59 protein-coding genes are annotated in these 54,244 nt (G+C 60.6%); 32 read left to right on the top strand and 27 right to left on the bottom strand.

What is annotated here, in order from left to right; all coding sequences use genetic code 11:
- Nucleotides 1-203 precede the first annotated feature (203 nt).
- Nucleotides 204-938, top strand: a complete 735-nt coding sequence (locus KKQ10_RS00290; protein ID WP_215499599.1) for a substrate-binding periplasmic protein — start codon at nucleotides 204-206, stop codon at nucleotides 936-938.
- 157 nt (nucleotides 939-1,095) lie between these two features.
- On the opposite strand, the gene KKQ10_RS00285 is transcribed toward KKQ10_RS00290, so the two are convergent.
- A complete protein-coding gene (locus tag KKQ10_RS00285; protein ID WP_215499597.1) occupies nucleotides 1,096-2,490 on the bottom strand; it encodes an FAD/NAD(P)-binding protein in 1,395 nt (464 codons plus the stop codon).
- Nucleotides 2,491-3,054: a helix-turn-helix domain-containing protein gene (locus tag KKQ10_RS00280; protein ID WP_215499595.1), complete on the bottom strand. Its 564-nt coding sequence runs from the start codon at nucleotides 3,052-3,054 to the stop codon at nucleotides 2,491-2,493.
- Nucleotides 3,055-3,139: 85 nt separating this feature from the next.
- Between KKQ10_RS00280 and KKQ10_RS00275 the strand changes: the two genes are divergently transcribed.
- The 7 genes from KKQ10_RS00275 (at nucleotide 3,140) to KKQ10_RS00245 (ending at nucleotide 10,353) form a co-directional block, all read left to right on the top strand.
- Nucleotides 3,140-4,078 carry a DMT family transporter gene (locus KKQ10_RS00275; RefSeq protein ID WP_215499593.1) on the top strand — a complete coding sequence of 313 codons (939 nt, stop codon included), beginning with the start codon at nucleotides 3,140-3,142 and terminating at the stop codon, nucleotides 4,076-4,078.
- A gap of 217 nt (nucleotides 4,079-4,295) precedes the next feature.
- Nucleotides 4,296-7,214, top strand: a complete 2,919-nt coding sequence (locus tag KKQ10_RS00270; RefSeq protein ID WP_215499592.1) for a monovalent cation/H+ antiporter subunit A — start codon at nucleotides 4,296-4,298, stop codon at nucleotides 7,212-7,214.
- Nucleotides 7,214-7,558, top strand: a complete 345-nt coding sequence (locus tag KKQ10_RS00265) for a Na+/H+ antiporter subunit C (protein ID WP_025111393.1) — start codon at nucleotides 7,214-7,216, stop codon at nucleotides 7,556-7,558. Before KKQ10_RS00270 ends, KKQ10_RS00265 begins: the two co-directional genes overlap by 1 nt.
- A complete protein-coding gene (locus KKQ10_RS00260; RefSeq protein WP_215499590.1) occupies nucleotides 7,555-9,234 on the top strand; it encodes a monovalent cation/H+ antiporter subunit D in 1,680 nt (559 codons plus the stop codon). The genes KKQ10_RS00265 and KKQ10_RS00260 overlap by 4 nt, the downstream gene beginning before the upstream one ends.
- The gene (locus KKQ10_RS00255) at nucleotides 9,231-9,719 is read left to right on the top strand and encodes a Na+/H+ antiporter subunit E (RefSeq protein ID WP_127651465.1); all 489 of its coding nucleotides are present in this window, start codon (nucleotides 9,231-9,233) and stop codon (nucleotides 9,717-9,719) included. The genes KKQ10_RS00260 and KKQ10_RS00255 overlap by 4 nt, the downstream gene beginning before the upstream one ends.
- On the top strand, nucleotides 9,716-9,994 hold the full coding sequence (locus tag KKQ10_RS00250) for a K+/H+ antiporter subunit F (RefSeq protein WP_003225959.1): 279 nt from the start codon (nucleotides 9,716-9,718) through the stop codon (nucleotides 9,992-9,994). The genes KKQ10_RS00255 and KKQ10_RS00250 overlap by 4 nt, the downstream gene beginning before the upstream one ends.
- A complete protein-coding gene (locus KKQ10_RS00245; protein ID WP_127651466.1) occupies nucleotides 9,991-10,353 on the top strand; it encodes a Na+/H+ antiporter subunit G in 363 nt (120 codons plus the stop codon). The genes KKQ10_RS00250 and KKQ10_RS00245 overlap by 4 nt, the downstream gene beginning before the upstream one ends.
- Before the next feature lie 95 nt (nucleotides 10,354-10,448).
- Here KKQ10_RS00245 and KKQ10_RS00240 read toward each other — a convergent pair whose 3' ends face one another.
- Nucleotides 10,449-10,889 carry a DUF3995 domain-containing protein gene (locus KKQ10_RS00240; RefSeq protein ID WP_215499588.1) on the bottom strand — a complete coding sequence of 147 codons (441 nt, stop codon included), beginning with the start codon at nucleotides 10,887-10,889 and terminating at the stop codon, nucleotides 10,449-10,451.
- Between the two features lie 93 nt (nucleotides 10,890-10,982).
- Here KKQ10_RS00240 and KKQ10_RS00235 point away from each other — a divergent pair, with 93 nt between their 5' ends.
- Nucleotides 10,983-11,372: a DUF2946 domain-containing protein gene (locus KKQ10_RS00235; protein WP_215499586.1), complete on the top strand. Its 390-nt coding sequence runs from the start codon at nucleotides 10,983-10,985 to the stop codon at nucleotides 11,370-11,372.
- A gap of 92 nt (nucleotides 11,373-11,464) precedes the next feature.
- The gene (locus KKQ10_RS00230) at nucleotides 11,465-13,597 is read left to right on the top strand and encodes a TonB-dependent receptor (RefSeq protein ID WP_215499584.1); all 2,133 of its coding nucleotides are present in this window, start codon (nucleotides 11,465-11,467) and stop codon (nucleotides 13,595-13,597) included.
- Nucleotides 13,598-13,707: 110 nt separating this feature from the next.
- Here the strand turns inward: KKQ10_RS00230 and KKQ10_RS00225 are convergent, their stop codons facing one another.
- The 3 genes from KKQ10_RS00225 to KKQ10_RS00215 all read right to left on the bottom strand — a co-directional run bounded on the left by KKQ10_RS00225 (nucleotide 13,708) and on the right by KKQ10_RS00215 (nucleotide 15,506).
- A complete protein-coding gene (locus KKQ10_RS00225; protein ID WP_215499582.1) occupies nucleotides 13,708-14,721 on the bottom strand; it encodes an ABC transporter substrate-binding protein in 1,014 nt (337 codons plus the stop codon).
- A gap of 129 nt (nucleotides 14,722-14,850) precedes the next feature.
- The gene (locus KKQ10_RS00220; RefSeq protein ID WP_215499580.1) at nucleotides 14,851-15,048 is read right to left on the bottom strand and encodes a hypothetical protein; all 198 of its coding nucleotides are present in this window, start codon (nucleotides 15,046-15,048) and stop codon (nucleotides 14,851-14,853) included.
- Nucleotides 15,049-15,056: 8 nt separating this feature from the next.
- A complete protein-coding gene (locus KKQ10_RS00215; protein WP_215499578.1) occupies nucleotides 15,057-15,506 on the bottom strand; it encodes a hypothetical protein in 450 nt (149 codons plus the stop codon).
- Between the two features lie 424 nt (nucleotides 15,507-15,930).
- Here KKQ10_RS00215 and KKQ10_RS28330 point away from each other — a divergent pair, with 424 nt between their 5' ends.
- A complete protein-coding gene (locus KKQ10_RS28330) occupies nucleotides 15,931-16,206 on the top strand; it encodes a hypothetical protein (protein WP_252191429.1) in 276 nt (91 codons plus the stop codon).
- Between the two features lie 46 nt (nucleotides 16,207-16,252).
- Complete coding sequence (locus KKQ10_RS00210) at nucleotides 16,253-16,489, top strand: DUF2789 family protein (RefSeq protein WP_215499576.1); 237 nt, start codon at nucleotides 16,253-16,255, stop codon at nucleotides 16,487-16,489.
- 6 nt (nucleotides 16,490-16,495) lie between these two features.
- On the opposite strand, the gene KKQ10_RS00205 is transcribed toward KKQ10_RS00210, so the two are convergent.
- From KKQ10_RS00205 to KKQ10_RS00195, 3 genes are all read right to left on the bottom strand, one after another.
- A complete protein-coding gene (locus KKQ10_RS00205) occupies nucleotides 16,496-16,699 on the bottom strand; it encodes a hypothetical protein (protein WP_025111382.1) in 204 nt (67 codons plus the stop codon).
- A 112-nt stretch (nucleotides 16,700-16,811) separates the two neighbouring features.
- On the bottom strand, nucleotides 16,812-18,035 hold the full coding sequence (locus tag KKQ10_RS00200; RefSeq protein ID WP_502941532.1) for a methyl-accepting chemotaxis protein: 1,224 nt from the start codon (nucleotides 18,033-18,035) through the stop codon (nucleotides 16,812-16,814).
- 628 nt (nucleotides 18,036-18,663) lie between these two features.
- A complete protein-coding gene (locus KKQ10_RS00195) occupies nucleotides 18,664-19,068 on the bottom strand; it encodes a TraR/DksA family transcriptional regulator (protein WP_003225981.1) in 405 nt (134 codons plus the stop codon).
- A 541-nt stretch (nucleotides 19,069-19,609) separates the two neighbouring features.
- Here KKQ10_RS00195 and KKQ10_RS00190 point away from each other — a divergent pair.
- From KKQ10_RS00190 to KKQ10_RS00170, 5 genes are all read left to right on the top strand, one after another.
- Nucleotides 19,610-20,518, top strand: coding sequence for a MurR/RpiR family transcriptional regulator (locus KKQ10_RS00190; RefSeq protein ID WP_127651476.1), 909 nt, complete (start codon nucleotides 19,610-19,612; stop codon nucleotides 20,516-20,518).
- A 61-nt stretch (nucleotides 20,519-20,579) separates the two neighbouring features.
- On the top strand, nucleotides 20,580-21,185 hold the full coding sequence (locus tag KKQ10_RS00185) for a glutathione S-transferase (RefSeq protein ID WP_127651477.1): 606 nt from the start codon (nucleotides 20,580-20,582) through the stop codon (nucleotides 21,183-21,185).
- A 2-nt stretch (nucleotides 21,186-21,187) separates the two neighbouring features.
- Nucleotides 21,188-22,294: a DNA alkylation repair protein gene (locus KKQ10_RS00180; RefSeq protein ID WP_215499573.1), complete on the top strand. Its 1,107-nt coding sequence runs from the start codon at nucleotides 21,188-21,190 to the stop codon at nucleotides 22,292-22,294.
- A 259-nt stretch (nucleotides 22,295-22,553) separates the two neighbouring features.
- Nucleotides 22,554-22,832, top strand: coding sequence for a hypothetical protein (locus tag KKQ10_RS00175; RefSeq protein WP_215499571.1), 279 nt, complete (start codon nucleotides 22,554-22,556; stop codon nucleotides 22,830-22,832).
- A gap of 243 nt (nucleotides 22,833-23,075) precedes the next feature.
- Nucleotides 23,076-23,558, top strand: a complete 483-nt coding sequence (locus KKQ10_RS00170; protein ID WP_215499569.1) for a GNAT family N-acetyltransferase — start codon at nucleotides 23,076-23,078, stop codon at nucleotides 23,556-23,558.
- 116 nt (nucleotides 23,559-23,674) lie between these two features.
- On the opposite strand, the gene KKQ10_RS00165 is transcribed toward KKQ10_RS00170, so the two are convergent.
- The 4 genes from KKQ10_RS00165 to KKQ10_RS00150 all read right to left on the bottom strand — a co-directional run bounded on the left by KKQ10_RS00165 (nucleotide 23,675) and on the right by KKQ10_RS00150 (nucleotide 27,044).
- Nucleotides 23,675-24,331 carry a DUF2931 family protein gene (locus KKQ10_RS00165; RefSeq protein WP_215499567.1) on the bottom strand — a complete coding sequence of 219 codons (657 nt, stop codon included), beginning with the start codon at nucleotides 24,329-24,331 and terminating at the stop codon, nucleotides 23,675-23,677.
- 11 nt (nucleotides 24,332-24,342) lie between these two features.
- A complete protein-coding gene (locus tag KKQ10_RS00160) occupies nucleotides 24,343-24,999 on the bottom strand; it encodes a DUF2931 family protein (protein WP_215499565.1) in 657 nt (218 codons plus the stop codon).
- Nucleotides 24,999-26,540: a phospholipase effector Tle1 domain-containing protein gene (locus KKQ10_RS00155; RefSeq protein WP_215499563.1), complete on the bottom strand. Its 1,542-nt coding sequence runs from the start codon at nucleotides 26,538-26,540 to the stop codon at nucleotides 24,999-25,001. The genes KKQ10_RS00160 and KKQ10_RS00155 overlap by 1 nt, the downstream gene beginning before the upstream one ends.
- Nucleotides 26,541-26,681: 141 nt before the next feature.
- The gene (locus KKQ10_RS00150; RefSeq protein WP_215499561.1) at nucleotides 26,682-27,044 is read right to left on the bottom strand and encodes a DUF6124 family protein; all 363 of its coding nucleotides are present in this window, start codon (nucleotides 27,042-27,044) and stop codon (nucleotides 26,682-26,684) included.
- A gap of 618 nt (nucleotides 27,045-27,662) precedes the next feature.
- Between KKQ10_RS00150 and KKQ10_RS00145 the strand changes: the two genes are divergently transcribed.
- On the top strand, nucleotides 27,663-28,457 hold the full coding sequence (locus KKQ10_RS00145) for a nitrilase-related carbon-nitrogen hydrolase (protein WP_215499559.1): 795 nt from the start codon (nucleotides 27,663-27,665) through the stop codon (nucleotides 28,455-28,457).
- 310 nt (nucleotides 28,458-28,767) lie between these two features.
- The gene (locus tag KKQ10_RS00140; RefSeq protein ID WP_127651486.1) at nucleotides 28,768-29,307 is read left to right on the top strand and encodes a thioesterase family protein; all 540 of its coding nucleotides are present in this window, start codon (nucleotides 28,768-28,770) and stop codon (nucleotides 29,305-29,307) included.
- Nucleotides 29,308-29,404: 97 nt separating this feature from the next.
- Here KKQ10_RS00140 and dapF read toward each other — a convergent pair whose 3' ends face one another.
- From dapF to KKQ10_RS00110, 6 genes are all read right to left on the bottom strand, one after another.
- Nucleotides 29,405-30,223, bottom strand: coding sequence for a diaminopimelate epimerase (gene dapF / locus KKQ10_RS00135; protein WP_215499557.1), 819 nt, complete (start codon nucleotides 30,221-30,223; stop codon nucleotides 29,405-29,407).
- Nucleotides 30,204-30,707 carry a GNAT family N-acetyltransferase gene (locus tag KKQ10_RS00130; RefSeq protein ID WP_215499555.1) on the bottom strand — a complete coding sequence of 168 codons (504 nt, stop codon included), beginning with the start codon at nucleotides 30,705-30,707 and terminating at the stop codon, nucleotides 30,204-30,206. The genes dapF and KKQ10_RS00130 overlap by 20 nt, the downstream gene beginning before the upstream one ends.
- A 13-nt stretch (nucleotides 30,708-30,720) precedes the next feature.
- Nucleotides 30,721-30,936 (bottom strand): DUF4287 domain-containing protein, encoded by a 216-nt coding sequence (locus tag KKQ10_RS00125; RefSeq protein ID WP_215499553.1) that lies wholly within the window; start codon nucleotides 30,934-30,936, stop codon nucleotides 30,721-30,723.
- Nucleotides 30,937-31,035: 99 nt separating this feature from the next.
- Complete coding sequence (locus KKQ10_RS00120) at nucleotides 31,036-31,911, bottom strand: tetratricopeptide repeat protein (protein WP_215499551.1); 876 nt, start codon at nucleotides 31,909-31,911, stop codon at nucleotides 31,036-31,038.
- Between the two features lie 69 nt (nucleotides 31,912-31,980).
- On the bottom strand, nucleotides 31,981-32,895 hold the full coding sequence (locus KKQ10_RS00115; protein ID WP_215499548.1) for a tetratricopeptide repeat protein: 915 nt from the start codon (nucleotides 32,893-32,895) through the stop codon (nucleotides 31,981-31,983).
- Nucleotides 32,896-33,084: 189 nt separating this feature from the next.
- A complete protein-coding gene (locus tag KKQ10_RS00110) occupies nucleotides 33,085-33,633 on the bottom strand; it encodes a cytochrome b (RefSeq protein WP_215499546.1) in 549 nt (182 codons plus the stop codon).
- A 208-nt stretch (nucleotides 33,634-33,841) separates the two neighbouring features.
- Between KKQ10_RS00110 and KKQ10_RS00105 the strand changes: the two genes are divergently transcribed.
- The 7 genes from KKQ10_RS00105 to KKQ10_RS00075 are packed head-to-tail and all read left to right on the top strand — an operon-like array spanning nucleotide 33,842 to nucleotide 40,163.
- Nucleotides 33,842-34,519, top strand: coding sequence for a thermostable hemolysin (locus KKQ10_RS00105; protein WP_127651493.1), 678 nt, complete (start codon nucleotides 33,842-33,844; stop codon nucleotides 34,517-34,519).
- Complete coding sequence (locus tag KKQ10_RS00100) at nucleotides 34,509-35,990, top strand: AMP-binding protein (RefSeq protein WP_215499544.1); 1,482 nt, start codon at nucleotides 34,509-34,511, stop codon at nucleotides 35,988-35,990. Before KKQ10_RS00105 ends, KKQ10_RS00100 begins: the two co-directional genes overlap by 11 nt.
- A complete protein-coding gene (locus KKQ10_RS00095; protein WP_127651495.1) occupies nucleotides 35,987-36,661 on the top strand; it encodes an iron-containing redox enzyme family protein in 675 nt (224 codons plus the stop codon). The genes KKQ10_RS00100 and KKQ10_RS00095 overlap by 4 nt, the downstream gene beginning before the upstream one ends.
- Nucleotides 36,648-37,457 (top strand): SDR family oxidoreductase, encoded by an 810-nt coding sequence (locus KKQ10_RS00090; protein ID WP_215499543.1) that lies wholly within the window; start codon nucleotides 36,648-36,650, stop codon nucleotides 37,455-37,457. Before KKQ10_RS00095 ends, KKQ10_RS00090 begins: the two co-directional genes overlap by 14 nt.
- Nucleotides 37,454-38,098, top strand: a complete 645-nt coding sequence (locus KKQ10_RS00085) for a tetratricopeptide repeat protein (RefSeq protein ID WP_215499541.1) — start codon at nucleotides 37,454-37,456, stop codon at nucleotides 38,096-38,098. Before KKQ10_RS00090 ends, KKQ10_RS00085 begins: the two co-directional genes overlap by 4 nt.
- A gap of 11 nt (nucleotides 38,099-38,109) precedes the next feature.
- Nucleotides 38,110-38,772 (top strand): response regulator, encoded by a 663-nt coding sequence (locus KKQ10_RS00080; RefSeq protein ID WP_127651498.1) that lies wholly within the window; start codon nucleotides 38,110-38,112, stop codon nucleotides 38,770-38,772.
- Nucleotides 38,769-40,163 carry an ATP-binding protein gene (locus KKQ10_RS00075; RefSeq protein ID WP_215499539.1) on the top strand — a complete coding sequence of 465 codons (1,395 nt, stop codon included), beginning with the start codon at nucleotides 38,769-38,771 and terminating at the stop codon, nucleotides 40,161-40,163. Before KKQ10_RS00080 ends, KKQ10_RS00075 begins: the two co-directional genes overlap by 4 nt.
- Here KKQ10_RS00075 and KKQ10_RS00070 read toward each other — a convergent pair.
- From KKQ10_RS00070 to KKQ10_RS00045, 6 genes are all read right to left on the bottom strand, one after another.
- Nucleotides 40,134-40,712, bottom strand: a complete 579-nt coding sequence (locus tag KKQ10_RS00070) for a LysE family translocator (RefSeq protein WP_215499537.1) — start codon at nucleotides 40,710-40,712, stop codon at nucleotides 40,134-40,136. The genes KKQ10_RS00075 and KKQ10_RS00070 overlap by 30 nt on opposite strands.
- Before the next feature lie 68 nt (nucleotides 40,713-40,780).
- Nucleotides 40,781-41,620: an AraC family transcriptional regulator gene (locus KKQ10_RS00065; protein WP_215499535.1), complete on the bottom strand. Its 840-nt coding sequence runs from the start codon at nucleotides 41,618-41,620 to the stop codon at nucleotides 40,781-40,783.
- A gap of 102 nt (nucleotides 41,621-41,722) precedes the next feature.
- The gene (arsH, locus tag KKQ10_RS00060) at nucleotides 41,723-42,418 is read right to left on the bottom strand and encodes an arsenical resistance protein ArsH (RefSeq protein ID WP_215499533.1); all 696 of its coding nucleotides are present in this window, start codon (nucleotides 42,416-42,418) and stop codon (nucleotides 41,723-41,725) included.
- A 9-nt stretch (nucleotides 42,419-42,427) separates the two neighbouring features.
- Complete coding sequence (locus KKQ10_RS00055) at nucleotides 42,428-42,898, bottom strand: arsenate reductase ArsC (RefSeq protein ID WP_215499531.1); 471 nt, start codon at nucleotides 42,896-42,898, stop codon at nucleotides 42,428-42,430.
- 26 nt (nucleotides 42,899-42,924) lie between these two features.
- The gene (locus tag KKQ10_RS00050; RefSeq protein WP_215499529.1) at nucleotides 42,925-43,272 is read right to left on the bottom strand and encodes a metalloregulator ArsR/SmtB family transcription factor; all 348 of its coding nucleotides are present in this window, start codon (nucleotides 43,270-43,272) and stop codon (nucleotides 42,925-42,927) included.
- 181 nt (nucleotides 43,273-43,453) lie between these two features.
- Nucleotides 43,454-44,338, bottom strand: coding sequence for a LysR family transcriptional regulator (locus KKQ10_RS00045; protein ID WP_215499527.1), 885 nt, complete (start codon nucleotides 44,336-44,338; stop codon nucleotides 43,454-43,456).
- Nucleotides 44,339-44,471: 133 nt separating this feature from the next.
- Here KKQ10_RS00045 and KKQ10_RS00040 point away from each other — a divergent pair, with 133 nt between their 5' ends.
- Nucleotides 44,472-46,118, top strand: a complete 1,647-nt coding sequence (locus KKQ10_RS00040) for a GMC family oxidoreductase (RefSeq protein ID WP_215499525.1) — start codon at nucleotides 44,472-44,474, stop codon at nucleotides 46,116-46,118.
- A 175-nt stretch (nucleotides 46,119-46,293) separates the two neighbouring features.
- Nucleotides 46,294-47,916, top strand: a complete 1,623-nt coding sequence (locus tag KKQ10_RS00035) for an MFS transporter (protein ID WP_215499523.1) — start codon at nucleotides 46,294-46,296, stop codon at nucleotides 47,914-47,916.
- Between the two features lie 174 nt (nucleotides 47,917-48,090).
- Here KKQ10_RS00035 and KKQ10_RS00030 read toward each other — a convergent pair whose 3' ends face one another.
- Nucleotides 48,091-48,459, bottom strand: coding sequence for a DUF427 domain-containing protein (locus tag KKQ10_RS00030; RefSeq protein WP_127651508.1), 369 nt, complete (start codon nucleotides 48,457-48,459; stop codon nucleotides 48,091-48,093).
- A gap of 203 nt (nucleotides 48,460-48,662) precedes the next feature.
- The gene (locus KKQ10_RS00025) at nucleotides 48,663-50,069 is read right to left on the bottom strand and encodes a serralysin family metalloprotease (RefSeq protein ID WP_127651509.1); all 1,407 of its coding nucleotides are present in this window, start codon (nucleotides 50,067-50,069) and stop codon (nucleotides 48,663-48,665) included.
- Between the two features lie 279 nt (nucleotides 50,070-50,348).
- On the opposite strand from KKQ10_RS00025, the gene KKQ10_RS00020 reads away from it, so the two are divergent.
- From KKQ10_RS00020 to KKQ10_RS00005, 4 genes are all read left to right on the top strand, one after another.
- On the top strand, nucleotides 50,349-52,280 hold the full coding sequence (locus KKQ10_RS00020) for a DNA topoisomerase III (protein WP_215499521.1): 1,932 nt from the start codon (nucleotides 50,349-50,351) through the stop codon (nucleotides 52,278-52,280).
- A gap of 198 nt (nucleotides 52,281-52,478) precedes the next feature.
- Complete coding sequence (locus tag KKQ10_RS00015) at nucleotides 52,479-52,982, top strand: GNAT family N-acetyltransferase (protein WP_215499519.1); 504 nt, start codon at nucleotides 52,479-52,481, stop codon at nucleotides 52,980-52,982.
- 511 nt (nucleotides 52,983-53,493) lie between these two features.
- Nucleotides 53,494-53,823, top strand: coding sequence for a hypothetical protein (locus KKQ10_RS00010; RefSeq protein ID WP_047293552.1), 330 nt, complete (start codon nucleotides 53,494-53,496; stop codon nucleotides 53,821-53,823).
- A 117-nt stretch (nucleotides 53,824-53,940) separates the two neighbouring features.
- The coding region (locus KKQ10_RS00005; protein WP_215499517.1) for a helix-turn-helix domain-containing protein at nucleotides 53,941-54,244 on the top strand (304 nt) is incomplete at its 3' end.

The raw sequence follows: 54,244 nt of genomic DNA, 5'->3' as shown, positions 1-54,244 counted from the left end.
TTGCTCGCGAAAGCGGCAGGTCTGCCAGCCTCATCTTTGAATGACCCACCGCATTCAGGAGCAAGCTCCGTTCCACCGTTGTTTTGCAGGAACCCGGCATTACCGATCAGCCTTGTTATCTGACACATAAGCCCCCCAGATTCCCCGGGACAGCCACACCTCGTGCGTACTAAGCTACGCGTTTGCTTTTTCAGGGACGATTCATGAAACGGATTGCCGCGTGCCTGCTGTCGTGCCTGGCCCTGGCGGCCAATGCGGCAGACCTGCAACTGCTCACCGACAACCACCCCCCCCTGCATTTTCAGCAAGGCGATCAACTGGTGGGTTACGGCGTGGAGGTGGTGCGCGCGCTGGCCGAACAGACCGGCGACCGGATCAGCCTGCAACAAGTGCCGTTACTGCGCGCCCTGCGCACCGCCAGCGAAACCCCGAACACCGGGGTATTCACCGTCCTGCGGACCGACGAGCGCGATGAGCGCTACCAATGGGTCGGGCCGCTGATCGAAGTCGAAACCGCCCTCTACGGTCACGCCTACAGCCAACCGCCGGTACGCTCACTGCAGGAGGCCGATCAGGCGGGGCGCATCAGCGTGCCGCGCAAATGGCTGATCTACAGCTACCTGCAACAGCAAAACCTGAAGAACCTCGACGGCGTCGAAACCCCTGAACAGATGATGCGTCTGTTCAGCCTGGGCCGGACCGACTTCGTGGTCTCCGACACCCTGTCCACCTCCGCACTCGCCCGCACCCAGGGCATGGAACCAGGGCGCTTGCAATATCAGATCTCGCTGATGCATCAGGACACTTACATTGCCTTCTCGCTGCAGACCGATCCACAGCAGGTCGCACGCTGGCAACAGGCACTGGAAACCTTGCGCACCGATGGCCGCCTGGAGCAGATCCGCCAGCGCTGGCTGATGAATAACTTGCCCAGATAACTGAACTGCACCGTTCAACTGTAGGAGTGAGCCTGCTCGCGATGGCGGTGGATCAAACGCACCAATGTTGAATGTGCCGACGCCATCGCGAGCAGGCTCACTCCTACAAGGTGCTGTGTCTGTCGAAATATCCGGTCAATGGAGGACGCAACGGCCCTCAACCCACCAACCGCGCCGCCAACGCCTTGGCCTGCAACGCCACATCCGTCACCGCCGTGCTCTCCCACCACATTCCGCGAAGCGGTGGCCCCATGGCGAACAATCGGCTGCCGGCCTGCCCTTGCGCGTCCAGCACCGCTCCGTCCACCGTCGCCGCAATCCCCAGCGCCAAGGGCCCCGGCCTTACCAGTCCGCGCGCCAGCAACTGCTGCGGCAGCGGTCGTGCGACGCGGCGCCAGTCGTACTCGATGCCACTGGAATTGATCAGCGCCGCCCCCTGCACCACACAGGTCTGGGCTTCACCACGGCGGCGAATTCGAATACTCACGCCATCGCCCGTCGCAGGTTCAAGCCCCTTGAACGACGCCGCCTGTATCCGCAATCGTCCCTCGCTGTGCAAGCGCTCAACCAACGCCGCACTCAACGGTGGCGAGCGGTGATGATGACTCTCCCACCACGGCCGCACATGGCGTACGAATTGTCGCCGCTGCACATCAGTCGCCTGACTCCAGAGCCGTCCGATATGTGCCCGCACCGTGTCCAGCGGCGCCTGCCAGTCGATGCCCTGGGCGATGGCGTCACGGCAATGCTTGCGCAATTCACGCAGCAATTGGCGGGGCGTGTGAATACTTGGGTCGTCAGCGAGAAAATCTACCCAGGCCGGCGGTTGCCGCCGCACATGCGGCAACAGGCCGTGACGGGAAAACACTTCGATCGGCCCGCGATGCCCGGCCTGTTCCAGTGAGACCACCGCATCGACCATGGTCAACCCGGAGCCGATGATCAGCACGGTTGATCGCGGATCCAGCTGGCGCATGGCCGCGACATCCCAAGGATCAAGCGCAGCGGCATTGAGGCCACTGGAGTCTTTCTGCGGCGTGCGTGCGGCAGGGAACATGCCGGTGGCGAGCACGGCATAGGCAGCGCTTATGCGCCGACCATCATTCAAGGTCAGTTGCACCGAATCGGCCGCGGCTTGCAGATCGACGACCTCGGCACACACGTGCTCGACCGTCGAACCGTGCCGCGCACCGATGATCCGCGCCTCCGCCAGACGCTGTTGCACATACACGCCAAACAGCCCGCGCGGCGGGAACAGCTCACTGACCGGCACATCCTGCTCGGCAGATTCCGGCCAGCCACCGGCGGCAATGTGCGCGGTCAGCCATTGAGTCAGATCATCGGGGTTGTCCGGGTCGACACTCATGCGCGCCGCATTGCCGTTGAGCGTATGGCCCAGTTCGACCGCGCTGTAGGCCTCGCCGCGGCCGAGTTCGGCGCGCGGTTCGATGATCAGGAGCTTGCGCTGCCCGGGCAGTCGCAACAATTGCACGGCCAGCATCGTGCCGCTGAGGCCACCGCCGATGATCAGGATGTCTGCGCTCTGACTCATTCAAATCACCACATTGCGCACAAACCGCGTCGCCACTTCGCCATCATTGCGATAGCCGTGCGGCTGGTTGCTGGCAAACATGAAAAACTCGCCGGTGGCGATCTGCTGCCGTTGCTCACCGAGCATCAGGGTCAAGCAGCCCTCGAACACGTAAATCTGCTCGCTCCAGCCATCGGCATCCGGTTGCGACGGATAAACCTCGCCCGGTTGCAGACACCATTCCCACTGTTCGACCTCGCGGGTGGCCGTGGCTTTGGACAGCAGCACCGCTTTGCTGCCGGGAATGGCGCCGGCCCACGCCACTTCGTTGATGCGGCTCGGGTCGCGGGCGTCGGGCGCCTGAATCAGATCACTGAAGGCCACGTCGAGGGCTTCGGCGACGCGATCGAGGGTGGTCAGGCTGACATTCTTTTCCCCGGCCTCGATCGCCACCAGCATGCGCCGACTGACGCCGGACTTTTCGGCCAGCGCGGTCTGGCTCATGTCGGCAGCGTGGCGCAGGCGCCGAACGTTCTGGCTGACGTGTTGCAGGACGGACGCCCGCTGGCTGGAATCTTTGTGCACTATATTGCTCACTCGGTGGGGCTGGGCAGTATACTGCGCAACGTTGGACGCATTGTGCGTCCTGCCTTTTATAGTGCGCAAGTTCATGACGTCAGCAAACGGTTCCTCTACGCCTCTTCGCTTCTCCCGCTTCAGCAAGGCCGAGTGCGTGCTGGTACTGATCACCATGGTCTGGGGCGGAACGTTCCTGCTGGTGCAACACGCCATGACCGTCAGCGGCCCGATGTTCTTCGTCGGCCTGCGCTTTGCCGCGGCGGCCTGCATCGTCGCGCTGTTTTCGTGGCGTCACTTGCGCGAACTGACGCTGTTCGAACTCAAGGCCGGGGCCTTCATCGGCGTGGCGATCATGCTCGGTTACGGCTTGCAGACGGTTGGCCTGCAAACGATCCCGAGCAGTCAGTCGGCCTTCATCACCGCGCTGTACGTGCCCTTTGTGCCGTTGCTGCAATGGCTGGTGCTGGGCCGGCGCCCGGGGTTGATGCCAAGCATCGGCATCATGCTGGCGTTTACCGGTTTGATGCTGTTGTCGGGGCCGTCCGGGGCTTCGCTGAATTTCAGTCCCGGTGAAATTGCCACGCTGATCAGTGCCATCGCGATTGCCGCCGAGATCATTCTGATCAGCACCTATGCCGGCCAGGTCGACGTGCGCCGGGTGACCGTGGTGCAACTGGCGGTGACGTCGGTGTTGTCGTTCCTGCTGGTGGTCCCGACCGGCGAAGCGATTCCGGGCTTTTCCTGGACATTGCTGGTGACGGCGCTGGGCCTGGGCGCGGCGAGTGCGGCGATTCAGGTCGCGATGAACTGGGCGCAGAAGAGTGTTTCGCCGACCCGGGCGACCTTGATCTATGCCGGCGAGCCGGTGTGGGCCGGGATTGTCGGGCGTATTGCCGGGGAGCGGTTGCCGGCGATTGCCCTGGTTGGCGCGGGATTGATTGTGGCGGCGGTGATTGTCAGCGAGTTGAAGACCAAGGGTAAGGCTTCGGAGGAAGCGTTGGAGGATTTCGAGCGCGAGACTGAGCGCTGAGACCTTTAAGATCAAAAGATCGCAGCCTTCGGCAGCTCCTACATTGTGAAATGCGTTTTCCTGTAGGAGCTGCCGAAGGCTGCGATCTTTTCGCTTTGGAAACAGAGCCAAACAGAAATATCCAGACTACTTTGTAGGATTCTGAGACATCCTGGCGTTTGGTGATCGGGGAACTGGCACGTATGATGCTTCACAAACTTCCGCAGATTAGAAGCCTATGTCCCTGATAGTTCTACTGCTTCTGCCATTCATTGGCAGCTGTCTGGCAGCGGTGCTGCCACACAACGCGCGTAATACCGAATCCCTGTTGGCAGGTCTGGTCGCTCTGATCGGCACCGTGCAGGTCGCGCTGTTGTATCCGCAAATCGCCCATGGCGGGGTGATCCGCGAAGAATTCATGTGGCTGCCCAGCCTGGGGTTGAACTTCGTCCTGCGCATGGACGGTTTCGCCTGGCTGTTCTCGATGCTGGTCCTCGGCATCGGCACCCTGGTTTCTTTATATGCCCGTTACTACATGTCGCCGGACGACCCGGTGCCGCGTTTCTTCGCCTTTTTCCTGGCGTTCATGGGCGCGATGCTCGGCCTGGTGATCTCCGGCAACCTGATCCAGATCGTGTTCTTCTGGGAGCTGACCAGTCTCTTCTCGTTCCTGTTGATCGGCTATTGGCACCACCGCGCCGATGCCCGGCGTGGCGCCTACATGGCGCTGATGGTCACCGGGGCCGGTGGATTGTGCCTGCTGGCGGGGGTCATGATCCTCGGCCATGTCGTCGGCAGCTATGACCTGGACAAGGTCCTGGCCGCCGGCGATCAGATTCGCGCACATGCCCTCTACCCTATTCTGCTTCCCCTCATCCTCATCGGCGCCCTCAGCAAAAGCGCCCAGTTCCCCTTCCACTTCTGGCTACCGCACGCCATGGCGGCGCCCACCCCGGTTTCGGCTTACCTGCACTCGGCGACCATGGTCAAGGCCGGGGTCTTTCTGTTGGCACGTCTGTGGCCGTCGCTGTCCGGCAGTGAAGAATGGTTCTACATCGTCAGCGGCGCCGGCGCGTGTACGTTGTTGCTTGGCGCGTATTGCGCGATGTTCCAGAACGACCTCAAGGGCCTGCTGGCCTACTCGACCATCAGCCATCTGGGCCTGATCACCCTGCTGCTGGGCCTGAACAGTCCGCTGGCGGCAGTCGCGGCGGTGTTCCACATCCTCAACCACGCGACCTTCAAGGCTTCGCTGTTCATGGCCGCCGGCATCATCGACCACGAGAGCGGCACCCGCGATATCCGCAAGCTCAGCGGCCTGATCAAACTGATTCCGTTTACCGCGACGCTGGCGATGGTGGCCAGTGCGTCGATGGCCGGCGTGCCGTTGCTCAACGGTTTCCTGTCGAAAGAAATGTTCTTCGCCGAAACCGTGTTCATCAACGCCACGGCGTGGGTCGAAGCGGCGCTGCCGATTGTCGCGACCATCGCAGGGACCTTCAGCGTCGCCTACTCGCTGCGCTTCACCGTCGATGTGTTCTTCGGCCCGACGGCCACCGATCTGCCGCACACCCCGCACGAGCCGCCGCGCTGGATGCGCGCGCCGGTGGAGCTGCTGGTGTTCACCTGCCTGGTCGTCGGGATCTTCCCGGCGCAAGTGGTCGGCCCGCTGCTTGCGGCCGCCGCGCTGCCGGTGGTGGGCGGCACGCTGCCGGAGTACAGCCTGGCGATCTGGCACGGCCTCAATGCACCGATGATCATGAGCCTGATCGCCATGTCCGGCGGCATCGTGGTCTACCTGCTGCTGCGCAATCAGCTCAAGCGTGGACGTTTCAAATACCCGCCGCTGGTGGGTCGTTTCAACGGCAAGCGTCTGTTCGAACGCAGTCTGGTGATGATGATGCGCCTGGCCCGCCGGGTAGAACGCCGACTCGGCACCCGACGCCTGCAGATGCAACTGTTCCTGATGGTATTGGCGGCGGTTTTCGCCGGCCTGATCCCGATGCTGCACAGCAGCCTGAGCTGGGGCGACCGGCCGAAGATTCCGGGCTCCATCGTGTTCGTTACCCTATGGCTGCTGGCAATGGCCTGCGCCCTCGGCGCCGCGTGGCAGGCCAAGTATCACCGTCTCGCCGCCCTGACCATGGTCAGCGTCTGCGGCCTGATGACCTGCGTGACCTTCGTCTGGTTCTCGGCGCCGGATCTGGCCCTGACGCAACTGGCGGTCGAAGTGGTGACCACGGTGCTGATCCTGCTCGGTCTGCGCTGGCTGCCACGACGCATCGAAGAAGTCTCGCCACTGCCGAGCAGCCTGCGCAAGGCGCGCATCCGCCGTCTGCGCGACTTGCTGCTGTCGATTGCCGTCGGCGCCGGCATGGCGCTGCTGTCCTACGCGATGCTGACCCGCCAGACGCCCAACGACATCTCGTCGTTCTACCTCAGCCGCGCCATGCCCGAGGGCGGTGGCAGCAACGTGGTCAACGTGATGCTGGTGGACTTCCGGGGTTTCGACACCCTCGGTGAAATCACCGTGCTGGTGGCCGTGGCCCTGACCGTGTTCGCCCTGCTGCGACGCTTCCGCCCGCCGAAAGAAAGCCTGCAACTGCCGGCCCAGCAACGCCTGCTCGCGCCGGACGTGGTCACCGATCTGGTCAACCCGCGTACCGCCAGCGACACCGCGCTCGGTTTCATGATGGTGCCGGCAGTGCTGGTGCGCCTGCTGCTGCCGATTGCGCTGGTGGTGTCGTTCTACCTGTTCATGCGCGGCCATAACCAGCCGGGTGGCGGTTTTGTCGCCGGTCTGGTGATGTCGGTGGCGTTCATCCTGCAATACATGGTTGCCGGGACGCAGTGGGTCGAAGCGCAAATGAGCCTGCGACCACTGCGCTGGATGGGCACCGGTCTGCTGTTCGCCACGGCTACCGGCCTCGGCGCGATGGCGGTCGGTTATCCGTTCCTCACTACTCACACCTGGCATTTCGAGTTGCCGCTACTGGGCGACATCCATATCGCCAGTGCGTTGTTCTTCGATATCGGCGTGTACGCCGTGGTGGTCGGCTCGACGTTGCTGATCCTGACCGCCCTCGCCCACCAATCGGTGCGTGGTCACAAGACCGCGTCGCTGCCCAAGTCCGTCGCCAGCAAAGGAGCCGTCTGATGGAAGAAGTCATCGCAATCGCCATCGGCGTACTCGCCGCGTCCGGTGTCTGGCTGGTGCTGCGGCCACGGACATTCCAGGTAGTCATGGGCCTGTGCCTGCTGTCCTACGCGGTCAACCTGTTCATCTTCAGCATGGGCAGCCTGTTCATCGGCAAGGAGCCGGTGATCAAGGACGGCGTGGTCCAGGATCTGCTGCACTACACCGATCCGCTGCCACAGGCGCTGGTGCTGACCGCCATCGTCATCAGCTTTGCCATGACCGCGCTGTTTCTGGTGGTGCTGCTCGCGTCGCGGGGCCTGACCGGCACCGACCACGTCGACGGCCGGGAGCCCAAGGAATGATGGCGATGACGCACCTGATCGCCGCACCGATCCTGCTGCCGCTGCTGACCGCCGCCATCATGTTGATGCTCGGCGAGAAGCACCGGCCGCTGAAGGCGAAAATCAATCTGTTCTCCAGCCTCGTCGGCCTGTTCATTTCGGTGATGCTGCTGCAGTGGACGCAAACCACTGGCGTGCCCGGTTCCATCGGCGTGTACCTGCCGGGCAACTGGCAGGCGCCGTTCGGCATCGTGCTGGTGGTCGATCGTCTGTCGGCATTGATGCTGGTGCTGACCGGCATCATTGGTGTCAGCGCCCTGCTCTTCGCCATGGCGCGCTGGGACGGCGCGGGGTCGAGCTTCCACGCGCTGTTCCAGATCCAGTTGATGGGCCTGTACGGCGCGTTCCTCACCGCCGACCTGTTCAACCTGTTCGTATTCTTCGAAGTGCTGTTGGCCGCCTCCTATGGCCTGTTGCTGCACGGTTCGGGTCGGGCGCGGGTCTCGTCGGGGCTGCATTACATCTCGATCAACCTGCTGGCCTCGTCGCTGTTCCTGATCGGCGCGGCGCTGATCTACGGCGTCACCGGCACCCTGAACATGGCCGATCTGGCGCTGAAGATTCCGCTGGTGCCGGAAGCCGACCGTGGCTTGCTGCACGCCGGCGCGGGGATTCTCGCGGTGGCGTTCCTGGCCAAGGCCGGCATGTGGCCGCTGAACTTCTGGCTGGTGCCGGCCTATTCGTCAGCCAGCGCACCGGTGGCGGCGATGTTCGCGATCATGACCAAGGTTGGCGTCTACACCCTGCTGCGTCTGTGGACACTGCTGTTCTCCGGCCAGGCGGGCGCTTCGGCATTCTTCGGTGGCGACTGGCTGATCTACGGCGGCATGGCGACCATGGCCTGCGCAGCGCTGGCGATTCTCGCCGCACAACGTCTGGAGCGCATGGCCAGCCTGAGCATTCTGGTGTCGGCGGGGATTCTGCTGTCGGCGGTGGGTTTCGCCCAGCCGAACCTGATCGGCGCGGCGCTGTTCTATCTGGTCAGCTCGACGATGGCGCTGAGCGCGCTGTTCCTGCTGGCGGAATTGATCGAGCGCTCGCGTTCGGCCAACGAGATTCCGCTGGAAGACGAAAGCGAATTGTTGCCGCGCCCGCAGGAATCCCTGCAACCGCCCAAAGGCATCAACCTCGACGACGAACAGAAAGCCGTGGTCGGTCAGGTCATTCCGTGGACCATGGCGTTTCTCGGCCTGAGCTTTATCGCCTGTGCACTGCTGATCATCGGCATGCCGCCGCTGTCCGGGTTTATCGGCAAGCTCAGCCTGATCGGCGCCCTGCTCAACCCACTGGGGCTGGGCACCGATGCGCCGGTTTCCAACGCTTCATGGGCGTTGCTGGCGCTGCTGATCTTGTCGGGGCTGGCCTCGCTGATGGCTTTTGCGCGTATGGGTATCCAGCGCTTCTGGACGCCGGAGGAGCGGCCTTCACCCCTGCTGCGCAAACTCGAATGCGTGCCGATCTTCCTGCTGCTGGGGCTGAGCATCGCCCTGACCTTCAAGGCCGAGCCGCTGCTGCGTTACACCCAGGCCACCGCTGAAGCACTGAATAATCCGCAGCAATACGTGATGGCCGTGCTCGGCACCCGCGCCGTGCCAAGCCCGGAAGCCAAAGCCGCGATGCTGGAGGTACAGCCATGAAGCGCGTGTTTCCGGCTCCGTTGCTGTCACTGGCGTTGTGGGTGCTGTGGTTGACGCTGAACCTGTCAGTCAGCCCGGGCAACCTGTTGCTCGGCGCAATACTGGGGTTTGCCGCACCGTTGATGATGCGCAAGCTGCGTCCGAAACAGGTGCGCATTCGCCGGCCGCTGACGATCCTGCGCCTGTTCCTGTTGGTGGGGCGTGACGTGGTGATGTCCAATCTGATCGTCGCCTGGGGCGTACTCAACGCCGGTCGCCGGACACCGCGTTCGCGCTTCGTCAAAGTGCCGCTGGACCTGCGCGACGCCAACGGTCTGGCCGCACTGGCGATGATCTGCACTGTGGTGCCCGGCACCGTGTGGTCGGAGCTGGCGCTGGATCGCAGCATCCTGCTGCTGCACGTTTGGGATCTGGATGACGAGGCGCACTTCATCCACCACTTCAAGACTGCCTATGAGCAGCCGTTGATGGAGATTTTCGAATGAGCCCGCTGCTGTCGAACGCAATTCTGCTGACGCTGTTCCTGTTCTCGCTGGCGATGGTCCTGACCCTGATCCGCCTGTTCAAGGGGCCGTCGGCGCAGGATCGGGTTCTCGCTCTGGACTACCTGTACATCGTCGCCATGCTGATGATGCTGACCCTGGGCATCCGTTATTCCAGTGACACCTATTTCGAGGCGGCGCTGCTGATCGCGCTGTTCGGCTTCGTCGGCTCGTTTGCCCTGGCGAAATTCCTGCTGCGTGGCGAGGTGATCGAATGAATGCTGAATTGTCGCTGTGGGTCGAGATTCCGGTGGCGATCCTGCTGGTGCTCAGCGGCGTATTCGCCCTGATCGGCGCGACCGGATTGCTGAGCATGAAGGACTACTTCCAGCGCATGCACCCGCCAGCACTGGCTTCGACGCTGGGTGCGTGGTGCGTGGCGCTGGCGTCGATCATCTGTTTCTCGGCGTTGAAATCGGGGCCGGTGCTGCACGCCTGGCTGATCCCGATTCTGCTGGCGATTACCGTGCCGGTGACCACCCTGCTGCTGGCGCGGGCGGCGTTGTTCCGCAAGCGCATGGCCGGGGATGATGTGCCGGCCGAGGTGAGCAGTCGCAGGACCGAGAGCGGTCGCTGACCCCTTTAAAAGATCGCAGCCTTCGGCAGCTCCTACATTGGAATGCGAACCCCTGTAGGAGCTGCCGAAGGCTGCGATCTTTTGATCTTGCTTTTCTAGACCCAGGCCACCGCCAACAACCCCGCCCCCAACACCAGACACAACGGCGAATACACCCAGGTATCCAGCCGCGCAAACCGTGAATCCTTCACCTCCTTGAAAAAACCCACCAGATTCGAATCGCCGATCGCCCGGGCAAACATCAACAGCGCAATCGCGCTGATCACCCATTGCAACGCTGGGTGATGCACCGCCGCCATTCCCCAGCCGACCCGCATGCACACCAACCCGGCAATCATCAACAACGCAGCTGCCACCAGCAAGGTGATCCAGCCTGACGGTTTGAACGCCGGTCGCACCGTCACCACCAAGCCTTGCACCGGCACTTGCGGCACCGCCGCGACCGCCGCCCATTGTCCACCCAGCGCCCAATACACATGCACCAGGGCGATCACTGCAAAAATCGTCACCAGCCATTGAGCCATCACAAAGGTCATGGTTGAAATCCTTTCAGGGGATTTGAACAAATCATCCTAGTCGGCTTTTTTTGAAGTGCACGACCGATCAGCGGTACGGTAAAGTGCCGCCCCATGAAATTCACCCGTTCCGATCGTTCACTGCTGGCCTGGATGCTTTATTGCTGCGTCCTGTTCAACGTGTTCGCCTGCAGCATCGGTCACGGGCAAATGGTCGGGATGCAACTCAACGGCATCGGCGGCCAGTTCTGTACGGTCGATCCGGCCACTCAAGCGCCGCTGACCAACAATCCCACCGAAGAAAAACTGCCGACCCTGTCCAAGGCGTTCGGCTGTCCGCTGTGCTCGGTCGGCGGCGGCATGGGCCCGGCGTTCAACTCCAGCCTGACCCTGGCGATCCTGCCGGAACAACACAGCCCGCCGCTGGCGCCCGGCGTCAGCGCCAACCTCCCTGCCCGCTTCACCTGGCCTTCGGCCAATCCTCGCGCCCCACCGCTCGCCTGAGTGTCTTTGCCCTTTTGATTGTTCAGCCCACTGCGCCAACGCGCGGCGTTCGCCTGTGCGCTGATTCCTAGACAAGCATTCAGGATTCAACGATGAAACATATTCCTCTGCTGGCGAGCCTTTGCGGCTGCCTGTCCCTTAACGCCTGGGCGCAATCCACCGTGGATCTGGCGCCGATCACCATCGACGGCGAATCCGGCGCCGAGCCGGGATTGAGCCTCGATCAATCCAGCGGCATGGCCTCGCGCCTCGGCCTCAGCGTACGCGATACGCCAGCCTCGGTGGCCATCGCCAACCGCAACGACATCGAACGCCACGGCGCGCAGAACTTCCAGGACGCTGCCAACAGCCTGCCCGGGGTCAATGCCAGCGCACCGCCAGGCTTTGGCGGATTCGTCTCCTATCGCGGCTTCACCAGCAGCCAGATCACCCAAATGTTCAACGGCATCAACGTCTCCGGCGGCCTCGCCCGGCCGGTGGATGCCTGGATCTATGATCGAGTCGAACTGGTGGGCGGCCCGTCGTCGCTGATCAACGGCGCAGGCTCGGTGGGCGGCTCGCTGAACTACGTGACCAAACTGGCGACCCGCGACGAGCAAGCCGTCGAAGGTCGCGTCAGCTACGGCAGCTACGACACCACCGAAACCGCGTTCGGCCTCAACCACGCACTCACCGACCCGAGCGCCGATTTGCAGCACTACGCGCGCCTGGACGTCAGCCACAACACCAGCAACGGCTACATCGACCGTCAGGAACGCGATGCCTGGAGTGTGGCGTTCTCGTTGCTCAGCGACCTTACGCCGGACTTGTCGCACACCCTGGCTCTGGAATATCAGGACGAACACGAAGACAGCCCGTACTGGGGTACCCCGGTGCTCAACCCCAAGGCCGGCGAGTTGAAGATCGACAAACACAACCGCTTCAACAACTACAACGTCGAGGACGGTCGCTATGAACAGCGCACGATCTGGGTACGCTCGATCATCGACTACCGGATCAACGACAGCACCACCCTGCGCAACACGCTGTATCACCTCGACAGCCATCGCGATTACCGCAACCTCGAAACCTATCAGTACAACGCCGACAACACGGCGGTGAACCGCTCCACCGCGTATCAGGTACGACATCAGGGCGAGCAGAACGGCAACCAGTTCGAACTGCGTCACGACAACACCCTGCTCGGCCTCGACACCACCTGGTCCGGTGGCTTCGAATACAAGGTCAACCAGACCACCAACTCGCCGCTGAACATCAAAGGTGCGAGCACGGTCGATCCGAACAACTATCGGCCGGGGCATTTCTACGACATCCCCGGCACCCACCCGGCGCTGATCAGCGACAAGACCAACGAAGTCACGACCAAGGCGCTGTTCGTTGAAAACCGCCTGGCCCTGACCGACAAACTGGCACTGCTGACCGGCCTGCGTTACGACGACATCGACCTCGACGTGACCAACCACCGCACGGTGACGGCGTCCAACCTCAAACACCTCAAGCGCAGCTGGGAACCCGTCACCGGACGCGCCGGCCTGACCTATCAGTTCATCCCTTCGGCCAACGTCTACGTGCAATACAGCACCGCCGCCGAACAACCGAACAGCACTCAGGACTTCGACGTGTCGACCGGTAAACAATGGGAGATCGGCAGTAAATTCGACTACCTCAACGGCCGCGGCTCGGCGACGGTGGCTGCCTACACCATCGAACGCAAGGACTTCGCCGTGACTGATCCGCTGGACCCGACCAGCAGCATTCCGGTGGGCCAGCAAACCTCTAAGGGCATCGAGATCGCCAGCTCCCTGCGAATCACTGACCAGTTGTTGGCCGAAGGCAACTTCGCCTGGGTCGATGCGCAGTACGACGACTTCACCGAGAAGAATGCTGCCGGCGTGGTGGTATCGCGCAAGGGCAACACACCGACCAACGTCCCGGACCGGGTGGGCAACCTGTGGCTGACTTATGATTTTTCGCCGCAATGGCAAGGTGGGGTCGATGCGCGGTACGTGGCGTCGGTGTATGCGGACACGGCGAACACCATGACCGTGCCGTCGTACACGTTGTTCGGCAGCTTCCTCAGTTACAAGGTCGACTCGCACACCACCGTCACTGGCCGGGTGCGCAACCTGACCAATGAGGTGTATGCCGAGTTTGCGCATGTGTCACCGGCTTACTACCTGGGCACGCCGCGTACCTTTGAATTGGCGGTGCAGACGAAGTTCTGACCCTAACCCGATGCCCTGCAGGAGCTGCCGAAGGCTGCGATCTTTTGATCTGATTTTCAAAGGCCAAAGTCAAAAGATCGCAGCCTGCGGCAACTCCTACAAGAGCAGTGTCACAAACTGGCGGATACCTTGTCCGCCACATCCTTCGGCACCCACGCCTGCCACACCTGCGGATGCGCCTTCATGAACGCCTCCGCGGCTTCCCGCGGCGCGGTGTGTTTCTCGCTCATCTCGGCCAGTGCCTTGTTCAACAACGCAATCGGGAAATCCACTTTGCTGAAGAATTCGGCAATCTGCGGATACTGCTTCTGGAACGGCGTAGACACCCCGATCGACAGCTTCGATGCCAGCGAACGGGTCGGTTTCGGATTGGGATTGTCGGCATCGGTCAGGGTCTTCCACGCCTCGGCATCAAACGGCGGCTCTTCGAGCTGTACCAGTTTGAATTTGCCCAGCAGCGGCGTCGGCGACCAGTAATAGAACAGCACCGGTTTGCCCCGACGAATCGAAGAACTGATCTCGGCGTCCAGCGCCGCACCGGAACCACTGCGGAAGTTGGTGTAGTCGTCCTGCAGGCCGTACGCGGTCAGCTTCTGTTTATTGACCACTTCCGAGGTCCAGCCGATCGGGCTGTTGAGGAACCGGCCCTTGCTCGGGTTCTCCGGGTCCTTGAACACATCCTTGTATTTCTTCAGATCACTGACACTGCGCAGATCCGGCGCCAGCGGCTTGATGCCCTTGGCCGGGTCGCCCTTGATCACGTATTCCGGCACCCACCAGCCTTCAGTGGCGCCCTTGACCGTATCACCGAGACTGGCGACCTTGCCCTCCGCCTCGGCCTTGACCCACACCGGACTGCGCCCGGCCCACTCCTCGCCAATGACCTGAATGTCATTGTTGGCCAGCGCGGTCTCAAGCGTGATGGTGGTGCCGGGCAGCGTATCGGTCGGCAGCCCGTAACCCTTCTCGACGATGATCCGCAGGACATCGGTGATCAGGCTGCCGCTTTCCCAGTTCAGGTCGGCAAAATGGATGGGCGCCTGCGCTGCCGCTATCGATTGCGCGGACGTCAGCACACCGAACGTGACCACGCTGGCGGCCAGTAACCGTCGAAATCCTTTCATGCTTTTGCACCTCGTGCTGTTCACAGCAATAGCAGGACGGCCTGACAGAAGACCGCAAGCCTCTGAATACTCAGTCAACTGACTGTAGCCGAGGTTCCTGCTTTTTCAGGGAGCCAATCCCCGACGAGGTTATGTTTCAGACTTTTCCTGCAAGCTTTGCAGCTCGCGTCTGACCATGCTGGCGTATTCCGCAGGCCGCAAGGTATAGATCTGCGCAGCCACCCAATTCAGCCAGGCCCCCTGCAATTCGGCTTTGGTGTTGTACAAGCGCAAGGCTTCCTCACGCGCGCGGTCGAGGTTCTGCGAATGGAAGTCTGCGCGACTCAAGCCACCGATCACTCGCTGGCCTTGAACGTGACCAGTTCGCCCTTGCGCCACTTCGCCGCTTTGCCGGTGACGGCTTTCAGGGTCTTGGTCAGGCCTTCCTGCAATTGCTGATGCGCGGCAAACACCGTCACCACGCTGTGGCCTTCCTTGAACAGGATCGCGTGACCCTCGGCGGTTTCGACAAAGGCGTAATCGCCCAGGCCATAGACCGTCAGTTTGATCTCGCGAAAACGGATGTCCATCTTGCCGCCTTCACGGCTGGGCAGGACCGAGGCGCTGAAATGATCACCTACCTTGAGCTTGAGGCCCGGTTTGTCATCGACCACCAACGCACTTTCGGTGTCGATTTCGGCCACGTAAATGCCTTCGGCGTTCTGTTCGGTGATGTAAACAAAACGCGATTGGAACAGCTTGACCAGCTTTGCACGCAAATCACCCAGCACGAACAAAGCATGCATATCGAGATTACTGACTGCCAAAGAAACATCCCCACATCTGAAAAAGTACCCTGCGCAAAGACGCGCACGACAAAAAAAACGGCCAGGCCGATGCTGTTACCCAATGACTCCACTAAGCCTGAATCAAGCAGAACGCCCATTCATCGCGAGTTCGCAAGACTACTGGAAAGTCTCGCGAGAAACTTGCCTCGACGTTCGCCAGGCCTTGAAGGAAAAATCTTCACTTAAGCGTAGCGAAGACTGACTACAAACTTTAGGGAAAAAACTGACGAAAAAAAGCCCTTTTCCGACATATCGCCCGTAAAAAATTGCTTTAGATAGGCACCTGTCGCCAACAGGCACTGGCGATTCTAGAGCAGCGATGCTCCTTACGACTACCCGATCCGACCAGTAAACGTCGGCCAACTCATGAAAAGGACTTCATATGTGCACTCTGACTCACTTTGCTTGCCCCTCCAACGCCAGCATCGACGCGCCTTTCGTGTTGCACGCAGCCGATATACCGGAGCTTGCGCACTACGCACAAAGCGCCAACACGCCGCGCTTCCAGGTCGTCCCGGCCGGTAATGCGTTCTTTCATATCAAGGAATCGTCTACCGGTCGTGTAAGAGGTTTCCGCGAAGATCATAACGCAGCCTGTGCCCTAGCCCGCTCGCTTGAAGCACGAATCGAACTCTTGCCCAACGACTGCCTCAGATAAAGAGCGAGCGACAGCGCCATTCCGGCACACGCAAAAGGAGTACACGATGGAACTGCCTGCATATGATCTGAAAACCCTGTTCGACCAACTCGGACTGCCATCGGAGGGCAACGCAATCGACGACTTCATCGAAGCGCATCCGCTGGACGCCAATACCAAACTGATCGATGCCGAATTCTGGACGCCGCAACAGGCACAACTTCTGAAGGAATGGCTGCGCGCCGACGGCGAGGAAGCGATGATGGTCGATGAGTTGAACGTACGCTTGCACGACGGCCGTTAATCAATGTCAGTGCAGGCTGTCGCCTGGTTCGGCTTGCAGTTGCGCGAGCCAGGCAGCCTTGCACTCCTCCGCCTCGTCGCGACTGGCGAACGCAGTGCCGCGCCGCTCACCGTTGAGCAACACCACCCAGCACACGCTCTGCCCCATCGCGCGCAATCCGGCGGGCACACCACTGCCAATCATCACCGCGACATCGACTCTGCTCTGCATGCTGACCTCTCCATTTCATTAGCTACCTAACTAGTAGCAATGTTAATGAGTTCATCGCAGCGGAAACAGCAACGCCCGTGCACAGATTCATTGCACGGACGGTAATAATCGATCAGCGCGGATTCTCCGGTTTATACCCCAATCGCAACCCGCCCCAATGCCGGCCCTTGACCATGATCGGCACCGATAAATCATGCATCAACTCCCCGGTGTCGCGGGTGTAGGTCTGCAGCAGCACCGCTTGCTGATGACTGCCACAGCGGATGCCGGTGCGGTCGGCGAACTTGCGTTTGGTGCGATTGCCCACGGCGTCGACCTGCTCGTCACCGGTCAGCGGCTGACTGAACGCCAGGTTATGCGTCGGCACATAGCCCTGCTGCGTGCAGGCGATGGCGAACACCAACCCTTCGTGGCGCGGCAGCAGCGGCTCCTGAATCGCCGGCAGCACCTGATCGGTATAGCGGTCGAAACGGGTATGGAACTTCGCCGGTTGCGTCCCGGGAATCGGCTGATACTGGCGGTCGAACAAATCCTCAAGGCTGATCCGCCCGTGCTCGACATCCGCCTCGAACCGCGCCGCAATCTGGGTCGCCCCCTCACGTGCCAGGTCATAGACCCGCTGGTGGTAGTCATCCAGACCGACTTCGGCCAGACGCTCGCTGATGGTTTCTGCCTGACCCTCCATCTGCACGGCGGCCTCGGCCAGGCGTCGGGTCTGTTGATCGCTGATCGCCAGATCACTGCGCATCTGCTCGATGGCCTTGAACAGGCTGTCGAGCTGCTCTCGGTTGGTTTCCGCGCCACGGGCAATTTCGCCGACCTGACCTTCCACCCCGGCGGCCAACCGGGCAATGTTTTCCAGATGCTGACCGGTGTTTTCCACCTGTGCGACGCCGACCTGCAGATCGCTGGACAGCTCGCGGATCTGCTCCACTACCTGCGCCGTGCGCTGTTGAATATCGGCGACCATTTCCCCGACTTCGCCAGTCGCCGACGCCGTGCGCGCCGCCAGACCGCGCACCTCGTCCGCCACCACCGCAAAACCACGACCATGCTCGCCCGCCCGCGCCGCTTCAATCGCCGCGTTGAGGGCCAGCAGATTGGTCTGGCTGGCGATGGACTGAATCACCAGCGTCACCCGCTGAATGTCGTCGCTGCGCAGGCTCAGGGCTTCGATCAGCTCACGGCTGGCGTTGGCGCGCTGGCTGAGCTGGTGCATGCGCGCAATCGAATCCACCAGCTCGGTACGCCCCGCCGCGCTGCTGTGGTGCGCTTCACTGGCGGCGTCCAGCGCTGCACGGCTGAGCTGCGAGGTAGCGTGTTCGGTGGCGATCATCACTTCGGCGTTGCTGACAATCTGCGCCGCCGCGTCGAGCTGCGATTCCAGCTTGCTGGCCAGTTGTTTGACGGAAAACGCCACACCCGCGGCCGACAGAGCGTTATGACTGGTGGTGTAGGAAAGATCGCGAGTGAGTTCGGAAATCGCGCTGCCGGTCTCGACAGGCGCGGCATCGGCGACGGCACGGGAACGCAGGCGTGGCAGCCAGACAATCAACACCACCAGCGGCAGGCCGATGTACAACGACCACTCACCCAGCGTCATGCCGACGAGCAACAGCATCAAGGCAATGCTTTGCAGGGTCGGAGCGATCCAGCGGTTTTTCGGCAACAGCACTGGTGCGGGCAGAGCCGCAACCAGAGATCCATCTCTCGTCATTTCGTCACCCCACGCATGTTCTCATTGTTGTATCCGCATTAAACGCCACTACCTAGCCATTATCCATGGTCCGTTAGTCGTGGAGCCTGCAGCAGGTCAATGGAACCGCTCGGGAATCGTGCAGACGAGCAAAAGCAAAGATCGCAGCCTTCGGCAGCTCCTACAGCGGTTCACGTAAACCCATGTAGGAGCTGCCGAAGGCTGCGATCTTTTGCAGGCGCCCCCCATTCAGGGGGCAGCCATGGAATCAGGCCTGACGCTGGTGCTTGTCGATCTGCTCGTGACGCTCTTGAGCTTCGATGCAGTACTTGGTGGTCGGGCTGATCAGCAGGCGTTTCAGGCCGATGGCCTCGCCGCTGTCGTCGCACCAGCCAAAACTGTCTTCCTTGATGCGCTCAAGGGCTTGTTCCAGTTGCGGCAGCATGCGCTGGTCGCGATCGATCGCGTTGACCAGCCAGGTGCGCTCTTCTTCAACCGAAGCCGCGTCCGCCGGGTCGGCCGGGGTGTCCAGGCTTTCGATGGCGATACGGTTTTGCTCAATGCGCTCGTGGGTTTCGACTTTCATGTTCTGCAGCAGCTCAGTGAAGAAAGCGTGCTGCTCGGCATTCATGTAGTCATCTGCCGGCATGGCCAGCAACTTGTCCTTTGTCATTGATATCTCTATAAAAAAACGTGCATTAAGGCGAATTAGGGAGCGTTCCGGCGAACCGTGTCCGGTCGACGAAAAGGCATCGTTTATTGCAAACGCCACCCGGCACTCAATTTACGAAGGGGCGGCAGTCTAAGGCCCGTTTGAGGCCTCAGCAACTGTAAATACTGGGAATTTGTCCGACAACACCCGTAAACAGCTCTGACACAGGCGTCATGGCGGTCATCGGAGTGCGTTTATAGCAAGAAATTCAGTCGAGCGGCTGTATATAGAAGACAAACGGCTAACCCAGTGGCAGTTGGTCGCATTTTTTTCAGCCATGCCGCCCGCGCAGTGCATCGTTTCAGCAAAGCAAACCCGAAAAAGCCCCCTAATATCAGAGCAAACCAACACCTGTGGCGAGGGGGCTTGCCCCCGCTGAGTCGCGGGGCGGCCCTGCTTTTTTCTTTCAAGCAGAGGGTCTGCTGCGAAGTCCAACGGGACGGTGCAACGATTCGACAAGCCCCCTCGCCACAGGGTGATCAATTTGCCAAAAGGACTCCCCATGCCCCGCCCCGATCTGCCGGCCAACGACGAGCGCCCCCTCGCCAGCCCCCCGATCAATGCCGAGCGTCTGCTGCAACTGATCACCGACGAATACGATACCCTGCCGCGCCAACTCAAGCGCATCGCCAGTTACATGAGCCAGCAAAGCGACCGGATCATGGTTGATCGCATCAGCGACATCGCCCGTGAATGCGAAGTGCATCCGTCCGCCATCGTGCGCTTCTCGCAGCGCTTCGGCTTCAGCGGCTTCAGCGAAATGCAGGCCTTGTTCCGCACCGCCTACACCCACAAAGCCTCGCCGGTGCAGAACTACCAGCAACGCATCCGCAGCATGATCGCCAACCAGTCGCAGCCAGCCAGCGACGGCGACCTCGCCCGCGAATGCATCGACGCCACCCGCTCCGGCATCGAACGCCTGGGCCGCGAACTCGACGACGTCGCGTTCGAAAAAGCCGTCGACCTGATCGTCAACGCCGACAACATCTATGTCATCGGCGTGCGCCGCTCCTTCGCCGTCGCCGACTACCTCGTTTACAACTTGCAACACACTCACAAGCGGATTCACCTGGTGTCCGGCCTTGGCGGCAGTTATCGAGAGCAGATGCGCAGCGTGCGTAGCGGTGATTTGGTCATTGCCATCAGCTTCACCCCCTACGCCAAGGAAACCCAACACTGCCTGCGCTACGCCCGCCAGCAACAAGCCAACACCCTGATCCTCACCGACAGCCATCTCTCGCCACTGGCGAGGAACGCCAACAGCCTGTTGCTGGTAAATGAAGGCAGCGCATTGGCGTTCCGCTCGTTGAGCGCGACCTTGTGTTTGTGTCAGGCGCTGTTTGTGGCGGTGGCGTATCGGCTGGAATTGAATGTCGAGGAGATTCACGAGCAAGCGGGGTTTGACGACTGACATTTGCCTCAGGCTCGGCTAGGTTATGCCTTCCCACCGGTTCGACTTGAAGGAACGCGTCATGAAACTGATCGGCATGCTGGACTCCCCTTACGTGCGCCGCGTGGCGATCTCCGCCAAACGCCTCGGCATCGACCTCGAACACCAGTCGGTCTCGGTGTTCCGCCACTTCGAGCAATTCCAGCAGATCAACCCGGTGGTCAAGGCGCCTACGCTGATCCTCGATGACGGCGTGGTCCTGATGGACTCCACCCTCATCCTCGACTACCTCGAAGCCGCCAGCGGCAAAAGCCTGCTGCCAAGCGACCTCAAACAACGCGCTCACGCCCTGCGCCTGATCGGCCTCAGCCTCGCCGCCTGCGAAAAAGCCGTGCAGCTCTACTACGAACGCAACCTGCGCCCGGTCGACATTCAATACCAACCATGGGTCGAACGCGTCGAAGGCCAACTCGCCGCCGCCTTCACCGCCCTCGAACAGGAACTCGAAAAAAGCGGCCTGCCCACCGACGGCACCCTCACCCAGGCCGGCATCAGCCTCGCCGTCGCCTGGAGCTTCACCGGCCTCGTCGTCCCCGACCAGATCGACACCCGCCGCTACCCGCACATCGCCCAATACACCGCCTACGCCGAAACCCTCGAAGCGTTCGTCAGCACCCCGATGACCTGACCATGAGCGCAACCGACACCGCCGCGCCGGCGTTAAAGGAAATCTTCAACGCCGAACGCCTGCACCACATCGCCACTGAAATGAGCGCCGTGTACCCGGCGTTCAAGGCCAAAGCGTTTCTCAAGCATGCCAACGACGGGCTTGCCGAACTCTCGGTGATGCAACGCATGGCCCGCGTCAGCGAAAGCCTGCACGCCGTGCTGCCGCTGGACTACGAAGATTCCCTCGATGTGCTGCGCGAACTCGCCCCCCGCCTCAACAGCGGATTCGTCAGCATGTGCCTGCCGCACTACGTCGCCAGCTACGGCGGCCACGCGTTCGATACCTCGATGCAAGCACTGAAATACTTCACCACCTTCGGCTCCTCCGAATTCGCCATCCGCCACTTCCTGCGCAGCGACCTCAAACGCTCGCTGGAACTCATGCACGACTGGACCCAAGACGAAAACCACCACGTCCGTCGCCTCGCCAGCGAAGGCTCCCGCCCTCGCCTACCGTGGTCATTTCGCCTGGAAGCGGTGCAGGCCAATCCGCAATTGGCCGCCGGAATCCTCGATCGGTTGAAAGCCGACGAGAGTCTGTACGTGCGCAAGTCCGTGGCGAACCATTTGAATGACGTGACCAAAGAGCATCCGGAGTGGGTGCTGGACACGATTGAAGGCTGGTCGCTGGAGAACAAACACACGGCGTGGATTGCCAAGCATGCGTTGCGCAGTTTGATCAAACAGGGAGATATGCGAGCGCTGACGGTGATTGGTGCCGGAGCCAAGGCTGAGGTTGAGTTGCTGGATGTGAAGGTTGAGCCGGCGGTGGTGCGGTTGGGGGAAGCGATTACGTTGTCGTTTACGGTGAAGTCGACGGTGGCGCATGAGCAACGGTTGGTGATTGATTATGCGATTGACTATGTGAAGGCGAATGGCGGGGTTTCAGGGAAGGTTTTCAAGTTGAAGACGGTGGTGTTGGCGGGGTTTGGGGAGTTGGTTGTGGGGAGGCGGCAGGTGATTAGGGATTTTACGACGCGGAAACATTATGTGGGGCGGCATGGGGTGAGGGTTTTGGTGAATGGGGAGGTTTTGGGGAGTGCTGCGTTTGATATCGTCGCTGATTGATACTGCTAATAGATTCCGTTGATCTGGCAGTACTCGGACTGATAGGGAATTACCGATGGGGCTGCTTCGGCCAAAAGCGGACCAAGGTTCTAGAAAAATTCGGGGCGTGTCGTACTGCGCAGAAAAAATCTCCGATTTCTCCAAAGCTCGGTGGTAAGAGTTGGAGATGATGTTCTTTCTTCGATCAGTAGAAACGGCGCACTATGATTGTTGGAATAACGCTCATGGCCCGCAAGGCCTAATTATAAGAAGTGATGCTATGACACAGAAAGCTCCTACATTTCGTGCAATCACATCGCATGAAGAAACACTCAGCGCTGCTGAAATCGTCGAGCATTTCGAAGCATTAACCGGGTGTCCCCTGCATCCGACGAATGCTGGAAATGCTGCCAAAGCGCTCGGGCTCGATTATATCGAGGTTACACACGAGGACACCTCTGTGGTTCGTAAGGTGCAAAAGCGCTACTCGGTTTTAGACATCGATTTGATCTTCGAACGACTTCGAGTGCTTGCAGACAGCCGAGCCAAATATCAATGAAAAGAGCCAGCGCCACTCAAACCTAACCATCGAACACTAGCCAGCTGTTGACCTCGACGTTCACCTTGAATGAAGCGTTTCACTGGCTTCCCCCTGCAAATGAATACGCAAAAATAATAGTACAGAGACACCCCTTCATTCACATTTGAGATAGGTGTCTGAATTCGACGGTGAAGCCAAATTGGGCCCCACAGATCAGGCTCTCTATACTGGCCTTCCAGGAGAGTAAATAGAGCGCAAAATATGCCCGCCACACCCAATCAAAATTCGTCAGTCATTTTGGTCCTAGCTCAACAAAGCGACTTGGACAATCTTGTAGCCATTCGAATTGAGGCCATGCGCGAAAGTCTGGAGCGTGTTGGGCGATTTGATCCGGTGCGTGCGCGTGAGCGGTTTCTTAGCGGTTTTGAAGCTCGCAACACACACTACATCGAGGTATCTGGAGAGAGGGTTGGTTTTGTAGTGGTCAAGCATCACCACAATGAACTCTTGCTCGACCACTTGTATGTGAGACCGAGCGCGCAAGGATCAGGTATAGGCTCTGTTGTTCTCACTCAGATTTTCAAAGTGGCGGATGCGAATGCGCTCCCCATTAAAGTTGGAGCTCTCAAAGAAAGCGCTTCGAATCGCTTTTATATCCGCCATGGCTTCCAATTCGTCGAAAGCAGTGAATTCGACAATTATTATGTTCGTCAGAGCGTTCCGGCGGTTGGCCCAGCTTGCTAGCTGGATGTGATGCACCTCAAGATACGTTTTTACACACTCTGGGCCGAAAGCGGCCCTTTGTAGGCCGCATTGACTCGACAGAAGGACTGGCAGGAGAAGTGTCTTCTTGCTGCCTCCTACCAACTTCCGTACGGAATGCCGAACTTGTCGATATACCTCTTGGACTTTTCACTGACGGGATACGCATAGCGCCCTTGGTTCTTACCTTGACTAGGCCCTAGCGGTTCAACCTCTGCCTGTGCTCTGGCGACTTTGACAGGATGGTGGCATGAGTCTCGAACCCAGACTTGCACAACGCCGCCGGGAGCCAGGCCCAAGTATAGAGACGCGATATACCGCCCCTCTTGTTCAGGTGTTTTTGCGCAACGCTGGTTGACGGACTCAAGCATGAGTTGTCTGGCTTCCTCTGGAATGTCCACCCAGGCTTTATACGTTTGCGGTTCAACAATGGATTGCCATCGGACATAGATCCTTTGGGGAAGATCAGCACCAACAACAGCTTTTCCGGTGCTTCCCACGCCGTGCCAACCTTGAGCAGACGCTGTTCCATCCTCTGGCTGCCCGCCTGAGGCGGATCCACCTCCGGTGCGCAGGAATGCCTTGCCTTTAATGTCTTCGACGGAAGTGGTCTCAACCCAAACCTTCATGTAATCAGGTTCAGTGAAAGCTAGTTCCCACCATTCGGACTTCGGGTCATTTTTGGCTGAGAGTGGATCAGTTGCTTGGCATCCTGTGATCAGCAAAACGCAAAGTATCGTAATGAATTGTTTCATTGGCTGACGGGTCACCAACTCCCGTAAGGGATTCCGAATTTCTCGATATACCGCTTGGACTTTTCGCTCACAGGATACGCGTAGCGCCCTTGGCTCTTACCTTGACTAGGCCCTAGCGGTTCAACCTCTGCCTGTGCTCTAGCGACTTTCACTGGGCGGTGGCACGAGTCCCGAACAAAAACCTGTACAACACCCCCTGGAGCCAAGCCCAAATAGATAGATGCGCTATAGCTGGCCTGTTGTTCCGGTGTTTCCGGGCACCGCTGACTGATCGACTGCACCATCAACTGCCTCGCCTCTTCAGGTACATCCACCCAAACCTTATAGGTCTGCGGCTCGACGATGGACTGCCAGCGCACGTAAATGCGTTTGGGCAAGTCAGCGCCAATCACTGCCTTCGCAGCCGCGCCTACCGCATGCCAACCGCGTGCGGACTCTTTGCCATTCTCTGGCTCCCCACCAGCGGCGGTGCCTCCTCCCGTGCGCGTGAATAGCTTGCCGTTTATGTCTTCGACGGCGCTGTCCTCAACCCAAACCTTCATGTAATAGGGTTCAGTGAACGCAAGCTCCCACGATTCAGATTTCGGGTCGTTTTTAGCCGACAAGGAATCAGCAGATTGGCATCCAACCATGAATAGTGCGCACAGCAGGGTTACAAGAACTTTCATCACCAAAGCGTCCAGTCGGGTACGTGGGGGTGTTGCACACGGATTGAATCGTCCGTGGGGGCATTGATGTAAACCGCATTGATGCCGCTGCCATCTCGTCGGCCAAGTGGATGGTTCCAGTTGGCAGACGTGTGAATGTACTTGAGTTTGAGCAATTGTTCTTCTTGCGGTGTGACACTGTAGTTACCTGCTAAAAACCGATCACACATGGCTTGAAGCTCGAAGGGAATGGCGAGATCCGGAGTGTCTGGAATGTCGTTGAAACGAGCTCCCTTTTCTTTCGCCAAACGATGCATCACCCGCAGATATACCCTGGATAACAAGCCACTCACGGGGCGTTTGAGTTGAAGTGCCGCGTACACGCGCTTCTGCCTTGGACTCAATCTTTCCTGCGGGCTATCCGGCATCGATAACGCCTCAGGTGTTACGACTTCGAGCATGTCAGCAGGCCAGCCTTTAGCTAACCATTGGCTTTTGGCATTAACGGCATCGCGGTAAATCGAGGTAGTCGTCACATCTGTATTTAGAGACACGATGAGTGTTTGCATAGGCGTGACGAGGACACACTCCTCTGCCTCCTCCAGGTAACCGCCACCAATGTCGGAATGTACACCCGGCAGGGTAATTTCCACGTGATCTGCTTTGACACGACTGAGGGCGAAGTTGGCCCGGCATTCGTCTCGCGCAGACAATTGGACGACGTCGGCAAAAAAGCGGCGATCCAGGTAGAGTTTGATGCCCGTCGCAATGGAACTTTTGATGTTCCCCAAATTAGACCAACCGGCTATCGATGGAACAGTATCGAACAAGCCAATAAAGCCCACGTTGATGTCGCTTTTGTATTGGTCGATGAACTTGGGGCTGAAGGCTCTGGGTAAGTTTCGTAAGACTATACCCAGCGGCCCGCGGCTAGAGCGGACAAGCTCATTGGCAAAATGACGAGCAGCCGCAGCGCCGCGACTGAACCCAAACACATCAAAGGTCAGGGAGCTGATTTCACTGCCCGGGTTATCGACCAAAACTCGACTGATCGCTTGTTGAATTTTGGGGAACGAGGACTCGACCCGACCCGCTACGCCCGTTTCTCCGCGACCGGTGCCAGCACCGAGCTTGCTGTCCTCTTCACCCGCTCGCGTGCCGATGCCCTCGATATAGATGACGCGTGAAGTGCTCCTATGTAGCCCCTCTCCAACAGCGTCTGGCACGGCATCATACAACTCGCTCAGTTTTTTTACGTTGCTGACATCGTTGCCGTAACTGCTATCCGGATCACTCATGTAAGGCATACAACTCGCAGGAATATCCTGCGGCGCAATCGGATGCTGCGCACCACACAACAACCCTGCTGCCGTGTTATTCGCATTGTTGCCAGTACCGTCAAAGAACACCCCAATCCTCAACGCAATGCCGATTTTCTCAGGCTCGCGCGCAGGTTCTTTCCCGTGTTTCTCGTACTCGGCCCAACGCTGGGCGTGAATGTCGACGGGTTTGGCTTCTTCGTAGCGGTAGTTTTTCGGGGGGTTGGGAACGTAGCCACTCAATCCTTGATTTCCTTGTTCTGATCCTTGAAGAACGGGCCGAAGGGTGACAGCCGAGGCTGGGGGGCGCAAGGCGTGGCCGTGTGCCAGCCCGGTTGAGGTTGCTGGGTGCGACGAGGGTTTTGTCTCGTCGCACGGGGTGCGTTATTGGGCTGTTTCGACGTTGTCGAGGGCCTGGTTTACGGCGAGTTCGCCGAGCATCACCACTTGGGCGATGCCGAGTGCGGTTTTGCGGTGGGAGGTGTCGAGCATGGCGGCGAAGTTGTTGAGCATTTCGCTGGCCGAGCCGAGGGTTTCACTGGCGTTGGCGAGCAGGGATTCGGTGTCGCACTTCGGGTTGGCGAGGTACATGGGTTCGGGTTTGTTGCTGCTGGCCATGATTTGGGTGGCCGGGGTGAGGTAGTGGTCGAGGGCGCGTTCGGCGGCTTCGTGGAGTTTTTTGGAATCGAGGGATTCGTAGGGGGATGCGAGGTCGGTTTCTGGGGGATTGGGTGTTGGTTTGATCATGGTGAAACTCCTAGTTATTGAAGAGGAGCCTTCACCTTCGCTACCAAACGAAGGGTGGCGGCCACACGCGGGTTGGTAGACCGGTAACTAGGACCCGGCACACCCGAAGGTGTCCTGCGCATGGCCACCATTGAGCAGCGACCTGATGAGGTCTGCGAACGGTGCGCGATGCGACTAGTTAGGGCGGGCTACCAAACCCGATCACTGTTTTTTCAGTGACCGACAGACGATAGAACCCGCGCCCTAGACGCACAAGCCGGCGGATTCTGGCTTAGTCGTAGGCGATGGCGCAAGGCGTTGTAGGGTTTCGGTGGTAACGGCAGGCCTCGTTTAAACATCCCGATTATTTCCTGTTTATCGGCCGATTGAACTGGCTGCCGATCCAGCATCAACACCATTTCAGCAATGTAGACGTCCGGGCATCGCGTCTTGCGTAACTAAACCGGTTGCCACCTATGTTCGAGTTTCTCGCTGACATCCTTACCTTTACAAATGGACAAAATCTCACACTAAGCGGCTGGCCTGCCTGACAGCCGGCAAGGGTATAGTTCAACTTCACGCCGCCCAAGGGAAGATAAGCCCGGGCCCAGAAAACTTCCATAATGGTTGGACAACTTCATGCTGACGGCTTTTTTGCAGTATCCCGTTTCATTTGGCGATCCAGCAGCAAATTTCAGGAAGATTCGCGACACCGTAAACTTGGCGCAATTTGATCTCTTAGTCATGCCCGAGCTTTGCACCATCGGTTATTTTCACGACTCGCGTGAGGCATTGTTTGTTCATGCTGAATCGGCGCTCGATGGGCCAACGGCGCAGTTCTTACTGCAACTATCGGCAGACAAGAATGCAACGCTGATTGCTGGCATCGCCGAGCGTGATGGCGATCACATCTACAACACGGCGATTGTCGTATCGCGAGGGCGCTGGCTGGGAAAGCAACGCAAGTGCCACCTGTCACGCATAGAAAAGCGCCTCTTCACGCCAGGCGATTCATTAGCGTGTTTCGATGACGGAATCTGCCGTTTCGGCATTCTTACTTGTTTTGACCTTTGGATGCCAGAAGCCGCTCGCCTGTTGGTGCGCCAGGGTGCGCAGTTACTGTGTTGTCCAGCCAACTATGGTGGGCCTTGGACAACCCAGCTTGCGCGTATTCGCGCAATGGAAAATGCCACTCCGCTTATCTGTGCCAATCGGACCGGTGTGGAAATGTATGCAGGCGCAGAGGCGACATTCAGAGGTGAAAGCCAAATTGTCGGGCCTATGGGAGAAGTTTGGACTTCCGCCACAGAAGAGACGTCGCTTGGCTTGTCGATAATCGACCCGGCTGCGCACGTTCTCAAGGCGAATCCTATGTGCGATGACTTGATGGAAGAGGCAAGTCGCTATGCTTTATCAGGCCCACACCCAAAATGAACTCGCCACGTCTGGCGGCAAAGCCAGCAACCTGAAAGACAGGAAATTCAGGCCGCTACGGCAGTTTATAAAACCTTAGCGTACGATTTTTCCGGGTGCCGGCGCGCATGTCCATGGGCTCGGTGGCGAGCCGGATTGAGTCGATGCGGATCATCGCAACAGGTTTCAGGGCTGGGTAGATGACTTGGCCGGACGGATACTCCGCAATGATCGGAATGCACTGTTCAGCCCAAAAAAGTCATTTACGCACCTACCTCGCCGACGCCTGGGTCGCTAGAGTGCAGCGCTCTTTCAACTGGCTGACGTACTTATGAATCTGTGGTTTCGACTGCTCTGCATGCTTTTTCGTCGACCTTGGCGCAGGCCGGTCAATGCGCTGGAATCCACCGTTATCCGCATGCGCGTGTGGCCGCTGGATCTCGATTTCAATCGGCACGTCACCAATGGCCGCTATTTCACAATGGCCGACGTCGGACGCATGGATTTTGTGTTGCGCAGTGGCGCGTTTCGAGTGGCGTTGCGCACTAAAGCGCTACCCGTCGTTGGGGATACCTGGGGTAAATTCCGGCGTGAACTGAAGCTGTTTGAAGCATTTGAAATCCACAGCCGGATGCTCGGCTGGGACGACAAATGGAGCTTCATGGAACACCGCTTCGTGAGCAAGGGACGGGTGATCGGCGTGGTGGTCATGCGTGGGCTGTTTCGTTCGGCGAAAGGCACGATTGCGCCGGGTGAGTTCGTCAGGGAATTGGGGTTGCCTGAACAGTCGCCCGAGATGCCGGAGTGGTTGACGTCGTGGTCCGCGAGTTGCGATCTGATGAGCCTTCAGCTTAGGGGTGAGGAGGTTTGAGTCATGGGGCGTCTGGATGATCGCGTTTATGGATAGGGAGCGGTGTCGCTTGGGCGGGAGCCTTCGCGAGCAGGCTCACTCCTACAGGGGGCGTGTTTCACTTGGGCTCGAGTTGGTGGTCAGCGATGGTGCCGGTGAAGCTCGCCTCTACCGGGCCGCTGAGGATGACCGGGCCTGTGCCGTCCCAGTGAACCGTGACGGGGCCGCCGTCGCATTCGACTTCTACGGTGTTATCCAGCAACCCTCGGCGCATGCCGTTGACGGCCGCGCCACATGAGCAGGAGCCCGAGCCGAGCGGGATGGCGCCGTTGCGTTCCCAGATGCGCAGGCGAATGTGCTGACGGTCGATGATCTGCACAAAGTGGACGTTGGTTTTGCGAGGGAACAACGGGTGGGTTTCCAGGCGTGGGCCGAGGGTGACGATGTCGACGGCACTCAAGTCTTCGACGAAAAACGTGCAGTGCGGATTGCCCATACTGCACGCGGCGGGGTCGCCGGGCAGTGGCAGTGTGAGGGTGTCGAGTGCCTGCGCCAGCGGGATGTCTGCCCAGTTGAACAGCGGCTGGCCCATCTCCACCGAAATCGTGCCCGAGGGTGTGCGTTCGCAGGTCAGCAGACCGCGTTGGGTGCGCAGGACGATCAAGGTGCGGCTGGTTTCACGCATCAGTCGGTCGGCGGCGCCACGAGTGGCGCTGCCGCAGACGTCGAGCGCTGAGCCATCAGCGTTCCAGAACTCCAGGCGTGCATCGGCGTCTTCGCAATCGAGCACCACAGCGAGCTGGTTGAAGCCGATGCCGCGATGGCGATCACCCAGACGCCGGGCGAGCTCGCCGGTGACGGGGTTGACGCTGTTGCGTGCGTCGATCACGACGAAATCATCGCCGTTGGCGTGCATCTTATGGAAGGTCAGCGGCATCGATTGCGCCTCTACTGCGCGTCATGTTGATCAGCGCCACACGTCTGCCACCCGGCGCCGCACGCTCTTCGATGGAGAACGGCACGAAGCCGAGTTTCGGGTAAAGCAGCAACCCAGCGGTGTTTTCGTTGAAGCAGGAAAGCTGCACTTCCCTGGCCTGATACTTTTCGAAACCGACGGCGGTCATGGTTTCGACAATGTACCGAGCGACACCCTGGCCCCGGGCGTAGAGGGCGACGATGACGTTGCCGATGCAGCAGACGCCGCCGTGCTCGGCACGGTAGAAGTTGGCGAAACCGACGAACTCGCCGTTGGCCAAAAACGCCGTGGAGTCGAAGCGCTGGCTGATCGCTGTGTGCATCTGTTCTTCCGTCAGCGGGTACTGCGCTTTCGGGAACATGAAGTACAACTCTTGAACGCCCTGCGGAAAGCCGCAAAGGGTTTTGACGTCGTCGGCCGTGACGGGCCGGTGGGAGAAGTTCATCGCTGCCCTGCCCTCACTGTTTGCCTGCGGCCAGGTAATGCGCCACCAGCGCGTTGGCATGGCCGTGGCCCATGCCGTGTTCGTCCTTGAGCCACGCCACCCGTTCCATGTGCTTCTTGTCGGTGACGCCAGCGAGCAGGTTCAGCCAGTGATCGATGGGCTGGCCGTACTTTTTTTCGATGGCGGGGAAGTACGACGCCGGGCCTTTTATCTTGTTGTCTTCGCTCATGCTGCAAGCTCCCTGTGGTCACGACGGAGGGTCGGCGGACGCTCCTTGTCGGCATGCCATAGAGTGGACGCGAGACGCTGTTCCGGCAAGTGAGCCCGTTCAGTTCACGCCGACCTTGACCGGAAACTCTGACGACCAGGACTCCTGCCCTGCTTTGAGGATCGGCTGCGCCGGGTAACGGTATTCGCTGAGGGCCTTGAGCACGGCTTGGTCGACCTCGTTATTGCCAGAGCTTTCGACCAAGGTGAATTGCGGCACCAACGAACCGGGTTTGCCTTTCGCCTCCAGTGTGACCGGTTTGCTCGCGGTGCCAGGTTTGATCTGTTTGTTCAACAGCAGCTCGGTGTCGTACACCGTTCTTGTGAGGCTGGTGCCAACGGCGTCGTACCATTTTTCGTTGTAGCGCTGTGTCTGCTCGGCGGTCAGGGTCAGCCCCTGGACGCGGAGCCGTTGCACACCGTCCCATGCCGGGTCATCGATTTGTCGAGTGGCATTGAGGTAATGCGTCAGCGCCCCGGACAGGTCCTGTGGGCCACCTCGGCCTTGTTCCATCAACCGGGCCAGCGCGAACTCGCTGCTGGCGCTCTCACGATGGACGAGCGCTAACTGATAAAGCCGTCGCGCCTCGACAGCGTCAGGCGCCTGCCCGCTGCCCTCCTCGGCCATGCGTGCCAGTTGCTCATACCCGGCGCCATCCAGCGCAGCGACAGACTCATACAGGGAGCGGGCCTTGCGCACATCCGGCGATAGGCCGCCACGACCGAACTCATACAAAGCGCCAAGCGCAATCCTGCACTTGAGGTTGCCGTTGTCGCTGGCGTCGCGGATGTCATCGACGCGGTCGGCGGGAAGGTCGCTCACACTCGCGAAGAGCAGGCAGCGGGTGCCGGTGAGGCTTGCTTCCTGAGGATTGGGTGGGGGGCTGCTGCAACCTGCGACGAGGGTCATGAATGCCCCAATAACTGCCTTGTTCATGCGCTGCATCCGTCGGGTCCGCCTTACTTCTTAAAATATATGATCCGTGCTGAATCGGTCAGGAGCCGCTCACTTCGTCATGAGGTCTTTCAATCTCTGCAATTCAGTTTTGCCGTCGGTCCTGACGGTGGATATGAGCCAGTAGGTTTTCTGGTCCGGCGCAATGATCGGCTCACCGGGGAAACGGTAATCGGCGAAACCCTGCAGTACTTTCTGGTCGACAGCACTGTTACCGGAGCTTTGCACCAGCGAGAGGGTCGGCACCGGCACACCGGGGATCCCCTCCAGCTTCACACTGACCGGTTGGCTGTCGGGCGACGTCATTCTCTCTTTCTTCAAGGCCTCTTCGAGGTACTCGACCTTCTTTCTCAAGCGGTAATAAACGCTGCTGCCGAAGATCTCGTTGTAGCGCTTCTGCTGCGCAGTTGTCATCGGAACACCTTGGGCACGCAGTCGTTGCACACCACTCCAGGCCGCGTCGAGGGCGCCAGCACTGCTGAGGTAATACTTCAATGCGCCTTGAAGATCCTCAGGACCACCTTTGCCGTTCTCCATGAACTCGGCCAGTTTGAACTCGATGTCGGTGTTGCCCGGTTTGCTGACGGCACGCTGATAGAAGTCCCTCGCGGCGACCAGATCGACCGGGCCGCCGATGCCCTGCTCGGCCATCGCGCCGAGTCGGTTGTAGGCACGCGGTTCGGCCTCGGCGAGGGACTGATAAACGGTTTTGGCCTGGGGGATGTCTCGGGGTACGCCTCGGCCCGCTTCGTACATTCTGCCGAGAATCAACTTGCAACCGTTGTCGCGGCGGCTGAGGGCACGGATGTCGTTGAGCTGCTGCTCACTGAGCGACGGCTGATCGAAGTAGGCGGCGCAACGGAAGACGGGATGCGCGTCAGCGATGGGATTGCCGCTGGAACCGCCGAGGGATTTGCAGCCTGCGACGAGGGCGGTAAACGCCAGTAGAGCAACAACCTTGTTCATGAACGGCATCCGTTGAAATCGTGCAGATTTCATCGGCAGGCAGGCGCAAAACCTGAAGCCCGAGCATTCAAACACACCACAAAACCTGTAGGAGTGAGCCTGCTCGCGATGGCGTCTGCTCAGTCGACACCCATGCTGACGGGTCTACCGCTATCGCGAGCAGGCTCACTCCTACAGGGGAGGTCAGCGTTATTCCGTGCGGCCCGGCAGCATCCGCACCAGCGTGTTATCCCGCACCCAGTAATGGTGGAACAGCCCCGCCGCCGCGTGCAAACCGATCAGCCAGTAGCCGGTGCTGCCCAGCGTTTCATGCCAGTACTTGAGTTGTTTGGCGAAGTCCGGGTCGATGGCCACCGGCGCCGGGATGTGGAAGCCGAAGTACGGGAACGGTTTGTCGGCGGCGGCGAGCATCAGCCAGGCGAGGATCGGTGTGGCGATCATCAGCACGTACAGCGCCAGGTGCATCAGGTGCGAGACGCCGGTCTGCCAGGCGGGTGGCTTGGGGGTAATCGGTGGGCGTGGAGTCAGGCGGCCGAGCAGACGCACCCAGACCAGAGCGAAGATGGCCGCGCCGAACAGGCCATGAAAGCCCATCAGCAGGCCGCGCGCTTCGCTGCCCTTGGGCATGAAGCCCTTGATTTCGACACAGGCATATACGCCCACGAACAGCGCCAGCATCAGCCAGTGCAGGGTGATTGAAAGTTTTCCATAACGGGTAACGGCGGTGTCGCGGGTCATAAGAAGCGCCTCGTGATTGTCGTGAGCGACGGTCGATTCGTTCGACGGTCTCGATCCGGTTGCAGGGCGGACCGACGGTGCCACCCTGCCCTTGCAGTCTTAAGACAATCTGAAGATTGCCCGATTGATTAACCTTTTTTCACCTTCAGACTTCGTTAAGAAATGCCTCCGATACTTCGCTCAAACCATTGAGGAAGGCATTCTGCCCATGCCCGATTACGACTGGAACATCCCCCTTCCCCTGCGCTTCGGTCAAGCCGAAGCACCGCCGATGACTTTGACCGGCGCCTTGCCCGATGACGCACAGCGAGAGACGTTTGAAGCCTTCATCCAACAACGTTTTCGCAAGGCCCACGGCGCCGACATTCGACACTTTATGCCCGAGCTGTTCGGCATGCACAACGGCGACGGTGAGCTGTGCGCGGTGGCCGGTGTACGTCGCGCCCATCGGGAGCCGCTGTTTCTGGAGCGTTACCTGGATGAGCCGATCGAACCGTTGATCAGCGCTGCGGCCGATCGCCCGGTAGATCGCACCGGCATCGTCGAAGTCGGCAACCTCGCCGCCAGCGACACCGGCAGTGCACGGCTGAGCATCATTGCCATTACTTACCTGCTGGCCATGGGTGGCCTGGAATGGGTGACGTTCACCGGCAACATCGGCCTGGTCAACAGCTTCCATCGGCTTGGTCTGAAGCCAGTGACATTATGCGCCGCCGACCCGGAGCGCCTGGGTGACGAGCGTCAACACTGGGGCAGTTATTACGAAAGCAAACCCTGGGTGCACGTCGGCAACATCCGCGCCGGATTCATCCATTTGCGCAATATCGGCCTGTTCACTCGGTTGGGACTGCCGACCTCGATTGAAGGAGCCTGCCATGTCGCTTGAATTGCAACGCTTCCAGGAAACCCTGCGCGACCATGCCCGGCGCAATGACAACACCACCGCCCTGTGGGGCGACACACTGAAGCTCGATTACGCCACCCTGTTTGCGGAGGTGCTGTATCGCCAGGAGCGTCTGCGCGATGAGCAGGCGCAGGTGATTGCCTTGGCGTTGGACAACGGCGTCGACGCGATGCTGTGGGATCTGGCCGTGCTGTTCGAAGGCTTGACCTGCGTGACACTGCCACCGTTTTTCAGCCCGGCGCAACGCGCTCATTGTCTGGAGCAGAGCCAGGCCGAACGGGTGATCGCCGAGCCGGAGCTGGCAGCCGAACTGCTGGCGGCCGGTTATGAGAAACGCGGCGAGTTCTGGTGCCGCACGTTCAGCGGCCCGAGTCGCCTGCCGACCGGCACCGCCAAACTGACGTTCACCTCTGGCACCACCGGCACACCCAAAGGCGTGTGCTTGAGCGCTGACAGTTTGCTGCGCGTGGCGCGGGAGCTGGAGCAGGCGAGTAAATCCACCGACCCGCAGCATCATCTGGCGCTGTTGCCGCTGGCGATTCTGCTGGAAAACCTCGGCTGTTATGCGGCGCTGTACGCCGGTGCGACGTTGAGTCTGCCGAGCCAAAAGACCCTGGGCATTCAGGGCGCCAGTGGCGTCGACGTGCCACATCTGCTGGGCTACCTGGCCGGGCGTGCGCCGGAGAGTCTGATTCTGGTGCCGCAACTGTTGTTGATGCTGGTCAGCGCTGCCGAACAGAAAGCCTTTGACCCGCAAAAACTGCGCTTCGCCGCCGTCGGTGGCGCACGGGTGTCAGAGGATCTGCTACACCGTGCGCAGCGCGTCGGCCTGCCGGTGTTCGAAGGCTACGGCTTGTCCGAATGCGCCTCGGTGGTGTGCCTCAATCGCCCCGGTGCACGGCGTCCGGGCAGCGTCGGCCAGCCCCTGCCCCACGTCGAGGTGCGCCTGGCCGAGGACGGCGAAGTGCTGATCAAGGGCTCGACGCTGCTCGGTTATCTAGGGGAAGCGCCGTACACCGACGAATGGTGGCCGAGCGGCGACCTGGGCGAGTTCGACCCCGAAGGTTTCCTCTACCTCAAGGGCCGCAAGAAGCACCAGTTCGTCACCAGTTTCGGGCGCAACGTTAACCCGGAATGGGTCGAGTCCGAACTGACCCAGCGCCGCCACATTGCCCAGGCCTTCGTCTACGGCGAGGCCCTGCCGCACAACCACGCCTTGCTCTGGCCGCACCGTGCCGATTGCAGCGACGCCGAGCTGGCCGCAGCGGTCGCCGAAGCCAACGAAGCCTTGCCCGACTACGCGCAGGTGCATCGCTGGACGCGCCTGACCCAACCGTTCACCGCCGCCAATGGCTTGCTCACCGCCAATGGCCGCCCGCGCCGCGATGCAATCGTCGCGCAGTACCGCACCCAATTGTCTGAATCCGCCGTTTCCGAGGAGTCCGCGTCATGAGTTTTTTCGACACCCTGCAAGAAGCCACGCAGCAAGAACGCAACGAGTTGTTCAACCTGCCGATCATCCTTGATGCCCTGCAAGGCAAGGTCAGCCTCGACAGCTACCGGGCGTTTCTGGCTCAGGCGTATTACCACGTGCGCCACACCGTGCCGTTGATGATGGCCTGCGGCGCGCGCCTGCCGATGCGCCTGGAATGGCTGCGCAAAGCGGTGGCCGAGTACATCGAAGACGAATACGGCCATGAACACTGGGTACTCAACGACATCGCCGCGTGTGGCGGTGATCGCGATGCGGTGCGCGACGGCCAACCGTCGCTGCCGATCGAATTGATGGTGAGTTTTCTCTACGACCTGATCGCCCGTGGCAATCCAGTCGGGCTGTTCGGCATGGTCAACGTGCTCGAAGGCACCAGTATCGCCCTGGCCACCCATGCGGCGGGCAGCATTCGCGAGCGTCTGGCGCTGCCGGAAACAGCGTTCAGCTACCTGAGCTCGCACGGCTCGCTCGACATCGAACACATGCAGACCTATCGCCGACTGATGAATCAGCTGGAAGATCCCGAGGACCAAGCGGCGGTGATTCACGCCTCGAAAGTCGTCTATCGCCTGTACACCGACATGTTCCGTGGCCTGCCGCGCGATGCGGAGGCTCAACATGCAGCTGCGTGACGCACGCGTGGTCTTGACCGGTGCCAGTGGCGGCATCGGCATGGCGATTACCGAGGCCTTGTGCGCCGCCGGTGCCAGGGTGCTGGCCGTGGCACGGCATGAGGAGGCGCTGGCGCCGTTGCTGGCACGCTATCCCGAGACCCTGTGCTGGGTCGCCGCCGACCTGACCTTTCTCAGCGACCGGCGCAAAGTGCTGGCCGCGGCTGAAGCCATCGGTGGCATCAACCTGCTGATCAATGCCGCCGGGGTCAATCACTTCGCCATGCTCGAGCAGCTTGATGACAGCGACATCAACACCATGCTCGCGGTGAACATCAGTGCGCCGATGTGCCTGACCAAACTGCTGCTGCCGCTGCTCAAACAGGCCGACAGCGCGATGGTGGTCAACGTCGGTTCCACCTATGGCTCAATCGGTTACCCCGGTTATGCCAGCTACTGCGCGACCAAGTTCGCCCTGCGCGGTTTCTCGGAAGCGCTGCGCCGGGAACTGGCCGACACCCGGGTCAACGTGTTGTATGTCGCGCCCCGGGCCACGCGCACCTCGATGAACAGTGCGGCGGCGCAAGCCTTGAACGATGCGCTCAAGTCCAACGTCGATGACCCGCAAACCGTGGCCTCGGCGGTGGTCCATGCGATTGCCGGCGACCGCCGCGACCTGTATCTGGGCTGGCCCGAACGCTTCTTCGTGCGCCTCAACAACCTGCTGCCGCACTTGGTGGATCGAGGCTTGCGCAAGCAACTGCCGCTGATTCGCCGCCTCAGTGAAAAAACTGACCACGAGTCCCCAAAACCATGAAAAAACTTTCCGCATGCCTGTTGTTCGCCGCCCTCAGTCAAAGCGTCTGGGCGCTGGAACCGGCCGACCAGCAACGCCTCAACGGCATCCAGCAGAGCTGGGCGCACATCCAATACGAGGTGGCAGAAAAGCAGCGCGCCGCCGCGTTCGAGCAACTGTCGTCCGACGCCACTGCGTTCACTACCCAGCGTCCGGCGGTGGCCGAAGCGTGGATCTGGAAAGGCATCGTCACCAGCAGTTGGGCCGGCGCTCAGGGCGGTCTCGGTGCCCTGGGCAAGGCCAAGGACGCCAAGGCCGATCTGGAAAAAGCCCTGACGCTTGACCCCAAGGCCCTGCAAGGTTCGGCCTACACCAGCCTCGCCGCGTTGTATGATCGCGTCCCGGGCTGGCCGATCGGTTTCGGCGACAGCGACAAGGCCGAGCAACTGCTCAAGCAAGCCTTGCAACTGAACCCGGACGGCATCGACAGCCTGTACTTCTGGGGCGATCACCTCTACCGTCAGAAGCACTACGCTGAAGCCAGGGCCGCGCTGCTCAAAGCGCTGCAAGCCGCGCCGCGCCCGGGCCGGGAAACCGCTGATGCCGGGCGTCGCAAAGAAATCGCCGCCCTGCTGGTGGACGTGAACAAGAAACTCGACTGACAGGAGTCCGCGTGCGTTTACTACTGATTGAGGATGACATCGCGCTCGGTGAAGGCATTCATCAGGCGCTGGGCCGCGAGGGTTACACCGTCGACTGGCTCAAGGACGGCAGCAGCGCGCTGCATGCGCTGCTCAGTGAGACTTTCGACGTGGCGGTGCTCGATCTGGGCCTGCCGCGCATGGACGGCCTCGAAGTGCTGCGCCGCCTGCGCGACAGCGGGTCGAACCTGCCGGTGCTGATTCTCACCGCGCGCGATGCCACTGAAGATCGCATCGCCGGGCTGGACGCCGGCGCTGACGATTACCTGGTCAAACCGTTCGACCTCGCCGAACTCAAGGCGCGCCTGCGGGCCTTGTTGCGCCGCAGTGCCGGCCGCGGCCAGGCGCTGATCGAGCACGCCGGCATCAGCCTCAATCCCGGCACTCAGCAAGTCAGCTATCAGGGTCAACCGGTGGCCCTGACGCCCAAGGAATATCAGTTACTGCACGAACTGCTGTCGCCGCCGGGCCGGGTGATGACCCGCGACCAACTGATCCAGTTGCTCTACGGCTGGAACGAGGAAGCGGAAAGCAACACCCTGGAAGTGCACATCCATCACCTGCGCAAAAAATTCTCCACCGACCTGATCCGCACCGTTCGCGGCGTGGGTTATCTGGTGGAGGAGCGTCGATGACCTCGATCCGTCGCCGCACGCTGACGCTGATCATCGGTTTGCTGCTCACCGGTCTTGCTGTGCTCAGCGTGTTCAACCTGCACGACAGCAACCACGAAATCGCCGAAGTCTACGACGCCCAACTGGCGCAAAACGCCCGCCTGTTGCAGGGCGTGATGCGCATGCCGCTGGCGAGCAGGGAACATTCGCAGCTGTATCAGGCGTTCAATCAGGCGCTGAGCGAAGCCAAGCCACGCATCGACGGCCATCCGTACGAAAGCAAGATCGCTTTCCAGGTGTGGAACCCCAAGGGTGAGGTGCTGGTGCACACCGCCAGTGCGCCGTCGTTCACCGCACCGCCGATGCAACCGGGCTTCAGCGATGTGGTGGATTTGAACAACCGGCACTGGCGCGCCTTCGTGCTGGAAGATCCGCAGAACGGTCTGCGCATCTGGGTCGGCGAGCGCGACGATGTGCGTGCCGATCTGGTCGACCGCATTGTGCGTCACACCCTGTGGCCGAACGTGCTGGGCAGCCTGATACTCGCGGCGATGATCTGGCTGGCCATCGGCTGGGGCCTCAAACCGTTGGCGGACATGGCCGCGACCCTGCGCGCCCGACACAGCGGCTCGCTGGAACCGCTACAACTGACGCCGCTGCCCAGCGAGCTGGAACCGATGCAGGCGGCGCTCAACCGCATGCTCGCACAGATCCAGGAAGTGCTCGGCCGCGAACGACGCTTCATCGCCGACGCTGCCCACGAGATGCGTACGCCACTGGCGGTGCTGCGGGTGCATGCGCAAAACCTGCTGGAGGCCGGCACCGAACAGGAGCGCCGCGAGTCTTTGCAGTTTCTGATTTCCGGCGTCGACCGCGCCAGTCGGCTGGTCAACCAGCTGCTGACCATGGCCCGCCTGGAACCGAAATCCAACCCGCCGCCGCTGCAACGCATCGACCTCAGCGAAACCGCGCGCAACTGCCTCGTGCAACTGACGCCGTGGCTGCTGAGCAAACACCTGGAACTGGCCTTCGAAGACAGCGAGCAAGCACTGCACGTCATGGCCAGCACCGCCGCCATCGACATCGCCCTGAGCAACCTGATCACCAACGCCGCCAATTTCTCTCCGGAGAATGGCGTGATCACCGTCAAGCTGAGCGAGGCTGACGGCTGGTGCCTTCTGAGCGTCGAAGACCAGGGCCCGGGCATCGACGAGGAAGATCGGGCGCGGTTGTTCGAACGTTTCTACAGCCGAGGCAACGCCAACGGTGCAGGCCTGGGGCTGACCATCGTCAACACCATCGCGTTGCGCCTGGGCGGACGGATTACTTTGGTCAACCGGGCTGAGGGCGGGTTGTGCGCGACGTTGTCGGTGCCGGTCAGTTCAACTGTGCAGCAACGCAGCGGCGGATGAGACGACCAGCAGCACCGCGAGAATCCGGTTCAGCCACTGCAACTGCGCCGGATTACTCAGCCAGCGCGCCGCGCCTCGACCGAGCAGCGCCCACAGCGCCAGACACGGTAACGACACCAGAAAAAACGCCAGGCACAGCGCATTCAGCCCTTGCCCCTGAGCGGTGAACACGCTGATCACGGCAATCGCCATCATCCACGATTTGGGGTTGACCCATTGCAACAGCGCGGCGCCCAGCAAACCCAGCTCGGGTTTTTCCTCGCCGGCAGCGGGATCGATGGCCGTGGCCGGCGCCGTGAAAATCTGCCACGCCAGCCACAGCATCCAGCCCAACCCAAGCACACTGATCACCGGGCGCACCCCGGGCAGCATCAGCGTGCTCGCGCCCGCACCGGCGACCCACACCAATGACGCGGCGCCGGCTCCCGCACCGAGAATGATTGGCAGGCACGGCCGCCAGCCGCGTCGGGCGCTGGTACTGAGCACGATGAGATTGGTCGGCCCCGGGGTGATCGAGGCAACGAAGGCAAAGAGAATGAACGCAAGCATGGCACGGCCCTGTAGAAAGTCAGGGCCTACTGTGGCGGTTGCGCAGCGCTGTGGTCTTGAACGTTTGTTCAGCGTCGAAAGGTGCCGATGGCACGCTGCTGATAGGCACCCGGCGTGATGCCGTAGGCGCGCACGAACCAGCGGCCCAAGTGACTTTGATCGGAGAAACCGAGCCTGCTCGCCACGTCCACCGGCTGCACCCCGGCGGCCAGCAATTGCCGGCCACGGATCAGCCGTAACTGGATCAGCCAGGCATGCGGTGCCAGACCATAGGCAGCCTTGAACGCCCGAGTCAGACGAAAGCGGTCGGTGCTGCAGACTTCGGCCAGGGTGTGCAGGCTGATGTCCTGCTCATGGTAGGCCATCAGGTAGTCTCGCGCCTGCCGGGCAATCAGCGGCGCACGCAGCGTGGCGGATGATTGCGGGCGCCGATAGAGGTGCAGCGCCAGGCGTTCAAGCAACGCATCCAGCGCCACTTCGCGGACCATGCGCACGTCCTGTTTATGCAGCGCGTTGAACGCGAACAGAGTGGCGCGGGCCAGTTCGGGGTCGTCGTTGAGCACGTTGCCAATGCCGGGCAAGCCGCCCGCGCAGCCGTCCAGTTGCAGGCTGTCCAGCGCCTGTTCCAGCCACGCCGGTTGCAGGTACAGCATGCGATAGGTGAAGCCGTCCGGGCTCGGCGCGTCGCCGTCATGAATGTCCCCGGGTTCGAGCATGAAGACTTTGCCCGGGGTACTGTCATGCCGTGCCCGACGGCTGTTGAAACGCTGCACGCCTTGCTCGGTGAAACCGATCAGGTAGGTTTCATGCCAGTGCGGATCATAGGCGTGCGCGTGCCCGGCGAAATGCGCGTGCAGGGTTTCGATGCCGGTTTCCCGGTCGTGGGCAAGGTCGATCCAGTTACTCATGGCTTGAATACGCTGATGGGCTGGCGCCAGTAATCCACAAATGCCCCTGAACGGCTAGAACGTTTGTGCACTGCCCGACCGACGAACCCGTGTCGCGGCGCTTCAGATCGACCGCTGATTGACCCGCGCCATCAACTGCTCGGCGCTTTCCTTGCGTTCGGAATAGCGGTCCACCAGAAAGTCCTGGCGGTCGCGCAGCAGCACGGTGAACTTGACCAGCTCTTCCATCACATCGACCACGCGATCATAGAACGGCGACGGTTTCATCCGCCCTGCCTCGTCGAATTCCATGTAGGCCTTGGGCACCGAGGACTGATTGGGGATGGTGAACATGCGCATCCAGCGCCCCAGCACGCGCAGTTGATTGACCACGTTGAACGACTGCGAACCGCCGCAGACCTGCATCACCGCGAGGGTCTTGCCCTGGGTCGGACGCACCGCGCCGAGCTCCAGCGGGATCCAGTCGATCTGCGCCTTGAACACCGCCGACATCGCACCGTGGCGTTCCGGCGAGCACCAGACCTGGCCTTCCGACCACAGCACCAGATCACGCAGTTCCTGAACCTTGGGATGATCGACCGGCGCATCATCCGGCAACGGTAAACCGGACGGATTGAACACCCGGGTTTCAGCGCCGAAGTGTTCCAGCAAGCGCGCGGCCTCTTCCACCAGCAGACGGCTGAAGGAGCGTTCGCGGGTCGAGCCGTAGAGCAACAGAATGCGTGGTTTGTGCTGGTCCGGCGTGGTGGTTCGACCTTCGAACAGGCTCAGGTCGAGGTTGGGCAGATGCTCTGACATAAATCCTCCTTACAGCGCGCCGATGGCATCGAGCGCGGTTTTCAGTTGGTCGCGGCTCAGACGATTGAACGGCAGGTCGAGGAAGGCTTTGCAGCGCCGCTCGATGTGCGCCAGCGTCGCGCGGAACGCCGCGTCGATTGCCGCTTCGTCGCCCTGCACATCGGACGGATCTTCCAGCCCCCAATGGCTTTTCAGCGCCGGGCCGAAGTACACCGGGCAGCTTTCGCCGGCCGCCTTGTCGCACACGGTGATGACGATGTCCGGCGGGTTGTCCTCAAAGGCGTCGTTGCCTTTGCTGGACAAGCCATCAATCGAAATCCCGGCCTGCTGCAAGGTGCTCAGGCTGCGCGGCAGCACTTGGCCCTTGGGGAAACCTCCGGAACTCACCGCCTCGAAACCTTGTGGTGCGAGGTGATTGAACAGGGCTTCGGAAAGAATGCTGCGGCAACTGTTGGCCGTGCACATGAACAGGACTCGCATCGGTGGCTCCCGAAAAAATAAAGGATTTAGCAGCAGGCGGTTTCGCGGGCAGGACGACCGTCCATGTTCTGCAGGCGACAGGTGTTGTCCTTGAGCCAATTGGCGTTGGCCTTTGCGGTGACTTGCAGGATCTCGTGCACCCAACCCGGCAGCTGCGGATTGAGCCGGTAATACACCCACTGCCCCTGACGGCGATCGAGGAGTAAACCGTTGCTGCGCAGTTGCGCCAGGTGGCGGCTGACTTTCGGCTGACTGTCGTCGAGGGCGCACATCAACTCGCAGACACACAGCTCACCCTGCTCGGCAATCAACAGGGTGGCGCGGACACGGGTTTCGTCGGCCAGGCTTTTGAAGAGTTCGGTGGGGGTGAGCATGGGGCGGACTCGAACATATGGAAATCTGAATATACGGATATCCATATATTAATCAACCCCGAATGCGATCCCTTGCAGGAGTGAGCCTGCTCGCGATAACGGTGTATCGGCCGACTTCTATTTCATAGACATACCGCTATCGCGAGCAGGCTCACTCCTACAGGTTTTTTTGTGCTCAGGACTATCCGCGCAACAGCCCCTGCTCCGCCTCACACAACCCCACCACATAATCCCAGACCACCCGCAGCCGCACCGACTTGTGCAACTCGCGCCGGGTGCTGATCCAGTAACTGCGTTCGATGCTCTCGTCCGGCAACAACGGCACCAGATCCGGGTCGGACGCGGCCATGTAGCACGGCAACACGGCAATGCCCAAACCCGAGCGCGCCGCTTCCTGCTGGGCGATGACGCTGGTGCTGTGGAACACGACGCGAGGGCTGCGGCAGAAGCTGTTGAGGAACATCAGTTCCTGGCTGAACAACAGATCGTCCACATAGCCAATCCACGCATGCCGCCCAAGGTCTTCGCGGCTGCGCAGGGGCGGCGCGTTGTCGAGGTAACGCTGGCTGGCGTAGAGCGCCAGGCGGTAGTCGGTGAGTTTGCGGGTGACCAGCATGTCGGCAGACGGGCGCTCCAGATGAATGCTGATTTCCGCCTCGCGGTTGAGGATGCTGACGAAACGCGGCACCGCGACCAGCTCCACTTCCAGCCCCGGGTAACGCTCGAACAGGCCGATCATGCGGCTGGCGAGAAATTTGATACCGAGGCCTTCGGTGACGCCGACGCGGATCTTGCCCAGCGGTGCGGTGGACTGGGTGATTTCTTCCTGGGCCAGCAGCGCGACGTTTTCCATGGCTTCGGCGTGCTTGAGCAACGCCTCCCCCGCCGGGGTCATTTCGTAGCCTTGGGCGTGCTGGACGAACAGCGCGGTGCCGAGGCTTTTTTCGATGGCCTCGATGTGCCGGGCCACGGTGGCGTGGGTGGTGTTCAAGCGTCGGGCGGCGGTGAGCAGACGACCGCTGCGTTGCAGTTCGAGAAAAAACCGCAGGTCGTTCCAGTCGAACATGGCGGGTCCTTGTCAGCTATGGTCAGTTGAGGCTGTTTGAAAACGCACAGCGGCTGCGCAAAAACTAACATTCTTTTAACGAAAGCTAACAACTAGAGTGTCCGACAATAAAAACAAAAAGCGAGGTCAGGGAATGCAGACTTCCCTTGAGGAATACGACTACATCGTGGTCGGCGCCGGCCCTGCCGGGTGCTTGCTGGCCAATCGACTGTCGGCGGATGCGCAGCAGCGCGTGTTGCTGCTCGAAGCCGGTGGGCGCGATAACTATCCGTGGATTCACATCCCCGTCGGCTACCTGTTCTGCATCGGCAACCCGCGCACCGACTGGTGCTTCAAGACCGAAGCACAACCTGGCCTGCAGGGTCGCAGCCTGAGCTACCCGCGCGGCAAAGTGCTCGGTGGCTGCTCCTCCATCAACGGCATGATCTACATGCGCGGCCAGGCCGGCGACTACGACGGCTGGGCGGCCGAGGGCAATCCGGGCTGGGCCTGGAACGACGTGCTGCCGCTGTTCAAACAAAGCGAAAACCACTTTGCCGGCGCTGCCGAATTTCACGGCGCCCAGGGCGAATGGCGGGTGGAACAGCAGCGCCTGTCGTGGCCGATTCTCGATGCCTTCCGCAGCGCCGCCGAGCAGAGCGGCATTGCCAGCATCGATGACTTCAATCAGGGCGACAACGAAGGTTGCGGCTACTTTCAGGTCAACCAGAAGGCCGGAGTGCGCTGGAACGCGGCGAAGGCCTTTCTCAAACCGATTCGTGAGCGGGCCAATCTGACGGTGCTGACCGGGGTTGATGTGGATCGCGTGCTGCTGGAAAACGGCCGTGCGTCGAGGGTCAGCGCCCGTCATGAGGGCCAGGTGAAGAGCTTCAAGGCGCGCAAGGAAATCATCCTCTGCGCCGGCGCCGTGGGTTCGCCGAGCATTCTACAGCGCTCCGGGATCGGCCCGCGTCCGTTGCTGGAACGCCTCGGTATCGGCGTGATTCATGAATTGCCGGGAGTTGGCGGCAATCTGCAGGATCACCTGCAACTGCGCCTGATCTACAAACTGCAGAACGCCCGCACCCTCAACCAGATCGCCGGCAGCGTGTGGGGCAAGATGGGCATGGGCCTGCGTTATCTGTACGACCGCAGCGGGCCGCTGTCGATGGCGCCGAGTCAGCTCGGGGCGTTTGCGCGATCCGGACCGGAGCAGACCTCGGCCAACCTCGAATACCACGTGCAGCCACTGTCGCTGGAGCGTTTTGGCGAGCCGTTGCACAGCTTCCCGGCGTTCACCGCGTCAGTGTGCGACCTGCGTCCGCAGAGCCGTGGGCGAATCGACATCCGTTCGGCGGACCCGCAAGCCGCGCCGCTGATCCAACCCAATTACCTCAGCCATCCCGAAGACCTGCGCGTGGCCGCCGACGCCATTCGCCTGACTCGCCGCATCGTCAGCGCCCCGGCCCTGCAAGCGTTCAAACCGGTCGAATACCTGCCCGGCGACAGCCTGCAAAGCGAGGAGCAACTGCACGAAGCCGCGGCAAAAATCGGCACGACGATTTTCCACCCGGTCGGCACCTGCCGCATGGGCCAGGACGTGGACTCGGTGGTCGATGCGCAGCTGCGCGTGCATGGCGTGCCCGGCCTGCGCATCGCCGATGCCTCGATCATGCCGCGCATCACCTCGGGCAACACCTGTTCGCCGACGCTGATGATTGCTGAAAAGGCGGCACAGTTGATCCTCAATCCCAGCACCAAAAGCAGCACCCCAAAATTGGAGCTGGCCCAAACCCTGTAGGAGCTGCGCAGGCTGCGATCTTTTGGCTTTGGATTTTCCAGATCAAAAGCAAGATCAAAAGATCGCAGCCTGCGGCAGCTCCTACAGGAGACCGCGTTAATTCAAGGCATCGCGCAACACCCGGACACGCAACACCAGTGGAACAACAAAAACAATCACTGTGAGGGATACCGATATGTCAGAACACGCTCAGCCGCTGGACGTCGCGAGCGGCACCAGCACCAGCAATGCCACGCAGAAAGTCATCTTCGCCTCGTCCCTGGGGACGGTGTTCGAGTGGTATGACTTCTTCCTCTACGGCGCCCTCGCGGCGGTGATCAGCAAGCAGTTTTTCGCCGGGGTCAACGACACCACGGCGTTCATTTTTGCGCTGATGGCCTTCGCCGCCGGGTTTATCGTGCGACCGTTCGGGGCGCTGGTGTTCGGTCGGTTGGGGGACATGATCGGGCGCAAATACACGTTCCTCGCGACCATCGTCCTGATGGGCATCGCGACCTTCTGCGTCGGCCTGCTGCCGACCTACGCCAGCATCGGCATCGCCGCACCGATCATTCTGGTGGTGCTGCGCATGCTGCAGGGCCTGGCGCTGGGCGGTGAATACGGCGGCGCGGCGACTTATGTCGCCGAGCACGCGCCGATCGGCAAACGCGGTTTCCATACCAGCTGGATCCAGTCCACCGCGACCCTCGGCCTGCTGCTGTCGCTGCTGGTGGTGCTCGGTTGCCGTTACTTCACCGGTGACCAGTTCGAAGTCTGGGGCTGGCGCATTCCGTTCCTGCTGTCGATTGTGCTGCTGGGCATTTCCACCTGGATTCGCCTGAGCCTGCACGAGTCGCCGGCGTATCTGAAAATGAAAGAGGAAGGCAAAGCGTCGAAGGCGCCGATCCGCGAATCGTTCGGCAAATGGGAGAACCTCAAGGTGGTGCTGATCGCCCTGTTCAGCATCAACGCCGGGCAAGCGGTGACCTTCTACGCCGCGCAGTTCTACGTGCTGTTTTTCCTCACGCAGTTCCTGAAAATGGACCCGGCGGTGGCCAACAGTCTGCTGATCATCAGCGTGGTGATCGGCGCGCCGTTTTTCATCATTTTCGGCTGGCTGTCGGACAAGGTCGGGCGTAAACCGGTGCTGATGCTCGGCCTGCTGCTGGCGACTGCGCTGTACTTCCCCATCTTCAAATCCCTGGCCCACTACGCCAACCCGGCGATCGACCAGGCCAGCCGTCAGGCACCGATCACCGTGCTGGCGGATCCGGCGACCTGCACCTTCCAGTTCGATCCGGTGGGCAAGGCCAAATTCGACAGCCCATGCGACAAGGTCAAAACCTTTCTGGTCAAGCAAGGCCTGCCCTACACCAGCGCCGCCGCCCCGGCCGGCAGCGGCGTGCAGGTGAGCATCGGTGACGTGAAGATCGACGGCTACGACGAAGCGGCCCTGCGCGGCGCGGTCACCCTCGCCGGCTACCCGCAACAGGCGGACCTGCAACAGATCAACAAGCCGATGATCGTCGCCCTGATCGTCGCACTGATCATCATCTCGGCCATGTGCTACGGCCCGCTGGCCGCGCTGATGGTCGAACTGTTCCCGACCCGCATCCGCTACACCTCGATGTCCCTGCCGTATCACATCGGCAACGGCTGGTTCGGCGGGTTCCTGCCGACCGTGTCGTTTGCGCTGGTGGTGTACACCGGGGATATTTTCTACGGGCTGTGGTACCCGGTACTGATTACCGGGGTGAGCCTGGTGGTGGGAATGTTCTGCCTGCGTGAGACGAAGAATATCGACCTGGACAAGAACTGATTCCAGATCAAGTCAGCTCACCTGTGGCGAGGGAGCTTGCTCCCGCTCGACTGCGTAGCAGTCGTAAACCCTGCAATTGCAGTGTATCAGGCACACCGCAATTGTCGTGATTGGGGCCGCTTCGCGGCCCAGCGGGAGCAAGCTCCCTCACCACAAGTGATGGTTTGGCTGAATTTACGCGTCAGGCTTGATGACCTCAAACTTCACCTGATCCGGATAAAACGCCACATAGTCCTTGATCTGCTCGACCGAGACTTTCGGTTTCTCGTAAGTCCACACCGCATTCGCCCCTTCATGCCCCGGTACTTGCAGACTGAAGTAATTGGCATCGCCCTTGTACGGGCAGTAACTGGTGTGGTCGGTGCGGGCGAAGTATTTCTCGTCGATGTCTTCGCGAGGGACGTAGTAAACCGGCGGGTAGTTGGCCTCGTTGAGGATCAGCACATGCGAGGACGCCGCGACCTGGATGCCGTGGAATTTCACCAGCAGGCAACCGGGGAGTTGTTCGAGGGTGATGACGGGGTTGAGGCCGGAGGTTTTCATCGGGGTTTCTCCAGGGACGAATGAACTGTGGCGAGGGAGCTTGCTCCCGCTGGGCTGCGTAGCAGCCCTTAATCCGGAAATCGCGGTGTATCAGGTATAACGCGATTTCAGGTTTTGCGACGGCTTTGCCGCCGAGCGGGACGGTGCGACGACTCGACAAGCGCTCTCACCACAGGGAACATGTGGCCTCCGGATCTAACAGATCAAACGACGATATCAGTCGCCACCGCCTGCCCCACCACCCCCACGGCAAAGTCGACCTGCCCCTGCCCCGTCAGGTCGACCAGCAGCCCGGTCTGACCGTTTTGCGCGTAGTACGTCAGGATCGCGTCCCCCGCATGGCCGGTGAAACTGCTGACGAAATTCAGCGAAGCCGCACCCGTGGCAAACGCGTCGATGCCCGAGAGGTCGATCTTGTCCAGGCCGCTTTTGAAATCCATGATCCAGTCCGGCTGGTTGTTGGTCGAGTCACTGGCCGCGCCGAACACGAAGGTGTCTGCACCCTCGCCGCCCCACAGCACATCCGCGCCGCCACCGCCGTAGAGGATGTCGTTGCCGGCGCCGCCGAACAGATGGTTGACCGCCGAATTGCCGATCAGCAGGTCATTGCCCGAACCGCCAACGGCGTTTTCCACGGTCACGCCGTAAGCGATCGACACGTTGCCCACCAGCCCGCCGACGTCAGAGAACGAACCTTCATTGAGGTTGATCTTCTGGTTCTGGGTGAAACCGGAGAAGTTCAGGGTGTCATCGCCGCCACCGTCCCACACCGAAAAAACCACTTTCGACGACGCCGACGTGGCGCTGTAGAAATCGCGACCGGCGTTGGAGCCGAAACCGTAGGTGGTGTTGTCGGCGCGCGTCTCATAGTTGGCGCCGTAGAGTTTCTGCACCGCGACGATATCGTCCAGCAACGGTGCCGAGGCGTAGGCGCCACTGCCGTCCTTGCTGAAGTTCTGGTCGGTGTTGGCTTCGCTCCAGTAGCTCATCAGGCTGTAGCCACGGGTGTCTTCGGCGTACTTGGCGTCGTTGTAGGTCGGGTTGCCGTTGCCGGCGTTGTACGCGCCCGGGTGCGACAGGCCGAGGGTATGGCCGATCTCGTGAGTCAGGGTCTGCCGCCCGTAGTTGTTGGTGTCCGGGGTCTTGTTGACCTGATATTGATTGTTGATCAGGTACCACGACTGACCGTCATAGCTGCCGCCGCTCGGCAGATAAGCGAACGCCGCGCCGCCAGTGCTGACGTCGTAGTTGCCAAAGGTCATGTGGCCGTCGCCACCCTTGCCTTCAGTGAAGGTCACCTTGGCCACGTCGGCCCAGGATTGCATGGACAGCACGGCCTGGGCCTTTTGCTGAGCGCTGAACTGGCTGAAGTTGCCAAGGTTCGGGTTGTAGTTCGCCGGTTTCTCGGTCAGGAAGGTGTAAGTCAGGGAGATTTTGCCGTCGCCGTTCTTGTCGTGCCACGACAGGTTTTTGCGCAGGATTTCGTCGGCCGCCTGGTCGGCGGTGAACGACGGTTTGCCATTGACCAGACCGACGCCACGGTCATACAGATGGCTGAAGGCATTCACTTCGTCATAGGCGCTGCTGGTTTTCGCTTTGGCTTGAGCCATGGTGGACTTCCTTGTTTCAGAGTAGTCAGTGCGTTCGGACCATGGCGATCTTCTGGCGAGATCGTCCTGTCACTCGCGTTTCTTGAAAGGCCCGATGAACCTGCCATGCCCGACAACCGCCGCACCATTCGATTTCTCGATAGCCGTGCGCGCCGTCCCGGTAATACCGGTCATCCCCGGCAACGCTTTTATCTGTATATCCATACAGATAAAAGTTGCCCCGAACGCCAACTGCAGCCATTCTGTGCACCTTCAGTGAACTGATCGACGACGGTGGTTATGCGGTTGTACCTCTGTGAAAAACCTTCCCAGGCCAAAGACATTGCGGCCGTGCTGGGCGCCAGACGCCGGGGCGACGGCTGCTGGCTGGGAACGGACGTCACGGTGACCTGGTGCATCGGCCACCTGCTCGAAACCGCGCCGCCGGATGCGTACGACGCACGCTACAAACGCTGGGTGCTGGCGGATCTGCCGATCATCCCGGACAAGTGGAAAATGACCGTCAAGCCGCGCACCGCCAGCCAGTACAAAGCGGTCAAGCGCCTGCTGGGCGAGGCCAGCGAGCTGATCATCGCCACCGACGCCGACCGTGAGGGCGAGATGATTGCCCGGGAACTGGTCGAGCACTGCCGCTATCGCGGGCCGATCCGCCGCTTGTGGCTGTCGGCGCTGGACGAAGCGTCGATCCGCAAGGCGCTGGCCGCACTGAAGCCCGGGGCGGAAACCTTCAGCCTGTATCACTCGGCGCTCGGGCGCTCCCGGGCCGACTGGCTGATCGGCATGAACATGAGTCGGCTGTTCACGTTGTTGGGCCGCCAGTCCGGCTATCAGGGTGTGCTGCCGGTCGGTCGGGTGCAGACGCCGACGTTGCGGCTGGTGGTGGATCGCGACCGCAGCATCGCCGATTTCGTGCCGGTGCCGTATTGGGCGATCGATGTGCAATTGCTGCACAACGGCACGCCGTTCACCGCGCAATGGCGTGCCCCCGGCGACGTGTGTGACGATCAGGATCGCTGCCTGAATCAGGCACTGGCCCAGCAGGCCGCCGCCGCCCTCAACAGCGCCGCCAGTGCACGGGTGGTCAAGCTGCGCACCGAACGCATGCGCGAAGTGGCGCCGCTACCGTTCGACCTCGGCACCCTGCAGGAAGTCTGCTCGAAGAAGCTCGGCCTCGGCGCTCAGGAAACCCTCGACATCGCCCAGGCGCTCTACGAAACCTACAAGGTCATCACCTACCCGCGCAGCGATTGCGGCTTTCTGCCGCTGAGCCAGCACAGCGAAGCACCGGGGATACTCGCGGCACTGCGTCAGGCCGATCCGGGCCTTGAAGCACTCAATGGCCACCTCGACCCGCAGCGCCGCTCCCGGGCGTGGAACGATGCCAAGGTCAGCGCGCACCACGGCATCATCCCCACCGCGGCGGCGAAAAACCTTGAACGACTGAGCGGCAAACACCGTGCGGTGTACACCCTGATTCGCGCCCGCTACCTGGCGCAGTTTCTGCCCAACCATGAATACGACCGCACCCAGGCCGATTTCGATTGCGCCGGTGAAGCCTTGCGCGCAGTCGGCAAGCAGATCATCGAACCGGGCTGGAAGCGCGCCTTGCCCGAAGCCCTCGCCCCGGCCAAGGGCCGTGAAGCGCCAGCACCGCAAACCCTGCCGGCGCTGAGCCAGGGTGTCGACTGCGCCGTGGCCGGCGTAACCCTCAAGGACCTGTGGACGCAACCGCCCAAACCCTACACCGAGGGCGACCTGATCAAGGCGATGAAGAACGTCGCCAAACTGGTGGAAGATCCACTGCTCAAACAGAAACTCAAGGACACCACCGGCATCGGCACCGAAGCCACGCGCGCCTCGATCATCCAGGGCCTGCTGGACCGTGGCTATCTGGTGAAAAACGGCAAGGCCCTCGCCGCGACACCCGCTGCCTTCAGCCTGATCGACGCCGTGCCCCGCGCGATTGCCGACCCCGGCACCACCGCCATCTGGGAACAGGCGCTGGACATGGTGCAGAGCGGTGAAATGAGCCTGGAAGAGTTCGTCACCAAACAGGCCGCGTGGATGAGCAAGCAGGTGACACGTTGCTCCGCGCTGAACCTGACCATCAGCGGCCCGCCACCTGCCGGTAAAGCTGCCGCACCGTGGAAAAAGAAACGTAAATCCACGCGCAGTAAAACTGCCGGCCCAGCCAAACGCACAGCGAAATAGATCAGTCCGGTCGGGATTTTTGTGGCGAGGGAGCTTGCTCCCGCTCGGCTGCGCAGCAGCCGCAAACCTGCAATTGCAATTTTGCGGCTGGCATAGGGGGGGCGGCTTCCCCCCCAGCGAGACGGTGCGACGACTCGACAAGCTCCCTCACCACAGCAAATCGACAATACTCAGGTCTGGCCTTAAGAGCTCGCTAGCATGCCCACCATCGAATTGCTTGCCGCCCACCGCGACGAACTGCCAATCATCGAAAACCTGATGCAGTTCTACATGCATGATTTCAGCGAATGGCTGCCGCTGAAAATCGCCGAGCACGGTTTCTTCAGTATTCACCTCAAAGACGACTACTGGCGTAACCCTGCCACCCTGCCGTTCCTGATCCGCGTTGACGGTGAACTGGCCGGATTCGTGATCGTGGACGATGACACCCACATTGCCGGCGCCGAACACAACATCGGCTACTTCTTCCTCGCCCGACGCTTTCGTGGCCAAGGCGTCGCGCAGTTTGTCGTCTCTGTCCTCTTGAGCCGCCTGCCCGGTCAATGGCAGATTTTCCATATCGACGCCAACCTGCCTGCACAGCGCTTCTGGGCCCGGTTGATCCCCGCATTGAGCGCAGGCAAATTCACCTGCGATCACCGCCGCGTGGACGGTTACCCCTGCACCTTCTACATTCTGCGCGCCCCCGCGTCCGTTGCCTGAACGGAACTTTTCTCATTCCAAAACAGCTTTGTCCGACAATATGTAGTGAGCAAAAATAATCACTACAAAACCGTTGACGGCATCGTTTTGCTTTTGCATGATGAAGACGTTCCCCGATCGGGAACATCGGTAACACGCTTGAGCAAACTCGTCTGACCGCCGAGTTGTTTTTTCCGGATACACGCTGCCCACAAGGCAGATTGAAGAAGCTGACCTGGCCTGAACGTCCAGTACAAGGACGAGAAGCGCTGGCGAAAATTCTCAAGACGCTTGTGGTCGACCCTGAAAACGTCGTCAAGGAGCCTCCCGGTTTTCGCTGCTTCTCCTCGTTGTGACGCTATTGCGTAGCAGTTATTCAACACGACTACATGCAACAGACGCATGACCCCGTACTTCTCACGGGCGACCGCTGACGTCCTGGTTTCGGTGCCAGGGATCAACTAACCGATGGGCTACCTGTATTAGCGAATCAACTTTGAAAGATCACCAAACTGGTCAAGGGGCAAACATCATGAATCTGAACAATCAACCTACTATCGAAGAACTGGCTCGTATGTTCGCTGCGCAAAAAGACAGCCACGACAGCCACATTCTCTGGATCAGCAAGTCGGGTCAGGTGCATATCGACTGCCTGTCGCCCCACGCGGGTGAAGAAGAATTCGACCGCAACAACCAGAACCTGCTGGCCCGCCTGAAGATGTACCGCCGCGGCCACGGTTATGTCGGCAAGAAAGCCGCGGCCGACAAAGACTTCATCGGCAATGTACTGCAGACGCTGAAACAGGCGTGGGACTCGATGCAGAACAAGAATGAAGTCCGGGTGATTGACCGGTTCTGCTGATTGACAACTTCAATAATAAAAAGGGCCTGCTTCCAAAAGAAGCAGGCCCTTTTTATTGTTCCCCTGTCCCGTCCTGAATAAGGTTTACACCTTCTGACTTCTTTTCAGGAAGGTGCAATGGATACGGGCACGAAGCGCAGTCAGCGTGATTACACACTGGCTTTTAAATTATCGGTTGTCGACCAGGTCGAAAAAGGCGAGTTGAGTTATAAAGAGGCTCAGCGGCGCTATGGGATTCAGGGGCGGTCGACGGTGCTGGTTTGGTTACGCAAACACGGTCGCCAGGACTGGAGTCAAGGCGCCTCCATTCGCTCCCAGAGGATCAGACCTATGGACGAGCCAACCTTGCCACTGACTCCCGAGCAAAGAATCAAAGAACTCGAGGAACAACTGGCGCTGGCAACTCAGAAAGCCCAATTCT

It is taken from the genome of Pseudomonas sp. MG-9 (assembly GCF_018729515.1).
Lineage (GTDB): Bacteria > Pseudomonadota > Gammaproteobacteria > Pseudomonadales > Pseudomonadaceae > Aquipseudomonas > Aquipseudomonas serboccidentalis.
The sequence above is the reverse complement of the archived record's forward strand: the minus strand, read 5'-3'. Positions and strand labels throughout refer to the sequence as shown.

Excerpts from the sequence above, each read along its gene's own strand:
- KKQ10_RS00290 (WP_215499599.1), top strand. The coding sequence starts at position 204 with ATGAAACGGATTGCCGCGTGCCTGCTGTCGTGCCTGGCCCTGGCGGCC.
- KKQ10_RS00285 (WP_215499597.1), bottom strand. The coding sequence starts at position 2,490 with ATGAGTCAGAGCGCAGACATCCTGATCATCGGCGGTGGCCTCAGCGGC.
- KKQ10_RS00275 (WP_215499593.1), top strand. The coding sequence starts at position 3,140 with ATGACGTCAGCAAACGGTTCCTCTACGCCTCTTCGCTTCTCCCGCTTC.
- KKQ10_RS00270 (WP_215499592.1), top strand. The coding sequence starts at position 4,296 with ATGTCCCTGATAGTTCTACTGCTTCTGCCATTCATTGGCAGCTGTCTG.
- KKQ10_RS00265 (WP_025111393.1), top strand. The coding sequence starts at position 7,214 with ATGGAAGAAGTCATCGCAATCGCCATCGGCGTACTCGCCGCGTCCGGT.
- KKQ10_RS00260 (WP_215499590.1), top strand. The coding sequence starts at position 7,555 with ATGATGGCGATGACGCACCTGATCGCCGCACCGATCCTGCTGCCGCTG.
- KKQ10_RS00255 (WP_127651465.1), top strand. The coding sequence starts at position 9,231 with ATGAAGCGCGTGTTTCCGGCTCCGTTGCTGTCACTGGCGTTGTGGGTG.
- KKQ10_RS00250 (WP_003225959.1), top strand. The coding sequence starts at position 9,716 with ATGAGCCCGCTGCTGTCGAACGCAATTCTGCTGACGCTGTTCCTGTTC.
- KKQ10_RS00245 (WP_127651466.1), top strand. The coding sequence starts at position 9,991 with ATGAATGCTGAATTGTCGCTGTGGGTCGAGATTCCGGTGGCGATCCTG.
- KKQ10_RS00240 (WP_215499588.1), bottom strand. The coding sequence starts at position 10,889 with ATGACCTTTGTGATGGCTCAATGGCTGGTGACGATTTTTGCAGTGATC.
- KKQ10_RS00235 (WP_215499586.1), top strand. The coding sequence starts at position 10,983 with ATGAAATTCACCCGTTCCGATCGTTCACTGCTGGCCTGGATGCTTTAT.
- KKQ10_RS00230 (WP_215499584.1), top strand. The coding sequence starts at position 11,465 with ATGAAACATATTCCTCTGCTGGCGAGCCTTTGCGGCTGCCTGTCCCTT.
- KKQ10_RS00225 (WP_215499582.1), bottom strand. The coding sequence starts at position 14,721 with ATGAAAGGATTTCGACGGTTACTGGCCGCCAGCGTGGTCACGTTCGGT.
- KKQ10_RS00215 (WP_215499578.1), bottom strand. The coding sequence starts at position 15,506 with ATGCATGCTTTGTTCGTGCTGGGTGATTTGCGTGCAAAGCTGGTCAAG.
- KKQ10_RS28330 (WP_252191429.1), top strand. The coding sequence starts at position 15,931 with ATGTGCACTCTGACTCACTTTGCTTGCCCCTCCAACGCCAGCATCGAC.
- KKQ10_RS00210 (WP_215499576.1), top strand. The coding sequence starts at position 16,253 with ATGGAACTGCCTGCATATGATCTGAAAACCCTGTTCGACCAACTCGGA.
- KKQ10_RS00205 (WP_025111382.1), bottom strand. The coding sequence starts at position 16,699 with ATGCAGAGCAGAGTCGATGTCGCGGTGATGATTGGCAGTGGTGTGCCC.
- KKQ10_RS00200 (WP_502941532.1), bottom strand. The coding sequence starts at position 18,035 with ATGATCGCCACCGAACACGCTACCTCGCAGCTCAGCCGTGCAGCGCTG.
- KKQ10_RS00195 (WP_003225981.1), bottom strand. The coding sequence starts at position 19,068 with ATGACAAAGGACAAGTTGCTGGCCATGCCGGCAGATGACTACATGAAT.
- KKQ10_RS00190 (WP_127651476.1), top strand. The coding sequence starts at position 19,610 with ATGCCCCGCCCCGATCTGCCGGCCAACGACGAGCGCCCCCTCGCCAGC.
- KKQ10_RS00185 (WP_127651477.1), top strand. The coding sequence starts at position 20,580 with ATGAAACTGATCGGCATGCTGGACTCCCCTTACGTGCGCCGCGTGGCG.
- KKQ10_RS00180 (WP_215499573.1), top strand. The coding sequence starts at position 21,188 with ATGAGCGCAACCGACACCGCCGCGCCGGCGTTAAAGGAAATCTTCAAC.
- KKQ10_RS00175 (WP_215499571.1), top strand. The coding sequence starts at position 22,554 with ATGACACAGAAAGCTCCTACATTTCGTGCAATCACATCGCATGAAGAA.
- KKQ10_RS00170 (WP_215499569.1), top strand. The coding sequence starts at position 23,076 with ATGCCCGCCACACCCAATCAAAATTCGTCAGTCATTTTGGTCCTAGCT.
- KKQ10_RS00165 (WP_215499567.1), bottom strand. The coding sequence starts at position 24,331 with ATGAAACAATTCATTACGATACTTTGCGTTTTGCTGATCACAGGATGC.
- KKQ10_RS00160 (WP_215499565.1), bottom strand. The coding sequence starts at position 24,999 with ATGAAAGTTCTTGTAACCCTGCTGTGCGCACTATTCATGGTTGGATGC.
- KKQ10_RS00150 (WP_215499561.1), bottom strand. The coding sequence starts at position 27,044 with ATGATCAAACCAACACCCAATCCCCCAGAAACCGACCTCGCATCCCCC.
- KKQ10_RS00145 (WP_215499559.1), top strand. The coding sequence starts at position 27,663 with ATGCTGACGGCTTTTTTGCAGTATCCCGTTTCATTTGGCGATCCAGCA.
- KKQ10_RS00140 (WP_127651486.1), top strand. The coding sequence starts at position 28,768 with ATGAATCTGTGGTTTCGACTGCTCTGCATGCTTTTTCGTCGACCTTGG.
- dapF (WP_215499557.1), bottom strand. The coding sequence starts at position 30,223 with ATGCCGCTGACCTTCCATAAGATGCACGCCAACGGCGATGATTTCGTC.
- KKQ10_RS00130 (WP_215499555.1), bottom strand. The coding sequence starts at position 30,707 with ATGAACTTCTCCCACCGGCCCGTCACGGCCGACGACGTCAAAACCCTT.
- KKQ10_RS00125 (WP_215499553.1), bottom strand. The coding sequence starts at position 30,936 with ATGAGCGAAGACAACAAGATAAAAGGCCCGGCGTCGTACTTCCCCGCC.
- KKQ10_RS00120 (WP_215499551.1), bottom strand. The coding sequence starts at position 31,911 with ATGAACAAGGCAGTTATTGGGGCATTCATGACCCTCGTCGCAGGTTGC.
- KKQ10_RS00115 (WP_215499548.1), bottom strand. The coding sequence starts at position 32,895 with ATGAACAAGGTTGTTGCTCTACTGGCGTTTACCGCCCTCGTCGCAGGC.
- KKQ10_RS00110 (WP_215499546.1), bottom strand. The coding sequence starts at position 33,633 with ATGACCCGCGACACCGCCGTTACCCGTTATGGAAAACTTTCAATCACC.
- KKQ10_RS00105 (WP_127651493.1), top strand. The coding sequence starts at position 33,842 with ATGCCCGATTACGACTGGAACATCCCCCTTCCCCTGCGCTTCGGTCAA.
- KKQ10_RS00100 (WP_215499544.1), top strand. The coding sequence starts at position 34,509 with ATGTCGCTTGAATTGCAACGCTTCCAGGAAACCCTGCGCGACCATGCC.
- KKQ10_RS00095 (WP_127651495.1), top strand. The coding sequence starts at position 35,987 with ATGAGTTTTTTCGACACCCTGCAAGAAGCCACGCAGCAAGAACGCAAC.
- KKQ10_RS00090 (WP_215499543.1), top strand. The coding sequence starts at position 36,648 with ATGCAGCTGCGTGACGCACGCGTGGTCTTGACCGGTGCCAGTGGCGGC.
- KKQ10_RS00085 (WP_215499541.1), top strand. The coding sequence starts at position 37,454 with ATGAAAAAACTTTCCGCATGCCTGTTGTTCGCCGCCCTCAGTCAAAGC.
- KKQ10_RS00075 (WP_215499539.1), top strand. The coding sequence starts at position 38,769 with ATGACCTCGATCCGTCGCCGCACGCTGACGCTGATCATCGGTTTGCTG.
- KKQ10_RS00070 (WP_215499537.1), bottom strand. The coding sequence starts at position 40,712 with ATGCTTGCGTTCATTCTCTTTGCCTTCGTTGCCTCGATCACCCCGGGG.
- KKQ10_RS00065 (WP_215499535.1), bottom strand. The coding sequence starts at position 41,620 with ATGAGTAACTGGATCGACCTTGCCCACGACCGGGAAACCGGCATCGAA.
- arsH (WP_215499533.1), bottom strand. The coding sequence starts at position 42,418 with ATGTCAGAGCATCTGCCCAACCTCGACCTGAGCCTGTTCGAAGGTCGA.
- KKQ10_RS00055 (WP_215499531.1), bottom strand. The coding sequence starts at position 42,898 with ATGCGAGTCCTGTTCATGTGCACGGCCAACAGTTGCCGCAGCATTCTT.
- KKQ10_RS00050 (WP_215499529.1), bottom strand. The coding sequence starts at position 43,272 with ATGCTCACCCCCACCGAACTCTTCAAAAGCCTGGCCGACGAAACCCGT.
- KKQ10_RS00045 (WP_215499527.1), bottom strand. The coding sequence starts at position 44,338 with ATGTTCGACTGGAACGACCTGCGGTTTTTTCTCGAACTGCAACGCAGC.
- KKQ10_RS00040 (WP_215499525.1), top strand. The coding sequence starts at position 44,472 with ATGCAGACTTCCCTTGAGGAATACGACTACATCGTGGTCGGCGCCGGC.
- KKQ10_RS00035 (WP_215499523.1), top strand. The coding sequence starts at position 46,294 with ATGTCAGAACACGCTCAGCCGCTGGACGTCGCGAGCGGCACCAGCACC.
- KKQ10_RS00030 (WP_127651508.1), bottom strand. The coding sequence starts at position 48,459 with ATGAAAACCTCCGGCCTCAACCCCGTCATCACCCTCGAACAACTCCCC.
- KKQ10_RS00025 (WP_127651509.1), bottom strand. The coding sequence starts at position 50,069 with ATGGCTCAAGCCAAAGCGAAAACCAGCAGCGCCTATGACGAAGTGAAT.
- KKQ10_RS00020 (WP_215499521.1), top strand. The coding sequence starts at position 50,349 with ATGCGGTTGTACCTCTGTGAAAAACCTTCCCAGGCCAAAGACATTGCG.
- KKQ10_RS00015 (WP_215499519.1), top strand. The coding sequence starts at position 52,479 with ATGCCCACCATCGAATTGCTTGCCGCCCACCGCGACGAACTGCCAATC.
- KKQ10_RS00010 (WP_047293552.1), top strand. The coding sequence starts at position 53,494 with ATGAATCTGAACAATCAACCTACTATCGAAGAACTGGCTCGTATGTTC.